Annotated in this window: 53 protein-coding genes, 1 tRNA gene and 1 riboswitch (1 of these 55 only partly in view); of the genes, 17 read left to right on the forward strand and 37 right to left on the reverse strand. The window is 42.3% G+C overall.

The features are described from left to right. Nucleotides 1–248: 248 nt before the first annotated feature. Nucleotides 249–1,247, reverse strand: coding sequence for an NADH:flavin oxidoreductase (locus DSBG_RS01945; RefSeq protein WP_068962550.1), 999 nt, complete (start codon nucleotides 1,245–1,247; stop codon nucleotides 249–251). Nucleotides 1,248–1,297: 50 nt separating this feature from the next. Next, nucleotides 1,298–2,155, reverse strand: coding sequence for a DegV family protein (locus DSBG_RS01950; protein ID WP_068962551.1), 858 nt, complete (start codon nucleotides 2,153–2,155; stop codon nucleotides 1,298–1,300). 434 nt (nucleotides 2,156–2,589) lie between these two features. Here DSBG_RS01950 and DSBG_RS01955 point away from each other — a divergent pair. Beyond that, nucleotides 2,590–2,666: transfer RNA gene (locus DSBG_RS01955), tRNA-Pro, on the forward strand. Nucleotides 2,667–2,802: 136 nt separating this feature from the next. On the opposite strand, the gene DSBG_RS01960 is transcribed toward DSBG_RS01955, so the two are convergent. Together DSBG_RS01960 and DSBG_RS01965 are read right to left on the reverse strand one after the other, a co-directional pair. Further along, nucleotides 2,803–3,528, reverse strand: coding sequence for a M48 family metallopeptidase (locus DSBG_RS01960; protein ID WP_068962552.1), 726 nt, complete (start codon nucleotides 3,526–3,528; stop codon nucleotides 2,803–2,805). An 82-nt stretch (nucleotides 3,529–3,610) separates the two neighbouring features. After that, on the reverse strand, nucleotides 3,611–4,498 hold the full coding sequence (locus DSBG_RS01965; RefSeq protein WP_068962553.1) for an RluA family pseudouridine synthase: 888 nt from the start codon (nucleotides 4,496–4,498) through the stop codon (nucleotides 3,611–3,613). Nucleotides 4,499–4,696: 198 nt separating this feature from the next. Here DSBG_RS01965 and DSBG_RS01970 point away from each other — a divergent pair, with 198 nt between their 5' ends. The 7 genes from DSBG_RS01970 (at nucleotide 4,697) to DSBG_RS02000 (ending at nucleotide 10,592) form a co-directional block, all read left to right on the forward strand. Beyond that, entirely contained in the window at nucleotides 4,697–5,239 is a 543-nt protein-coding gene (locus DSBG_RS01970) for a GNAT family N-acetyltransferase (RefSeq protein WP_068962554.1), read from the forward strand. A 53-nt stretch (nucleotides 5,240–5,292) separates the two neighbouring features. Next, nucleotides 5,293–5,406: riboswitch (FMN riboswitch) on the forward strand. 138 nt (nucleotides 5,407–5,544) lie between these two features. After that, nucleotides 5,545–6,693, forward strand: a complete 1,149-nt coding sequence (ribD, locus tag DSBG_RS01975; RefSeq protein ID WP_068962555.1) for a bifunctional diaminohydroxyphosphoribosylaminopyrimidine deaminase/5-amino-6-(5-phosphoribosylamino)uracil reductase RibD — start codon at nucleotides 5,545–5,547, stop codon at nucleotides 6,691–6,693. 70 nt (nucleotides 6,694–6,763) lie between these two features. After that, the gene (locus DSBG_RS01980; RefSeq protein WP_068962556.1) at nucleotides 6,764–7,417 is read left to right on the forward strand and encodes a riboflavin synthase; all 654 of its coding nucleotides are present in this window, start codon (nucleotides 6,764–6,766) and stop codon (nucleotides 7,415–7,417) included. Between the two features lie 42 nt (nucleotides 7,418–7,459). After that, on the forward strand, nucleotides 7,460–8,662 hold the full coding sequence (locus tag DSBG_RS01985) for a bifunctional 3,4-dihydroxy-2-butanone-4-phosphate synthase/GTP cyclohydrolase II (protein ID WP_068962557.1): 1,203 nt from the start codon (nucleotides 7,460–7,462) through the stop codon (nucleotides 8,660–8,662). A 63-nt stretch (nucleotides 8,663–8,725) separates the two neighbouring features. Next, on the forward strand, nucleotides 8,726–9,187 hold the full coding sequence (gene ribH, locus DSBG_RS01990) for a 6,7-dimethyl-8-ribityllumazine synthase (protein ID WP_068962558.1): 462 nt from the start codon (nucleotides 8,726–8,728) through the stop codon (nucleotides 9,185–9,187). Between the two features lie 137 nt (nucleotides 9,188–9,324). Then, the gene (locus tag DSBG_RS01995) at nucleotides 9,325–9,945 is read left to right on the forward strand and encodes a sigma-70 family RNA polymerase sigma factor (RefSeq protein ID WP_068962559.1); all 621 of its coding nucleotides are present in this window, start codon (nucleotides 9,325–9,327) and stop codon (nucleotides 9,943–9,945) included. A gap of 116 nt (nucleotides 9,946–10,061) precedes the next feature. After that, nucleotides 10,062–10,592, forward strand: coding sequence for a hypothetical protein (locus tag DSBG_RS02000; RefSeq protein ID WP_068962560.1), 531 nt, complete (start codon nucleotides 10,062–10,064; stop codon nucleotides 10,590–10,592). Between the two features lie 54 nt (nucleotides 10,593–10,646). On the opposite strand, the gene DSBG_RS02005 is transcribed toward DSBG_RS02000, so the two are convergent. The 7 genes from DSBG_RS02005 to DSBG_RS02035 all read right to left on the reverse strand — a co-directional run bounded on the left by DSBG_RS02005 (nucleotide 10,647) and on the right by DSBG_RS02035 (nucleotide 17,821). Beyond that, on the reverse strand, nucleotides 10,647–10,844 hold the full coding sequence (locus tag DSBG_RS02005; protein ID WP_068962561.1) for a spore coat protein: 198 nt from the start codon (nucleotides 10,842–10,844) through the stop codon (nucleotides 10,647–10,649). 15 nt (nucleotides 10,845–10,859) lie between these two features. After that, the gene (locus tag DSBG_RS02010) at nucleotides 10,860–11,069 is read right to left on the reverse strand and encodes a hypothetical protein (protein WP_068962562.1); all 210 of its coding nucleotides are present in this window, start codon (nucleotides 11,067–11,069) and stop codon (nucleotides 10,860–10,862) included. 123 nt (nucleotides 11,070–11,192) lie between these two features. Continuing rightward, nucleotides 11,193–11,603 (reverse strand): hypothetical protein, encoded by a 411-nt coding sequence (locus DSBG_RS22250; protein ID WP_141694217.1) that lies wholly within the window; start codon nucleotides 11,601–11,603, stop codon nucleotides 11,193–11,195. A gap of 40 nt (nucleotides 11,604–11,643) precedes the next feature. Beyond that, nucleotides 11,644–13,410 (reverse strand): UbiD family decarboxylase, encoded by a 1,767-nt coding sequence (locus tag DSBG_RS02020; RefSeq protein ID WP_068962564.1) that lies wholly within the window; start codon nucleotides 13,408–13,410, stop codon nucleotides 11,644–11,646. 63 nt (nucleotides 13,411–13,473) lie between these two features. Then, a complete protein-coding gene (gene lpdD, locus DSBG_RS02025) occupies nucleotides 13,474–13,878 on the reverse strand; it encodes a prenylated flavin chaperone LpdD (protein ID WP_083236685.1) in 405 nt (134 codons plus the stop codon). Between the two features lie 324 nt (nucleotides 13,879–14,202). Continuing rightward, nucleotides 14,203–16,800, reverse strand: a complete 2,598-nt coding sequence (gene clpB, locus DSBG_RS02030; protein ID WP_068962565.1) for an ATP-dependent chaperone ClpB — start codon at nucleotides 16,798–16,800, stop codon at nucleotides 14,203–14,205. Nucleotides 16,801–16,831: 31 nt separating this feature from the next. Then, complete coding sequence (locus DSBG_RS02035; protein WP_068962566.1) at nucleotides 16,832–17,821, reverse strand: DnaJ C-terminal domain-containing protein; 990 nt, start codon at nucleotides 17,819–17,821, stop codon at nucleotides 16,832–16,834. Nucleotides 17,822–18,016: 195 nt separating this feature from the next. Here DSBG_RS02035 and DSBG_RS23920 point away from each other — a divergent pair, with 195 nt between their 5' ends. Next, complete coding sequence (locus DSBG_RS23920) at nucleotides 18,017–18,151, forward strand: hypothetical protein (protein WP_282434188.1); 135 nt, start codon at nucleotides 18,017–18,019, stop codon at nucleotides 18,149–18,151. Nucleotides 18,152–18,239: 88 nt separating this feature from the next. On the opposite strand, the gene DSBG_RS02040 is transcribed toward DSBG_RS23920, so the two are convergent. From DSBG_RS02040 to DSBG_RS02055, 4 genes are all read right to left on the reverse strand, one after another. Beyond that, nucleotides 18,240–19,982, reverse strand: a complete 1,743-nt coding sequence (locus tag DSBG_RS02040) for a phospho-sugar mutase (protein WP_176716136.1) — start codon at nucleotides 19,980–19,982, stop codon at nucleotides 18,240–18,242. Between the two features lie 140 nt (nucleotides 19,983–20,122). Continuing rightward, nucleotides 20,123–21,007: a DegV family protein gene (locus DSBG_RS02045; protein WP_083236686.1), complete on the reverse strand. Its 885-nt coding sequence runs from the start codon at nucleotides 21,005–21,007 to the stop codon at nucleotides 20,123–20,125. Nucleotides 21,008–21,095: 88 nt separating this feature from the next. Continuing rightward, nucleotides 21,096–21,677 carry a flavodoxin family protein gene (locus DSBG_RS02050; RefSeq protein ID WP_068962567.1) on the reverse strand — a complete coding sequence of 194 codons (582 nt, stop codon included), beginning with the start codon at nucleotides 21,675–21,677 and terminating at the stop codon, nucleotides 21,096–21,098. 464 nt (nucleotides 21,678–22,141) lie between these two features. Next, on the reverse strand, nucleotides 22,142–22,966 hold the full coding sequence (locus tag DSBG_RS02055) for a GNAT family N-acetyltransferase (RefSeq protein WP_068962568.1): 825 nt from the start codon (nucleotides 22,964–22,966) through the stop codon (nucleotides 22,142–22,144). Nucleotides 22,967–23,236: 270 nt separating this feature from the next. Between DSBG_RS02055 and DSBG_RS02060 the strand changes: the two genes are divergently transcribed. After that, complete coding sequence (locus DSBG_RS02060) at nucleotides 23,237–24,550, forward strand: M18 family aminopeptidase (RefSeq protein WP_068962569.1); 1,314 nt, start codon at nucleotides 23,237–23,239, stop codon at nucleotides 24,548–24,550. Between the two features lie 16 nt (nucleotides 24,551–24,566). On the opposite strand, the gene DSBG_RS02065 is transcribed toward DSBG_RS02060, so the two are convergent. After that, entirely contained in the window at nucleotides 24,567–24,791 is a 225-nt protein-coding gene (locus DSBG_RS02065) for a hypothetical protein (RefSeq protein ID WP_068962570.1), read from the reverse strand. Nucleotides 24,792–25,093: 302 nt separating this feature from the next. On the opposite strand from DSBG_RS02065, the gene DSBG_RS02070 reads away from it, so the two are divergent. Beyond that, nucleotides 25,094–25,402 (forward strand): zinc-ribbon domain containing protein, encoded by a 309-nt coding sequence (locus DSBG_RS02070; protein ID WP_009621383.1) that lies wholly within the window; start codon nucleotides 25,094–25,096, stop codon nucleotides 25,400–25,402. A 55-nt stretch (nucleotides 25,403–25,457) separates the two neighbouring features. Here the strand turns inward: DSBG_RS02070 and DSBG_RS02075 are convergent, their stop codons facing one another. The 15 genes from DSBG_RS02075 to DSBG_RS02140 form a co-directional block, all read right to left on the reverse strand. Then, nucleotides 25,458–26,294 carry a VanW family protein gene (locus tag DSBG_RS02075; protein WP_068962571.1) on the reverse strand — a complete coding sequence of 279 codons (837 nt, stop codon included), beginning with the start codon at nucleotides 26,292–26,294 and terminating at the stop codon, nucleotides 25,458–25,460. A 302-nt stretch (nucleotides 26,295–26,596) separates the two neighbouring features. Continuing rightward, on the reverse strand, nucleotides 26,597–27,445 hold the full coding sequence (locus DSBG_RS02080) for a nitrilase-related carbon-nitrogen hydrolase (protein WP_068962572.1): 849 nt from the start codon (nucleotides 27,443–27,445) through the stop codon (nucleotides 26,597–26,599). A 56-nt stretch (nucleotides 27,446–27,501) separates the two neighbouring features. After that, on the reverse strand, nucleotides 27,502–28,440 hold the full coding sequence (locus DSBG_RS02085) for a LysR family transcriptional regulator (protein WP_009621389.1): 939 nt from the start codon (nucleotides 28,438–28,440) through the stop codon (nucleotides 27,502–27,504). A 510-nt stretch (nucleotides 28,441–28,950) separates the two neighbouring features. After that, nucleotides 28,951–30,417 (reverse strand): cobyrinic acid a,c-diamide synthase CobB, encoded by a 1,467-nt coding sequence (locus DSBG_RS02090; RefSeq protein WP_068962610.1) that lies wholly within the window; start codon nucleotides 30,415–30,417, stop codon nucleotides 28,951–28,953. 194 nt (nucleotides 30,418–30,611) lie between these two features. After that, on the reverse strand, nucleotides 30,612–30,854 hold the full coding sequence (locus DSBG_RS02095; protein ID WP_009621395.1) for a hypothetical protein: 243 nt from the start codon (nucleotides 30,852–30,854) through the stop codon (nucleotides 30,612–30,614). A 39-nt stretch (nucleotides 30,855–30,893) separates the two neighbouring features. Then, nucleotides 30,894–31,949 carry a dissimilatory-type sulfite reductase subunit beta gene (gene dsrB / locus DSBG_RS02100; RefSeq protein WP_068962573.1) on the reverse strand — a complete coding sequence of 352 codons (1,056 nt, stop codon included), beginning with the start codon at nucleotides 31,947–31,949 and terminating at the stop codon, nucleotides 30,894–30,896. Nucleotides 31,950–31,985: 36 nt separating this feature from the next. Continuing rightward, complete coding sequence (dsrA, locus tag DSBG_RS02105) at nucleotides 31,986–33,209, reverse strand: dissimilatory-type sulfite reductase subunit alpha (RefSeq protein WP_009621399.1); 1,224 nt, start codon at nucleotides 33,207–33,209, stop codon at nucleotides 31,986–31,988. Nucleotides 33,210–33,242: 33 nt separating this feature from the next. Further along, a complete protein-coding gene (locus DSBG_RS02110; RefSeq protein WP_009621401.1) occupies nucleotides 33,243–33,431 on the reverse strand; it encodes a ferredoxin family protein in 189 nt (62 codons plus the stop codon). Between the two features lie 408 nt (nucleotides 33,432–33,839). Next, on the reverse strand, nucleotides 33,840–34,010 hold the full coding sequence (locus tag DSBG_RS22780) for a hypothetical protein (RefSeq protein ID WP_176716137.1): 171 nt from the start codon (nucleotides 34,008–34,010) through the stop codon (nucleotides 33,840–33,842). A gap of 297 nt (nucleotides 34,011–34,307) precedes the next feature. Then, nucleotides 34,308–35,924: a (Fe-S)-binding protein gene (locus tag DSBG_RS02115; protein ID WP_068962574.1), complete on the reverse strand. Its 1,617-nt coding sequence runs from the start codon at nucleotides 35,922–35,924 to the stop codon at nucleotides 34,308–34,310. A 45-nt stretch (nucleotides 35,925–35,969) separates the two neighbouring features. Continuing rightward, on the reverse strand, nucleotides 35,970–36,860 hold the full coding sequence (locus DSBG_RS02120; protein WP_068962575.1) for a respiratory nitrate reductase subunit gamma: 891 nt from the start codon (nucleotides 36,858–36,860) through the stop codon (nucleotides 35,970–35,972). Nucleotides 36,861–37,139: 279 nt separating this feature from the next. Further along, a complete protein-coding gene (locus DSBG_RS02125) occupies nucleotides 37,140–38,294 on the reverse strand; it encodes a THUMP domain-containing class I SAM-dependent RNA methyltransferase (RefSeq protein ID WP_068962576.1) in 1,155 nt (384 codons plus the stop codon). Between the two features lie 185 nt (nucleotides 38,295–38,479). Further along, nucleotides 38,480–38,833 carry a YlbF/YmcA family competence regulator gene (locus DSBG_RS02130; protein WP_083236687.1) on the reverse strand — a complete coding sequence of 118 codons (354 nt, stop codon included), beginning with the start codon at nucleotides 38,831–38,833 and terminating at the stop codon, nucleotides 38,480–38,482. 100 nt (nucleotides 38,834–38,933) lie between these two features. Continuing rightward, the gene (locus DSBG_RS02135) at nucleotides 38,934–39,248 is read right to left on the reverse strand and encodes a hypothetical protein (protein ID WP_068962578.1); all 315 of its coding nucleotides are present in this window, start codon (nucleotides 39,246–39,248) and stop codon (nucleotides 38,934–38,936) included. A gap of 299 nt (nucleotides 39,249–39,547) precedes the next feature. After that, a complete protein-coding gene (locus DSBG_RS02140; protein ID WP_068962579.1) occupies nucleotides 39,548–39,922 on the reverse strand; it encodes a hypothetical protein in 375 nt (124 codons plus the stop codon). A 306-nt stretch (nucleotides 39,923–40,228) separates the two neighbouring features. Between DSBG_RS02140 and DSBG_RS23925 the strand changes: the two genes are divergently transcribed. Then, the gene (locus tag DSBG_RS23925; protein WP_009621417.1) at nucleotides 40,229–40,357 is read left to right on the forward strand and encodes a hypothetical protein; all 129 of its coding nucleotides are present in this window, start codon (nucleotides 40,229–40,231) and stop codon (nucleotides 40,355–40,357) included. 62 nt (nucleotides 40,358–40,419) lie between these two features. Here the strand turns inward: DSBG_RS23925 and pepT are convergent, their stop codons facing one another. Further along, nucleotides 40,420–41,649, reverse strand: coding sequence for a peptidase T (gene pepT / locus DSBG_RS02145; RefSeq protein WP_068962580.1), 1,230 nt, complete (start codon nucleotides 41,647–41,649; stop codon nucleotides 40,420–40,422). Nucleotides 41,650–41,818: 169 nt separating this feature from the next. Then, nucleotides 41,819–41,953 (reverse strand): hypothetical protein, encoded by a 135-nt coding sequence (locus tag DSBG_RS23930; protein ID WP_282434189.1) that lies wholly within the window; start codon nucleotides 41,951–41,953, stop codon nucleotides 41,819–41,821. Between the two features lie 289 nt (nucleotides 41,954–42,242). On the opposite strand from DSBG_RS23930, the gene DSBG_RS02150 reads away from it, so the two are divergent. Beyond that, the gene (locus tag DSBG_RS02150; protein ID WP_068962581.1) at nucleotides 42,243–43,556 is read left to right on the forward strand and encodes an aminotransferase class V-fold PLP-dependent enzyme; all 1,314 of its coding nucleotides are present in this window, start codon (nucleotides 42,243–42,245) and stop codon (nucleotides 43,554–43,556) included. A gap of 67 nt (nucleotides 43,557–43,623) precedes the next feature. Continuing rightward, nucleotides 43,624–44,100, forward strand: coding sequence for a DsrE/DsrF/DrsH-like family protein (locus DSBG_RS02155; RefSeq protein ID WP_068962582.1), 477 nt, complete (start codon nucleotides 43,624–43,626; stop codon nucleotides 44,098–44,100). Here DSBG_RS02155 and DSBG_RS02160 read toward each other — a convergent pair whose 3' ends face one another. Further along, on the reverse strand, nucleotides 44,101–44,733 hold the full coding sequence (locus tag DSBG_RS02160; protein WP_068962583.1) for a ribonuclease H1 domain-containing protein: 633 nt from the start codon (nucleotides 44,731–44,733) through the stop codon (nucleotides 44,101–44,103). It lies immediately after the preceding gene. Between the two features lie 136 nt (nucleotides 44,734–44,869). On the opposite strand from DSBG_RS02160, the gene nifJ reads away from it, so the two are divergent. After that, on the forward strand, nucleotides 44,870–48,394 hold the full coding sequence (gene nifJ, locus DSBG_RS02165; protein WP_141694218.1) for a pyruvate:ferredoxin (flavodoxin) oxidoreductase: 3,525 nt from the start codon (nucleotides 44,870–44,872) through the stop codon (nucleotides 48,392–48,394). A 92-nt stretch (nucleotides 48,395–48,486) separates the two neighbouring features. Here the strand turns inward: nifJ and DSBG_RS02170 are convergent, their stop codons facing one another. Then, nucleotides 48,487–48,654: a CDIF630_02480 family spore surface protein gene (locus tag DSBG_RS02170; protein WP_068962584.1), complete on the reverse strand. Its 168-nt coding sequence runs from the start codon at nucleotides 48,652–48,654 to the stop codon at nucleotides 48,487–48,489. 270 nt (nucleotides 48,655–48,924) lie between these two features. On the opposite strand from DSBG_RS02170, the gene DSBG_RS02175 reads away from it, so the two are divergent. Then, complete coding sequence (locus DSBG_RS02175; RefSeq protein WP_068962585.1) at nucleotides 48,925–50,373, forward strand: MFS transporter; 1,449 nt, start codon at nucleotides 48,925–48,927, stop codon at nucleotides 50,371–50,373. A gap of 115 nt (nucleotides 50,374–50,488) precedes the next feature. Then, on the forward strand, nucleotides 50,489–50,617 hold the full coding sequence (locus tag DSBG_RS23935; RefSeq protein ID WP_009621433.1) for a hypothetical protein: 129 nt from the start codon (nucleotides 50,489–50,491) through the stop codon (nucleotides 50,615–50,617). A gap of 262 nt (nucleotides 50,618–50,879) precedes the next feature. Here the strand turns inward: DSBG_RS23935 and DSBG_RS02180 are convergent, their stop codons facing one another. After that, nucleotides 50,880–51,602 carry a class I SAM-dependent methyltransferase gene (locus DSBG_RS02180; protein WP_068962586.1) on the reverse strand — a complete coding sequence of 241 codons (723 nt, stop codon included), beginning with the start codon at nucleotides 51,600–51,602 and terminating at the stop codon, nucleotides 50,880–50,882. A 19-nt stretch (nucleotides 51,603–51,621) separates the two neighbouring features. Continuing rightward, a protein-coding gene (locus DSBG_RS02185; protein WP_068962587.1) for a GH36-type glycosyl hydrolase domain-containing protein crosses the window boundary here: on the reverse strand, nucleotides 51,622–57,671 show its 3' portion. Its footprint extends 2,533 nt past the window's final position; only the last 6,050 of its 8,583 coding nucleotides appear in the window; its start codon lies beyond the right edge, outside the window; the stop codon is at nucleotides 51,622–51,624.

Consider the following 57,671-nt stretch of genomic DNA (forward strand, 5'->3'; position numbering starts at 1 on the left):
TTAAAATGTAAAGAATGCACGGATTCAACCGATAGAACTCTGTACTTTATATTGAGAAAGACCAGTGAATTATGGTTCATGCATATCTCATATTTAATACATTAAACATACCATTGAACTATTGATCTTGTCTATAGAAAATGAATATATTCACAATCTAGTAACATTATTACAATTCTACTGTAAATCCCTATTATAAATACAATAATCTCTTTTCAATTGATTTCATAAGAGCTAAATTAAATAGTTTAATCATTTTTCAGACTTTCTACAGCGCGCTCCGCCCATTTTGAATCGTTAAGAATCGCTCTACCAACACCAATCAAATCCGCCTTTCCTTCTATCAAGAGTTGTTCCGCAACCTGGGGTTCGATAACTCCACCTGTAAGGATCACCGGGACGGATGCAACCTTTTTTATTGCTTCACTAAGTGGGGCAAAGTACCCCTGGCCGTTAAGTCCTGGAACCTGATACCCTGCAAAACCACCTGAGATGTCAAGGGCATTAATCCCCGCTCTCTCGAATTCACGCGCTGCAATTTGACTGTCTTCAATCGTCGTTCCGCCTTCTCGAAAATCGGAAGCACCTAAACGTAAAAAGATTGGAAAATCTCTTCCAACAGCGGTACGGACTGCTTCGATGATTTCAAGGTGAATTCTAATCCTATTGTAAATATCCCCCCCGTATTCATCTGTTCGATGATTCGTTAAGGGGGAGAAAAATTGGTTGAGAAGGTAGCCATGGGCAGAATGGATTTCAACTCCATCAAATCCAGCTTCTTTTGTGCGAAGTGCTGCAAGTCGAAAGGCATCAATTAAATTGTCCAATTCTTGCCTTGATAATTCGCGGGGGAGACTACCCTTGCGGGGATTGGCAATGACTGAAGGAGCCACTGGGGATGACCCAATAATATCATAACTCGTGGCGCTTCCGGCATGGTTGATTTGCATCATTGCCTTGCAACCATTGTTCTGAATGGTTGTAGCTAATTCATGCAAACGATTGATCATCCTGTCATCAGCAATGGATAGCTGTTGATGACTCGCTTTTCCGTTCTCTTGAATAAAGCTATGTTCAATAATAACCAAGGATATGTAGCCACCCATTGATTTTTCAGCATAGTAATCCAGGATCTCTTGGCTTACTTCTCCGTCTGGTGAAGCCTTCGATGTTGCCATGGGCGGCATAACTAAGCGATTAGCAAGTTTTAAGGGACCGACTTGGAGAGGTTTAAGTAAATGAGTCATTAATCCAATTCCACCTAACTTGATTTTTTCAGAGATTAAATATGATAACTTTAGGGGAACGGCCAAGGATGAAACGCGAGGCCCAAAGTTCCAGGTCCGACATGGGTTGCAATGACTGGCCCAGCCTCGAATAATCGAATTTCATGTTCTGGAAAACGGGTCTGAAGTTCGTTTAGCAGAATTGCTCCTTCTTTAGGCACATTAACGTGAATAACACAAATACGGTACCGTTTTCCGTTAGATAATGTCTTGATTAATTCATCTAGTACACGTTGCCAAGCCCTTGTACTAGAACGCACTTTATCAAAAACGTCAATTACTGCTTTCTGATTAAAGTAAAGGATTGGTTTTATTTGCAACAAGGTACCAACTAAAGCTGCCGCCCCTCCAATTCGACCGCCTTTACGCAGGTTTTCAAGGGTATTGACAATAAAATAAAGTTCGGTATGTTGCCTGAGAATTTGAAGATTATGCAAAATTTCTGATACGATGAGCCCTTGCTCTACCCATTCTGCCGCAGCCCAAGCTAGTACACCAAGTCCCGCAGCAGCGGACCTAGAATCAAAGAGATGAATATTGGGGTTAGAAGCTAAGTCAATTGCCATATGAGCTGAACGTAATGTGCCACTAATAGCTGCTGAGAGATGAATACTGACAATCTCCTCAACCCCTTCAGAAAATAAGGATTCATACGTTTGGAGAAATGCACCGACAGACGGTTGTGAGGTTGTGGACAAACCCGAAATATGACTCAATTTTTCAAATAAGATATCATTAGATAATTCTGGTTCGGGAAATGTTTCATCTCCGATGGTAACGTTGAGGGGTACAACGCGAATCTGTAGTTTTTCTAAAATATCATGGGTTAAATATCCTGTAGAATCCATAACGATCCCTATTTTTCTCAAATTATTTCTCTCCTCTTAATATTGAACACCTCAAACTATTTGTATGTTATAGGATCGTATAGAGTATATCCTAAACTTCTCAGTTATGGAATAACTGAGCTTTTGCACTTTAATTTTTGAGCATATCTTCATAAACCATAGACTTGGAATACGAGATAAGAATTTTGAAGTTTTGCAAAGATATTCGGAAACACTTACGAATGTGTATTCTGTTTATGCTTGCTTAGGATTAATCTTAATCTAGTATAGTCAGTATACCATATATATGAAATATTTACATATTTTAGTGTTTAATCTTTTATTAATAATACTATGTTCATCTTTCTTCTAGTATGTTGTTTTATGACGGTGACAGGGACGGAGTTGGTAGAAACTGAAAAGTAGAGGTTGACAGGATTACGGCGGTTTGTTATTATAATAAACGTTCTAATAAACGGGGCGTGGCGCAGTTTGGTAGCGCGCTTGGTTCGGGACCAAGAGGCCGTGGGTTCGAATCCCGTCGCCCCGACCACTGAAATCAAAGGGTTTCCTTAATGGAAACCCTTTATTTTTTGTCTGTTTGACCCTCTTTTGTTCCACTTGTATTATTTTAAGTTTTAAACTTAAAGATGGCAAGTGCTCATCCTTAGTTTCGATATAATATAGAGTTATACATTTAATTTTATGCCATTTTCCTTTAACCACTTTCGCCTCTCTTTATAATCTGGAATCAGACTTTTTACCTGTTGCCAAAATTCCTTAGAGTGATTCATTTGAATAAGATGGCATAGTTCGTGCACAACCACGTAGTCAACAATATATGTCGGGGCCATTACTAGTTTCCAATTGAAATTTAGATTTCCTTTATTTGAGCAGCTTCCCCACCTGGTTTTCTGGTTCTTAAACCTTACCGTCTTTATATTTACTCTAATTCTGTTGTTGAATAGTTCCAGTCGCTCTTCGATTACTCTCTTAGCTTTGCTTATATACCATTGTTCTAGCTCACTTCTTATTGCTTCTCGTCTTTTTTCCAAAGGTATATCTTTATTTATATATACGAGGAATTGACTATCTGTTAAATTAATGGTAACGAATGCACCCTCAGCTTCTATTACCTTAAGTGGATAATCTTTACCCATAAACAAGAGCGTTTCGCCACTAACAAGCTCCCGTACTGGCCTTATCTGCGCAAGCCGTTGGCGATAACTCTCAAATTTATTTAATATCCATTCTCGCTTTTTCTCCACAAGGGGGATAATTTCACTATCGTCCATTGAAACAGGTGCCACTACCTGTACTCCATCAACGCCAACTGATATATTAACATTTTTAGCTCTAAAGCTTTTTTTAATTGAATAGGAAATTACAGTAGAGCCTATTTTAAGGTTTTGCATATCGTCATTCCTTATCGAGCCATTTATACTAAATAATACTATGGTAAAACATAGTTTTACAAGAATTCATTTTGACCTATAGCTATTTTAAAGAATCAATAACTCGTCCCATGTCGGCTGGAAACGGCGCATTCACTGTGACCACTTGCGCCGTTCGGGGATGCCTAAAGCAAAGCATCGAAGCATGCAGTGCCTGTCTTCCAATAATGGAGGAGCGCCTTCCATACATACCGTCCCCTAATATTGCATGACCGATATGCGCTAGATGAACTCGAATCTGATGAGTCCTTCCGGTTGTTAACGAGAGTTCTAACAGTGATGCATCTGATAAAGTTTGAATGGTACGGTAATAAGTTATGGCTTGATCTCCGTCTGGCCGGGTCATACGTCGGTTAGGTTTATTAGGGCAATGACCGATAGGCGCATCAATGACACCCTTCTGCTTGAGTATACCTTGCACAATCGCTAGATAGGTCCGTTTAAAGGCACCACTCTGCAGTTGTCGCTCCATCTCTGTTTGTGTGTGAGCATCTTTGGCAAAAGCCACGCAGCCAGAAGTATCCCGATCTAATCGGTGTAGCGGCCTAATCGTAATCAAAACTCTCTTCGTCTGAAAATAATGAGCCAAAAAATTGGCTAATGTTCCCCCATCAGTCTGTCCAGCAGGGTGAACAAGCTGCCCTGCCGCTTTATCCAATACAATAATCTGAGCGTCCTCGTATAGTACATTGATTTCTCCCTCTTCAGGTCTAACCCCATAAGCTTGATCCGTTAGAACTAAAACTTGGAGAATGTCACCGGCTTTCACCTTTTTTTGTAGGAAAACCTTGCGGCCTTTGAGTAAAATTCCATTAGCCCGTGTTAACTTTTGAATCCTACGTCCGGGGCACTGGACTATTTGCTTGAGATAGGTTTCAACTGTCAAGCCCTCATGTTCAGCGGCCACAGTATAATTATCATAGGTCTTCACTTTTAAGTTCCTTTCTTAATTGGACTTAGATGGATTCCATGATATCACGGATCATTCTCCGATGCATATTGAATACTAGAACTGTCACAAATCTTTTGCTTGGCTGTAAAAGAAAGCTCAAATATTGATTTTAACCTTAAACAAATGATAAAATATTTAATTGTTGAGTAAAATAAAGACTATAAGGAGTCCTATGTAATGTTAAAAGGTCAGAAAACATGGATTCGGCCCATTGAAGAAGATGATATTGACCTTTTATACCAATGGTATAATGATCAAGAGGTTAATTTATGGTCTAGTGGGGCCTGGCCCTTAAATACACTTCAGAGCAAAGATCAAATTGCGGAGAAGTTTCTCGATGGGGCACCAGACACTTACCGATATGCTATTTTAGATGAAAAAAAACTGCTTATCGGAACAACTGGCTTTAAGGAAGTTAATATCCCTGGTCGGTCCGCTACTCTCTATGTGGTTATTGGGAATAAGACCTATTGGGGTAATGGCTACGGCTCAGATGCATTAATCACTTTTGTACGCTTTCTTTTTACTCAATGGAACTTCCACCGGATTTCGCTGGATACCTGGGATGAAAATATCCGAGCCATTAAAGCGTACGAAAAAGTGGGATTTCAAATTGAAGGACGTCAGCGTGAAGCACGTTTTGTGTTAGGAACCTATCACGATGCAATTCTCATGGGTTTATTGCGTGAGGAGTTTTTTGCTCTACATGGCAAATTATAGGGTTGCAAAAATTAACAACCTAGAGTAAACTGATAATAATTTCAAATACCGTAATACTCCTCTGGGGTTGGGTGTAATTCCCTACCGGCGGTAAAGCCCGCGAGCCTTATGGCAGACCCGGTGACATTCCGGGGCCGACAGTAAAGTCTGGATGAGAAGAGGAACAGCTAAGATTAAGCGTTTTCGCGCTTTATTTGAGTTGTGACTTTGTGACCCAACACCTGGAGAAAGATTCAGGTGTTTTTTATTACCTATTTTTATGATTTTTGGAGACACTAAGTCCTAAAATAAGAAAGGGTTTTTGTATGAATGCATCAAGTCCTTCTGCTCCTGAAGATGAAAAGTTTATGAGAAGAGCACTTGAATTAGCGGTCCAGGCAATAGGTAGAACCAGCCCAAATCCTCTCGTGGGGTGTGTTATCGTTAAGGATAATCAGGTCGTCGGAGAAGGATATCACCTTAAGGCTGGAACTCCTCACGCGGAAGTTCATGCTCTGGCAGCTGCTGGTGATCAAGCACATGGTGCTACGGTTTATGTGACCTTGGAACCATGTTCACATTTTGGACGAACTCCGCCCTGTGCTGACGCGCTGATCCGTGCCGGAGTCAAACGAGTTGTCGTGGCTATGAACGATCCGAATCCACTTGTCTCAGGTCGCGGAATAGACCGTTTACGTGAAGCTGGAATTAAAGTAGACGTAGGTCTTTTGTTCCAAAAAGCCTTGACCATAAATGAAGTTTTTATTAAAGTGATCACTTCAGGCTTGCCTTTTGTAGTATATAAAACTGCGATGACTTTAGATGGCAAAATTGCCACTGAGACGGGGGATTCACGGTGGGTTAGTCAAGAAAAATCCCGCCAATATGTCCATCAACTAAGAGATCGCTACGATGTCATCATGGCGGGAAGCGAAACGGTTATCCAGGATAACCCTGCTCTAACCTGCCGGATTCCTGATGGAAGAGACCCTGTTCGACTGATTGTCGATGGACAATTGCGTATCTCAGAAAAAGCTCATGTGCTTTTCGCCTCACAATACAGCCCTTGTATTATTGCGACCTCCCAGGCAGCCTCTGCAGACAAGGTAGCATACCTCAAAAGCCTCGAACAGGTTGAAGTCTGGCAGTATGACACTCCCCGGCATGTCCCCTTGGAGAAACTGTTACGTGACCTCGTTCATCGCGGTTGGACAAGTGTGTTATTAGAGGGAGGCGGCGGACTGGCGGGCGAACTCATTAAAGAAAAGTGTGTTGATAAAGTTGAGTTTTTCATTGCCCCTAAGTTAGTTGGAGGAAACGGTCCTTCCCCCCTCTCGGGCTTACACATCCAACAAATGGCGGATGCCTTAGAACTTTATGACCTCCATGTTGATATGAATTCGGGCGATCTTCATGTTACTGGGTATACGTCAAAACCAGATGCCGGACGTCAGAAGCCAGAGATCAGCAAATGACTTGTCTGATCAGAAAAATTACTTAGGCGAAACTCAAAACTTAGTTGTATGCCTTAGGGAGGGGATATGGGTGTTTACTGGAATTGTTGAAGAACTGGGTATTGTCCGAGGCCTTCGCCTCTTGCCAGAATCAGGGCAGCTTACACTCGAAGGGCAAAAGGTCCTTCATGGAACTCAGATTGGGGATAGCATCGCAGTCAACGGAGTTTGCCTGACAGTCATACGGCAAAGTGATCGAGACTTCACAGTCGATGTGATGGCTGAGACGTTGGAAAAAACAAATCTGACTGAGTTGAAAAGCGGAAATCGTGTCAACCTAGAACGGGCGTTACAGTTGCAAACCCGTTTAGGTGGACATTTGGTCAGCGGGCATGTCGATGGTGTAGGAAACATTCGCCGAATTACACCTTGGGGCATCGCCCAAGTTTACGAGATTTCAGCCTCTCCTACCCTTCTTTCCTTTGTATTGCCAAAAGGGTCGATTGCCATTGACGGTATTTCGTTAACGGTCATAGATGTTGAATCCGATTATTTTACGGTATCTCTGATTCCCCATACATTTAAGGAAACCACACTTGGACTAAAAGGAATTGGTGGAAATGTCAATCTTGAAACAGACCTTATTGGCAAATATGTTGCTCGATTCATGGGTTTAAACACAGCAATTGGTAAGGACAAACAAGATCTTTCTCTAGGTTTCTTGGCTGAACATGGATTTGTCTGATTATTGATACTTAAATAATTTAAAATTAAAGGAGTGAATGACATGTCATTTAACACTATCGAAGAAGCCTTAGAAGATATTCGACAAGGTAAGATGGTTGTTATGGTAGATGATGAAGATCGCGAGAACGAAGGGGATTTAGTCATGGCCGCTGAAATGGCGACCCCTGAAGCGATCAATTTCATGGCAACTTATGGACGAGGATTAATTTGCGTTCCATTGACTACGGAACGGATCCAAGCTTTACAACTTCAACAGATGGTCAATAACAACACCGATCCTCACGGAACTGCCTTTACGGTAAGTGTTGATTCTGTAGAAAGTTCCACCGGGATCTCTGCTTTTGAACGTGCACAGACCGTCAAGGTTCTAGTGAATCCTCACAGTGAGCCGACTGATTTACAGCGTCCTGGGCATATTTTCCCTCTTCAAGCCCGCGAAGGTGGAGTTTTGGTCCGGGCGGGACATACTGAAGGTTCAGTAGATTTGGCTCGTCTTGCTGGTCTTCAGCCCGCAGGCCTGATTTGCGAGATCATGAATGAAGACGGCACAATGGCAAGAGTGCCAGATTTGCAGCTTTTTGTTGCCAAACATAATTTGAAATTAATTACTCTTAAAGATTTAATAAGTTATCGCCGTCAGTCTGAGAAACTCATCGAAAAAGTTGAAAGCATTAATCTTCCGACTGGTTTTGGCGAATTTCGAGCCGTCGGATATTTAAGCATTCTTGATCAAGAAGAACACATAGCGTTGGTTAAAGGAACGGTTGATGATGGTGAACCGGTACTCGTCCGGGTTCACTCGGAATGTCTGACTGGGGACGTTTTCCATTCCCGGCGCTGTGACTGCGGCGACCAACTCAGTGCAGCCTTAGAGGAAATCGAGCATGAAGGACGAGGTGTATTGCTCTATATGCGGCAGGAAGGCCGGGGGATCGGGTTGTTGAATAAGTTAAGGGCCTATAAACTTCAAGAAGAAGGAAAAGACACAGTTGAAGCAAACCTAGCCTTAGGATTTCCCGAAGACTTACGTGATTACGGTGTGGGGGCCCAGATTTTAGCGGATCTTGGAATTTCCAAAGTTCGTTTAATGACCAATAATCCACGCAAAATCGTGGGCCTTGAAGGATATGGCTTGCAAGTAGTAGAGCGTGTTCCTGTCGAAATACCTTCCATACCGGAAAATTCCAAATATCTCTGCACTAAGAAACATAAAATGGGACATTATCTGGCAAAAGTTCGCTAGAATCTTGTTTGCACAATTAATTTATTTAATATTATTTTTTACTTTAGAAAGGATGTTTGAACAATGAAAACTTATGAAGGAAAATTAATGGCCGAAGGGCTAAAGATCGGAATCATAGCTGCGCGTTTTAATGAATTTATCACGAGCAAATTAGTCAGTGGTGCCGTTGACGCCCTCCGCCGACACGGAGCGCTTGAAGACGATATAGAATTGGCCTGGGTCCCAGGTGCCTTTGAAATTCCCCTTGTGGCTCAAAAGATGGCGGATTCTAAGCGCTATGATGCGGTCATTTGCCTTGGTGCTGTTATTCGAGGCGCTACTCCTCATTTTGACCTTGTCAGCAATGAGGTCAGTAAAGGAATTGCCCACGTTGGCTTACAAACTGGGGTTCCTGTAATTTTTGGTGTCATCGCCACTGATAGTATTGAACAAGCTATCGAACGCGCTGGAACTAAGGCTGGAAACAAAGGCTTTGACGCTGCTATGACGGCGATTGAAACTGCAAACTTGCTTAGATCCTTCTAAGGATTATCTTCATCAAATAAATAATAAATTAATTAGAAAGATATGGTTGATTGTCCACAAAATAATCCTTGTCAAAAGGTATAATTTTTATTAGACTCATAGAGGTGACCATTATTTTTGACAAGGAGTTGAGTGCCATGACTTCCGACATTAGCACTATGGATAAAGAAATGGCTATGCTTGAAGCAGCGCGCTCAGGTAATGAAGATGCATTGAATAAGATTATTCAGCACTATGAACCCGAAGTTCGCATGATTGCTTGTAAATACTTTCTGCCCAGGGCAGATTATGAAGACCTGATACAAGAAGGACGAATCGCGATTTATAGAGCGATATTATCTTATGACATAAATCTAGACATCCCTTTCCTCCATTTTTTAAGAATGGTCATTAAGCGCAAGCTTATTGATAGTTTACGTAAGTATACACGCCAAAAACATGTCAATTTAAATGAAGCTTATTCCCTAAACAATTTGATTTCCGAATCAGAGGAGACAAGTTTCTTATCACTTTTACCGAACGCTGAGGACCCTGAATCAATGGTTATCGCTAATGATGAAGCCCGCTCAATGATTAACGATTTAAATAAAGATCTCTCTAGTCTTGAGCGTCTGGTGTTTGAACATTACTTTCTTCAGGGATTCAAACAACATGAAGTGTCTGAGCACTTAGGGCTCCATCCAAAGTCTTTAGACAACGCGATTCAACGAATTCGGCGTAAAACGGTACAATATCGTTCGCGTCAAATGGCTGTTTAATCTACCGATGGTAGCGTAAATAGTTCGGTGGGTTTTATACTTACTAACTACTAAGACTTCCACTTCCAAAGTGGGAGTCTTAGTAGTGGTTATCCCTTGAATGAAGGAGGGTGCTAATGCATTCGTTTTCTTGTTATGTCTTTTCCTGGCGAATGCGCCTTTTAAGATTAAAAAGACATAAACTATCTGTTAGTTTGAGTGTTATATTTCTTTTGGCAGTTTTAATTATTGGTCCCCCAGTCTATCAAGAAAGTTGGCTGGATCCTTTCGGCACGCTCAATGTCCCTAATCGAGAACTTCATCCTCATGCGATAACTAAGCTGGGGATGGTAAATTCCGATGATCCTTTTCACCCCTATTACTACACTAATGAGGGAAAGATCCAAGAATTAATGCACGACCTACAGCGTGCGACTCCCCTCTCCTCATCAGATCAAGCCTTAGTTTCTTTAGAAAATCAAAAGGTACAGTATTTTACCTTACATCGAACACTTTCCCACTATCATCCGGAAGAGGACTATGCGCTACTATATTACCCTAATAAAGGTATTATTCGTTTTAGAGAACAAGCTTTTCGGATTAATGAATCTACAGTTTATACCTTAACTCAAATCACAGGTGATATGACCTCAGGATGGTGGAAATAATAAAGGACCAGGAACAGATTGTTCCCAGTCCTTTAATTAAGCTTAATCGCCAGCTTAGGCGATACCACCGCTTTGGTTAATCAGCTTGCTGACCTTACTATGAGCATTGGTCGCTTCATTAGCTAACCGTAAGTAAATCTGTCTCAGATCACCATGATGTGAACGTGTAGCTAGTGTCATGTATCCCATTGCGGCGCTCGATGCGTCTTTCTCATAGTCATAAAGCATGTCTAAGTCTGAAAACTGACTCATTTCAAAACCCCCTCCCTATTGTAATTCAGCCATACCTTTGTTGAAGTATCCCAATACATCTTCTAAACCTTTAGCTTGTTCTTTAAAAAATCCTTTCACAGCGGTGTCCTGAGCCATTTCGCTGAACATTAGGCATTTTTTCATAGCAGTTTGGGTTTCAATAATACTTCGGGTTAACATTCCTTGATCTAGGATTTTCTTCATTTCCGTTTCATTTAGTTGCACCTTAGATCCCTCCTTTTTATAAACTAGTTTCATATAACATTTTCAGGATGTGTAAAAAGTCCGTAAATTATTCACAACTACAATAAATTTCTAAGCTATAGAAGTTTTTAATGACGGGACAAGTTACCATGAAATGTGCGAATTATATACGAATGCGAAGACGAGTAAAAGGATCGCGAAAAATATAATCCAAAGATGGACATGGGAAGTTTGAAGTGAGGCCGAAACAGATGCATCATGCATTGTTTCGGCCTCTTTGACATTCGCTTCTTCGTTCTCATCCTCATTGTCAATAGGGACAGATAACGATTCTTGGATTAATTGGAGCGCTGCTTCGCGTACATCGGTGGGGACGTAGAGGTCCACTCCAGTTGTTAACCCATAGGCTATTTTCAGGAACGCTCCCGCTTCTGGATATTGTTTGATTGCCGGTATACTATCCTCGTTAAGAAGTCCTATAATAATATCCGCCTCTAGATCCTGGGTGACACCACAAAGATAACTCCAGTTTTCCCCTACCATCCTAACCATCACTCCATTCTTTCGCCATTTGTCCGATGACTAAAATTTTCTGTCATCTGGATACTCCATATTCTTTCCAGCGCCGATCAACAAGCTGTACAGTCGCCTCGTCTGGAATTACTTCCCCTGGATAACCCGGTTTCATCCTTGCATCAATTAGGATCGGACCATGGTATACCAAGCGGTGCAGGCGCAGCTCTGTCCTGGCATAGATATCATAAGCGGGATCAAAACGGGTAAAGACTTGCCAGAGGAAACCGGTTGGATCTAAGGCAAGTGTTAGGTCATCAACCAGAACCGCAAGGGGCCATTCCTGGAACGTATCAGCTTGAAGATCCTGTAGCACATCTTTAGCGAGCTCTGGCGCTTCATCAAACGAGTTCGCCTCTAATAACAGGCATCCTGCACAAAAGGGTTTAATTCCTTTAATGCCGGGCAGAGTACTCCCCTCAATATTACGCGGCAAGTTACGTTTGGTGCTTCCTAACCCAAGCATTATAGCTTTACTGCCGTGATTTAGACGTCTCCCAGTATAGTCCAAAGTGTCCATGGACGTTTCGTTGAGAATTATTAGATCAGATTCCGGTTCAAAACGAGCCAATACAGTTTCCAAAAGAGTTCTAAAGTCTTGCAAATCAAGTTGGGCATCGGTTAAGATCAAAAACTTCGTCAAGGTAAGTTGTCCTTCGCCTAGGATTCGGAAAGCGTGCGCTAAAGCTTCACGATGATAGCTTTCTCGGACGATGGCAGCTGCTAGAGCATGAAAGCCGGTTTCAGCATATGTCCAGAGCGCTTTAACTCCCATCATGACCACAGGAAACATGGGAGACAACAAAGACTGCAAATATTCACCAATAAAATAATCTTCCTGACGAGGTTTTCCTACAACAGTAGCTGGGTAGATCGCATCGCGCCGATGGTAAACAGTATGAACGTTAAAAACCGGAAAATCATGTGTCAGGGAATAATAGCCGTAATGATCTCCAAAAGGCCCTTCTGGTGTACGAACGTGAGCAGGCACGTTACCGCAAATGGCAAACTCTGCTTCTGCAATGAGCGCATGGGGATGAGTTGAAACCTTAACTCGGGGAAGTTTTTCTCCCATTAAGAAAGAGGTGAAAATAAGTTCGGGAAGCATTTCGGGCAGAGGAGCAATAGCGGAAAGAATTAGAGCCGGTGGACCTCCTAAGAAAAGAGTCGTAGGAAGATCCTGTCCCAAACGCTCTGCTTCATAATAGTGAAATCCACCACCTTTATGAATCTGCCAGTGTATGCCCGTGTGATTTTGACTATAGATTTGAATGCGGTACATTCCAAGATTATGTTCTCCTGTCACTGGGTGTTCAGTATAAACTAAAGGTAAGGTAACAAAAGGGCCACCATCTTCTGGCCAACTGGTGAGTACCGGGAGTCGAGTTAAATCCACAGAGCGTTCTTGAATCTCGAGAACTGGGGCGTATTTCTCATGAACGGTGCGCAGGCCGCTTTTAGCCAAGGACATCATCCAGTCCTTTTCCTGCCAAAGTACGGAAGGTTTCGGCGGCAACAAACGATGCAAAGCCGAAACGGCTCGCTTTACTGTTTCTTCTGGTTTGGGTCCGATGGCCAAGTCGACGCGCCGACGAGTTCCAAATAAATTGGTGATAACCGGAAAATCACTTCCTTTAACTCGCTTAAACAAGAGGGCAGGCCCTTCGTCCTCAATAACACGGCGATGAACTTCCGCCAACTCTAGATAAGGATCGACTTCAGCCTCGATTTCGACAATTTGCTTCTCTCTGCGGAGGGTTTCAATAAAATGACGTAAATTTGTGTGCACATTTTCACCTCTGAGTAATGTAGTTAATTTCATGTTAATGGGATTAAGTAAGTAAAAGTAACGTCAATTCTTCAAACTTAATGAAGCCAGGGCGGTTTGAGTGAGAGTATCGCAATGACAGATAATTTCACTCAATTCCTCTGGACGGAGGTGATCTGAGTGGATTCCTGCTGTTACAACCACAGAACAGCGCAGCTCACGGGCTAACGTTTCGGCAACTTTCTGAGCGACATCGACATCTTTATGTCCGGGTACTGGCATGATGTAAGCATCGGTACTCCAACCTTGACCGCTAAGGCTTGGACGAGGAATTGCCAGCACAACTCCACCGACATGGGGCTTTTCTCCTCCTACCAAAAGTCCATTTAACCCATTGCCAGTATCCATCAGGATTAAGGAAATTTGACATCGTCCTTCCCCTTCTTTTCCTTGCCAAATGGGGAGGTAGATCAGTTTATTATCAGACACATCCTTTATCCTCACTTTACATTTTTACATTAGGTGTTTACATTATACATTTAGTCATCTATATTAGCCAAGTTTTTAAAGAAAACTTGGGAAGGCGCCCACGAAGACACTGTCTTCGCACGTATTAGCCTTCTTGCAGACACTGTCTTCGCGCGTGTTAACCTTCTTGTTAGCCTTAGCGAAGGCGACTGCCTAGTTGTGGTGCCGCGTAGCGGCATGGAAGTCTGACTAGTAAAAGAAAACTTGGGCTTATTCGTTGAAAAAAAAGAGAGTGGGAAAATCAAAATCCCAGCTCTCTTTTTACCTAAATGAAATTCTTTGGTCTTAATCTTTTGGAGAAGAAAACAATATAGTCCCCAAATCATCAACATCGACGAGAATTTGTTGTCCTTCCTTAAATTCACCTTGAAGAAGTTTTAGGGCCAAGGGATTCTGCAGACGTTGTTGGATCACCCGCTTGAGCGGCCTTGCTCCATAAACAGGATCATAACCTTCATTCGCCAATTGTACACGGGCCTGCTCTGTTAATTCGAGTGTGAGGTTGCGTTCGCTTAAACGTTCACGCAACAGGCCAAGTTGAATTTCCACGATTTGTCCAATATGCTTACGCTCTAAAGGATGGAAGACAATGACTTCATCTAGGCGGTTAAGGAATTCCGGCCGGAAGTGATGCCGCAGTTCTTCATTAATGGTTGACCGAACTTCTTCTTGGGACGCGCTGCGTCGCGCTAGATCCTGAATGGACGGACTTGCAATATTACTGGTTAAAATAACTACTGTGTTTTTAAAGTTTACAATCCGTCCTTGCCCATCAGTTAATCGGCCATCATCTAAGAGTTGCAAGAGAACATTCGTAACGTCACTATGTGCTTTCTCAATTTCATCGAAAAGGATCACACTGTACGGTTTACGACGGACGACTTCTGTCAGCTGTCCACCCTCTTCGTAGCCTACATAACCTGGAGGTGCTCCAATAAGTCGTGCTACTGTATGCTTTTCCATATACTCCGACATATCGATTCTAACCATAGCTTGTTCATCATCGAAGAGAAATTCCGCCAACGCCCTTGCTAGCTCAGTTTTCCCGACGCCGGTCGGACCTAAGAAGAGAAATGAGCCTAAGGGGCGATTCGGGTCTTGTAAACCAGCTCGGGCCCGGCGTACAGCATCGGCAACAGCGTTAACTGCTTCTTCTTGACCGATAACCCGCTCATGAATACGATCTTCCATGTAGACGAGCTTTTCCATCTCGCTCTCCATGAGTTTTGCAACGGGTACATGAGTCCAAGTTGCCACAATTTCTGCAATATCTTGTTCTATCACTTCTTGTTTTAACAAAGTGTTTTTCTTTGCTTGAAGTTTTTCTTCTGCGGCTTTAAGTTCTTTTTCCAGATTCGGAATAATTCCATACTGCAGTTCGGCTGCTTTATTATAATCTAGTTGCTGTTGCGCTTGCTCCATAAGGTTACGTGAACGATCAACTTCTTCTTTAAGTTGTTGAATTCGGGCCAAGACCTCACGTTCGCCCTGCAGCTGAGCATCCAAGCCGGAACGTTCTTCTTTGAGATTGGCCAACTCTACTTCAATTTTTGTTAAACGATCCTTGCTGGCTTCATCCTTTTCTTTTTTGAGGGCTTCTCGTTCGATTTCTAATTGCATCATCCGTCGTTTAATCTGATCTAATTCATAAGGATCACTGGTTATTTCCATACGCATACGCGCTGCCGCTTCATCAATTAGGTCAATCGCTTTGTCTGGGAGAAAACGGTCACTAATATATCGATCAGATAGTGTCGCGGCGGCAATGATCGCACCGTCCGTGATTCTCACACCATGGTGTGTCTCATAGCGTTCCTTGAGACCACGCAGGATTGAGATGGTATCCTCTACACTGGGTGCTTCAACCATGATCGGTTGAAAACGCCGTTCAAGAGCAGCATCTTTCTCAATATGCTTGCGATATTCTGCGAGCGTCGTTGCTCCGAGCATGCTTAGTTCTCCACGGGCCAGCATTGGCTTAAGCATATTGCTAGCATCCATTGCTCCTTCAGCGGCTCCCGCTCCGACAACAGTGTGTAATTCATCAATAAATAGGATGACATCTTCACGATCCTTGATTTCTTTGAGCACCGCTTTCAAACGTTCCTCAAATTCCCCCCGGTATTTGGCTCCGGCGATCAAGGTTCCCATATCGAGAGCGACGACTTGCTTATTTTTAATTGCATCGGGGACATCTCCACGGACAATCCGTTGAGCCAATCCTTCGACAATAGCTGTTTTCCCGACCCCAGGCTCTCCAATCAGTACAGGATTATTTTTTGTACGTCGGGATAGAGTCTGAATAACCCGGCGAATTTCTTCATCACGGCCAATCACGGGATCAAGTCGGCCACGCCTCGCTTGTTCCACTAGGTTAAGCCCATATTGTTCGAGAGCTGCATAGGTTCCTTCAGGGTTTTGACTAGTGACGCGTTGAGTCCCTCTAACTTCTCGTAAGGCTTGAAGTAATTTTTCCCGAGTCAGTCCAGCTTGTTTTAAGATTTGTTCGACTGGACCCCCAGCTTTCCCCAAGATTGCAAGCAACAAATGTTCGGTGCTTACATACTCATCACCAAACGTGCTCATCTCATCATGGGCCGCTACCAAAACGGACCGTAAGCGCGCCGAAATGGTCAGTTGCACATTTCCGCCGCTGATGCGGGGAAAACGGTTGATCTCTTGTCGAATAGTTTGGATTAGTACGCCAACCGCCATATTTAATTTAGTCAGCACTTGAGGAACAACGCCATCCCCTTGCTCTAAAAGAGAGAGCAAAAGATGTTCTGGCTCAACTTGGCTATTCCCGTTGCGTTCTGCTTTGCTTTGAGAATCTGTGATGGCTTCCTGTGATTTCTGGGTAAAACGATTGGTATCAAAAGACATTATTACTCACTCCTTTTTAAGCTAGGTATGGTCAAACCGAGGTTGTGCTTCGTTTGTTGGCTAAATCACGAAGAGCCGTGATCTCTTGCTCGCTCATACCCTCTGGTAAAACGATCGATAATTCTGCAAAGAGGTCCCCATATTGAAGAGGATGCTCTAAATTTGGCATACCCTTTCCTTTTAAACGAAATCTCTTTCCACTTTGAGAGAGCGGGGGGATTTTAAGCAGGACTTCTCCTCCAAAGGTACGGATACGCGCCTCACCACCTAAAACGGCCTGATAGAAATCAACTGGTAGATCTACCTTCAAGTCATCTCCATCACGGACAAAGCGAGTATGCGGGGCTACTGTAATATTTAAATAGAGATTCCCTCTCGCTCCACCTGAGATCCCTGGCCCACCTTGACCCACAATCCGTACTTTAGAACCAGTCCTTACCCCTTTCGGGATTTTGGCCTCGATTTGTTTTTCTCCGGTACGAATGAGCCGTGTCGTTCCATTATAAGTTTCTTCAAGTGTCACTTGGACCTCTACTTCAAGATCCTGGCCAGAACGGGCACGTCCTTTTACAGAGCCCCCACTGAAACCAGCGCCTTGCCCGCCACCTCCGCCAAAGAGAGTTGAGAAGAAATCAGAATACCCGTCTCCTCCTCCACTAAATCCACCCGCGCCACCAAACATTTCTGCAAAATCTTCTGGGGACATGGTATAGGTTTGATTGCTGCCACCCCTACCACCAGAATTCGTTTGCCAGCGGCCATAATCAAAATCTCCACGTTCTCCACGATTCTGCCATTGTTGGTACTCCGCCCGTAATTCATCGTATTTACGACGTTTTTCAGGATCACTAATCGCTTGATAGGCTTCCATAGACTCTTTAAATTTAGCTTCAGCCGTTTTGTCCCCCGGATTTACATCGGGATGATATTTCTTAGCTAATTTTTGATAGGTCTTTTTTATAGTTTTTTCATCAGCATCTGGTGAAACACCAAGAATTGCATAATAATCTTTAAAATCCATATCTTCACCTCATATTCTGCGCTGGTGGTAAAGTTTTTCTTCACTATGATTCTGCTAGTTTTATCTGAGATTAATTGCAGTATTTTCTCCCCTACAATTAGATTATATTCCCTTTTTCAACTAAGGTCAATAATGGTCAGACATATTTTTGACTATATTTGACCTTTGGAACTGCAGTTAACCGAAACTTAGCTGGTGCCCGCGAAGACAATGTCTTCGCACGTATTAGCCTTCTTGCAGACATTGTCTTGGCACGTGTTAACCTTCTTGTTAGCCTTAGCGCAGGCGGCCGCCTTAGTTGCACTTGCCGTGAGCGGCATGGGAGTCTGATAAGTTCGAAAAAACGGACTTCAAGAAGTCCGTTTGGAGAATACCATTTTATCCAACTAAAAAACTATCGAGTTGCTCAGAATCTTTGTCAGACGGATCGTATTTGGGCTATACGGTTCATAACATCTGTTTTTACTCTGTGTAAAATATCTTTAGCCTCTTGGAGCGTATCCGCTTTCACTGAAAAGTAAAATTTGATTTTAGGTTCAGTTCCAGAGGGGCGAACCATGACAAATCCTCCGCCGTGAAAAGAAAAACGCAAAACATTTGAATGGGGAAGCGTGAGTGGGTATGTTTGTCCTGTCGAAGTATCTTTACCAATTCGCTGTTCATAGTCATCTATTTTCCAAATATGAATCCCACCAAGTTCAAGGATTTCTTCTAATCTAAGTGAGTTCATAATCCTCGCTATTTCTTCCTTACCTTGGATTCCCCTCAATGCCAAGGACTCTTGATCATCCAAGTAGTATCCGAATTTTCTATAGATAAGCTCAAGAACATCGAAAAGGGAACGTTCCTCTACCTGCCGGTAATAGAGAGCAGCTTCCGCCAAAAGGATAGCAGCGATTACTGCATCTTTATCTCGGACAAAATCGCCGGCGAGATAACCATAACTCTCTTCGAAGCCGAATTGGAACGTTCCCCAACCGCCTTCTTCCATTTCTCTTTCCTTTTCAGCAATAAATTTAAATCCAGTCAGTACGTTTTCCACCCGCACATTGAAATATCGAGCAACCTCATCCGCTAGATCTGTTGATGCCACTGTTTTAATTATTGTTGCATTGTCTGGAAGGGTCCCTAAGGCTTTCTTTTGCGATAGAATATAATAGGTTAACAGTATCCCAATTTGATTTCCAGTGAGCTGAACAAAGTCACCGTTCAGATCACGCAAGACGACACCTAAACGGTCAGCATCTGGGTCGGTGGCTAAAAGAAGATCGGCTTTAAGTTCCATCCCATATTTTCGGGCTAGTTCAAATGTTGCCGGGATTTCTGGATTAGGATACGGCACTGTCGTGAACTCTGGGTCAGGAAGTTCTTGCTCGGGTACTACGGTGACTGAGCAAAAACCAAGTTCAGCTAAAGCTCTGCGTACAAGTGTGTTCCCTGCTCCGTGCAAAGGTGTATAGACAATACGAAGTTCCTTCCCTTTTCGCTCATCCAGATCTGGGTGCAATGCAAGTTTTCGCACTCGAGCTAGGTAAGATTGATCGATTTCTTCACCGATGATTTCTAGTAAGCCGGACATCTTAGCATTTTCTATGGACATGGGTTCGATTCCCAGCCAACTCTCCCGGGCTTCAATTCGGGCAAGTATCTGGTCAGCTTTCACTGGAGGCACCTGTCCACCGTCATCCCAGTACACTTTATAACCGTTGTATTCTTTAGGGTTGTGACTGGCTGTCACAACAATACCAGCTAAAGCGTGCAACTGACGAACTGCATACGAGAGTTCTGGTGTGGGGCGAAGTGCATTAAAGAGATACACCTTAACTCCGTTTTGGGCGAGTACTAAAGCGGCCTCGAGAGCGAATTCTGACGAGTATTTCCGAGAGTCGTAGGCAATAACCACTCCACGTTTCATACCCTCCTGCCCATGATCACAAACACATTCGGCTAGCCCTTGGGTGACTTTACGAATAACATATTTATTCATACGATTTGTGCCTGCTGCAATAATTCCTCTTAAGCCACCTGTACCAAATTCCAAATCTGTATAGAATCGATCCTCAATTTCTTGCGGATCGGTGATCTGTCGCAGCTCTTGTCGTATTTCTTCCTCAAAGTAAGGATGTTCGGACCATAAGGTGTAGCGATCTTGAATAATCATCTGATATGTCCTCCTTCTATGTAGCTTCGATCAATAAAAACGATGGATAATGTTCCCTTTTATTGAGTATAGCATACTTCAAACGGATAGGACAGATGGATCTAAAAACACCAGAATGTCACCAAAAAATATACCTCGGCCTAAGCCTGAGGTACTAGAACTGGAGAAATTATGATCCCAACCAATCCAGGCCCCGTATGAACCCCCATGACTGGGCTAATCTGGTTGAACAACAATTCATCAATATTAGGGAGTTGATGAGCTTTCTGCCAAAGGTTACGAGCTTCTTGCTCTGCTCCCCCATGGACAATAGCCACGTTATAGTGATCTTCTTGAGTACTTTCTTTCAAAATATCAAACAATTTATTAAGCGATTGATCTCGGCCACGGACTTTTGCAAAGGTAATGTACTTGCCTTCAGAGTTAACCGTAATAATGGGTTTAATATTCAAGAGTTCACCAAGGGTGCCTGACACGTACCCGATTCGGCCACCTCGTTTTAGATAATCTAACGTGGAAAGCACAAAATAGATTCTAGTTCGTTCTGAAACATCCTTAGCTGCTTTAATTACGCTCTGAAAATCCGTTGAGCGACGGAGCTGACGAGCTGCTTCTCGGACTGGGAAACCTAACCCCATAGAAAGCGATTTGGAATCCAACACATTGATGACCATCTCTTTAAATTCTTGTGCTACCTGACATACGGTTTCATAGGTTCCGCTTAAACCACTTGATATATGCATCGCAAGAATATGTGTGACATGCCGATCTCTTAACTGACCAAATAAATTGGCTATTTCAGCTGGAGAAGGCAGCGATGTAGTGGGAACCTCATTGACCATATTGTCGTAAACTTCATTCGGACTAATATTAACTCGATCGAGATATTCCCGATCTGGGTAGACAATGTGCAAGGGAAGAACTTCTATCTCAAATTCCCGAATCATTTCCGGGTCCAAATCGCTCGTACTATCTGTTACAATCGCGATTTTAGGGACACTCGTCAGCATTGTAGAGGGTTGCATGAGGCACTGTTCCTTTCCATTATTCAGTAATGCCATATAGATTAGTATAGCTTAAACTTTGACAATTACACTTGCAACTTCGTGCAGATTAGGATATTAACAGAACTTGCGTAGCCTTACGTACGTCCTCAATGGCTGTCGGATGCTCATTAATTTCCCCAGCTTGATCAATCCCCTTATAGAGGCAGGGGGGAGCGTATTGAATATCTAACATATGAAAGAGAGTTTTAATGGAACGTTCTGCACATTCAAACACATCGGGCTTTTTTGTTCCGGCCGTCGCAAGAAAAAGACCAATACGTTCGTAACCAGAGGGATTTATAAGGGTCTGATGGTGCAGGTATTTGAGAGCCCAAAACGTTTGCATACGGTCAATTAGAATTTTGGTTTGCGCATTTAACCCCATCATAAAAATCGGAGCAGCGAGGATTAGACGATCAGCACGAATCAGCTTCTCTTGCAGCTTGGGGATATCGTCCTTTATTACACATATCCCTTTTGCTGAACATGCCCCGCATCCTTGGCAGGGATTTATCTTTAGATCTGAAAGGTAAACTAATTCAGTCGCATGGCCCTCGGCCTTGGCAGTTTCCATCGCTTCTATGACTAAGCGGGTCGTGTTTCCATTGCGACGTGGGCTACAGGCAATTCCAAGCACGGATAACGACATTTCTTCTACTCCATTCTATAATTCTGTTTTAGTTCCAAGTATAAAAGCGAGCTTCTCAAAATTTAAGAAACTCGCTTTTAGATTTGGCCTCTGCATGAGTTAAAGCTAATTTGGTTACAATTTAGGATTAGAATCTGGGTCAAAATACCGCACCCTTTCTGTAACGTCTTACTACTTATCCTTCTTCATGAACTAGCCTTTTTTCTTGTGTGGATTTAATTGATTCCAGTCCCACAGACTCTAAAATTGCATTAATCATTAATTGCTCTTTTTGTGTCATATAAACTTTTTCTCCTTTCCATATATTTTAAGGTATCACTTTATTATATACCTATTTCTGGGATTTGCAACGCTTTTTTTAAAAACGATCAAAATAATTTAGACCTTCCAATGTTTTGACGAAAATCGACCCCTTTTTGCGTTGAAACACCGGACTTTAATAATCTATGAAAGTCCGGCGAAATTTATGCAAGTTTTATATACATTTCAAACTGTTTTGCGTCAGAGTTAATTCCGTGTGCACTGAGAAAAGCAACAATCCAATCTTCAGGTTGATTAGTCAATGAAAATGACGCATTTGAGCGCCCAAGCACTGAGGAGATCAGTTCTTTAGCCCCAGCTTCGGTTGCACTCCAAGCATCTAAGCAAGGAGCATTATTGTCTCCAGCAAATAACGCACCAGCTGTTCTACTCGAATTCATTACGGCAGAAAAATTACCATACCGTTTAAGATACTCCTCTCTTCTTTGCCATGCTGGATTAAAGAATGCTCGGCGACGGCTTTCAAAATACTGTTCAACTGAAGCCATTTCAAGATGACACGCCTCAACTTTCCTATCTGAGAAAAAATTAATTCCACCTTGAGTACGGTAAATATTGAGCTGGCGCATTCGTGTAAAACCGACTGACTGATAGACTTTAAGTGCATGATTTTGCTCCAGAACCTCAAGGTAAACTCCTTTTAATCCAACACTAGTAGCAGAATTGAGCTGAGAGAACATTAGAGGTGCAAAAAGGCCCTTTCCCCGGTAATTCGGATCAATGCAAGCCCCAGCGATCCATCCATCGACTCCGTCTATGGACAGCAAAGCAAAGCCGACAATCTGATCTTCAACAAGGATTGCCATCGAATGCTGGAGAGAGACTTGACTTAGATGAAGCCAAACTCGCATATGTTCAGGCGTATATGTCATGTCGTAATAATATCCCCGCCAACAGCGGTTCCAAATGTCCGTCAATTCATGCAAACTGATATGTTCAAGCGTATTTACTCTTATATTTTTTTTCATGGTTTTTAATTCACTTCATTCTTAGCTATAAATTTTGTATTTAACTCCCTGGCGAGTCATGACCGCCAGTTGATGCGCGGCGCTAAAGATCTAGGTAGGTTCAACTAATACATTTCTATTATCCTTGCTTGATTTCCTGCTAACTCTTTCAAGGTTACTGAAATGACAAGCAGGAATGGCGTGATTCAGAGAGAATATATAGTTTTTGTTTAATATTGAGGGTGAAGTAGAATTATATTATCAATCGATCTGAAAGGTGGTTAAATTAGGATGATCTCTTATATTAATAATGATGAACAGCAGTTTGCCCAATTACTGCTCGATTTTATCCAAGAGAGCCCATCTTCCTTCCATGCTGTAGAAGGCGTCAAGAAATTGCTTGTTCCCCAAGGGTTCCAAAAGTTGTCCTTAAAAGATAAATGGTCATTGATTCCCGGGGGTAAATACTATGTAACTCGTAACGATTCTGCCTTAATTGCTTTTGTTGTTGGCGAAGGTGTGCCAGAGAAGTATGGGTTTCACATTATTGGAGCGCATACGGACAGCCCTAGTTTTCGGGTTAAGCCCTTGCCGGAAATATCTGTAGAAGGGCATTATGTGAAGTTAAATGTTGAAACTTATGGCGGACCGATACTTAATACCTGGTTGGACCGTCCACTTTCTTTAGCAGGTCGGGTTATTTTGCGCGGGGACTCCCCTTTTTCTCCTCGAAGCAGACTTTTCCGTAGTGACCTTCCCCTGCTTGTGATTCCCAATCTTGCTATCCATATGAATCGTAAGGTTAATGAAGGAATTGAATTGAACAAACAAAAAGATATGCTGCCCTTATTAAGCCAAATCACGCAAGACTTTGAAAAAGAAAGTACCCTGATTAGTCACCTTGCCAAAACGCTGCAATGTCCCCATGATGATATCTTAGATTTCGACCTTTTCCTCTATGAATATGAAAAAGGTCATTTTGTTGGGCTGCAACAAGAGTTTATTTCAAGTGGTCGTCTTGATGACTTGGCGATGATTCATGCCGGTGCCTGGGCTCTAGCTAACGCTAAACCAACTCTGACCACACAGGTTCTGGCCTGTTTTGATCACGAAGAATGCGGAAGCATTTCCAAACAAGGGGCGGCTTCTCCTTTTCTATCCTTTATTTTAGAACGAATTCTGCTAGGACTAAAAAAAGACCGAGAGGAATATCTCCAGGCCTTGGCGCATTCTTTCCTGATTTCAGCCGATATGGCCCACGCTCTTCACCCCAACTCAGGAGAAAAGCTTGATCCAGTTAATCGCCCAATCCTTAATAGCGGGCCAGTGATTAAAATCAGTGCTAACCAAAGTTACACAACTGATGCGGAATCTGCGGCCGTTTTCACTACCCTCTGTCAACTCGCAGGGGTTCCTGTCCAGAAATTTGTCAATCGTTCGGATGAACGAGGGGGCTCAACTATTGGTCCGATTTCCACTACACATCTTGATATACGGTCCGTGGATATCGGAAACCCTATCTTAGCTATGCATTCGGTACGTGAACTCGGCGGAGTTAAAGATCACTTAGCCATCGCCAAAGTCTTCTCGGAGTTTTATAAATAAAGCTTTGTTATTGAAATTATAACAGTAAGCTCTGGATAAATGCTTTGGCGTGATCGCAATGAACTGTCATGACTTGATCTGTTGATGGACTCAGTGGAATGAAAATCGTTGCGACCTCATCAAAGTTATATATTCTCTTTCCAGAAGACTGACAGATTAAATAACCTTTCTGGTTGAATAAGACCTCAAGTTTCTGCATGCCCAAAATACGATTTGGTAGTGTCATATCAAAGTCTTCCAATTGGTCATCCCCCATCTCGCCAAAACTGCGAACTATATGGCTTATTGATATGCTATATAGCTTTACTTTATTTACGGCCTATACAATTTCCTTATAATACCATAAGAACGGCTTTTTAATGGGTATAGCTGGAAAATATGTTCGAATTTCGGTATAAACGATTGACTATTCTTAATTGTTTCGCTATAATTAAGATGCTCGGAGTACTTGTGGATTTTACGAACCTTCTCGATTGCCTACGGCTTGGGAAGATTTTTCTGAACTTCCCATGTAGCGGGTAATAATTTGGTGGAGGTTTGTTTATGTTTAATGACAAAATTTTAAGTTGCAAAGACTGCGGTCGTGATTTTGAATTTACAGCATCCGAACAGGAGTTTTATGCAGAAAAAGGGTTTACTAATGAGCCTGGCCGTTGCCCCGAATGTCGCGCTGCTAGAAAAGAACAAAATAGGAATAGCGGTGGCGGTGGATATTCTCGTCAACCACGTGAGATGTTCCCCGCTATTTGTGCAACCTGTGGAAAAGAAACCACAGTACCTTTCCAACCTTCTGGTGACAAACCTGTTTATTGCCGTGACTGCTATCAACCACGTGCTCGCAACAATTGGTAAGTCGTATTTATGAAAAAAAACCTTTCCTGGCTAAATGCCTGGGAAGGTTTTTTATTTATTCGCTTGATCCTGCCAACAAAGGCTCATACATCATGATGGCATGGTTCTCAGTAATAAAATCATCACCGATCAGGGTATTGTTGAGGTCAAAGATTCTACGCCTAACAATATTATGGCGCATATATCCTCCCCACCATTCCTGAGCTATCAAATGATTGCTTTGATACACTTCGTATTTTCGCGAGCAGGGTTGACCGCATCTCAATTCGCCGTGAAGCTCATAATCGCCAACCGATACCAACAATTGATAATCTTGCGAGGTGTTGTTCTTTATTTGAAGATCGATGTAATTGTAGACAACAGTAGCGCCACTCCCGAAGGGCTGAGTGCGGTTTGTATCAGGAAACACATCGTGTGTATGTCTCCACCGTTCTGTAACAGTTAATGATGTGTGCAGAGTCATCCAATAGATCAGATTTGAAAGCTGACAGAGCCCACCGCCAACGCCTGGTACAAATGATCCGTTTAAAAGAACCATCCCTTCCATGAACCCTCTTACCTCAGTAGGTTTACCAATCAAGCGCCAAAAAGAAAACGATTCTCCTGGTCTGATAATTATTCCATTGATTCTTTCAGTCGCCAATCTCAAGTTGGTTACCTTGTTTTCTTGGAGCCACATGTCAACGTTACGAAGCTTTCGATATAATGGGGTGCTATGTTTTGCAGCTAAATGAGGAAGATGAGAATTCTGGATTGTTGTTGCGTATTTAATTGATTTATAAAAAAACCATTGAACGTAGCGACGCCAGGTAAAGTATAACTTTCCTAAGAAAACCCGCAAGTTGGAACGATTGGCTGGTCGTTCAGACTGATAGGGAGTTTCCATACCCATATTTTCCCTCCATATTAAATCTAGATAATGTAGGAGTGAATCATTAGCTTTTTATCTTTCGTGATACTCTATATACGAGATAAATTGTAACTTATTAAGTATAAATTCGTTTACAGTTAGACTCTTTGATGTCTACTTATTTCGCGGAATATCATTTGTATTCCTGCAACTTTCCTCAAATATGAGGATATTTCGGAAAATTTTTTAGTTGTAAAGAAGTATAGAAAAACCTCCAATCCAGTTAGATTGAAGGTTTTTCTATGCTTTAACTTTTGTTAAGTTTAGATCTTTATTACTTAAATTTATCTATTAATGTCCAGTTCAATTAGTTCTTGATAAAGTTCCTTGCGACGATCTGCCAGAAAAAAGCTATCACGCATCGAGGTACGATCTGGACGACGTATATGATTAATCCGATCGGCTAACAAGGTAGCGGGAAGTATTCCTTCTGCATTTACTGAAGATTGATTAACCAAATCCCCTTTAGGCCCAATAACTAGAGCCCCTCCACTAAATTCCTTAGCTTTCCCATTACTTCCTATTAAATTGCACGCTCCAAGGTAAACAGAATTATCATATGCTCGTGCTCCAAGATAACGTAACCAAATCTCTTTTCGATCACCAGCTACCATGGGAGAAGCATGTGGCGCAAACAAGACTTCTGCCCCTTTGAGTGAATAGATTGCTGCCATTTCAGGGAAATGCCAGTCCCAGCAGATTCCCACAGCGAAGGTCGTCCCATGAGCTGAAAAGATCGGAAACTCATCTCCAGGAGTAAAATATTCCATTTCGCTCCGACCTAAATGTGCTTTACGATAAACGTTGGGTTCCTCATTCGGAGTTAAGATAACATGTGATATGTAGGGCTTGTTCTGACCCTTTCTTTGTTCAACCATCCCAACCAAAAGTGTGATCCCTAAATCTTGTGAGCACTCTCTTAACTGACCAACCCAAGTACTATCCAGTGTATCGCCCATTTCTGATGCATATTGTGGTGAATAACCATCTAAGGCGCATTCTGGAAAGCACAACAGGGAGACTTCCTGCTTTTGCGCTACCTCTGCTAAACGAGTAATTGTTTGAAAATTGCGTTCAGTTTCTCCAACTCTGGATTCCATCTGAACGAGTCCAATCCGGCAGTCAGTTTTCATAATTTTTGTCCTCGTCCTTCCCTACTACTCAATAACAAACTATGAAAATAGCTTAATTAAAAATCCTCTGAATCACTATAATCCTTACTTAAAACATCCGTTAGCAATCTATGATCATGAAGTAAGTTGATTAAGAGTCGCTCGTCTTTAGTTTGAGTGGTTCGAGCATTGGTGAGAATACTGAGAGGTCTATAAATAGGTGAATCTTGGATCTTTAAAATTTTAAATATTTTTTGATCGCATTCACGACTGACAGTTAAAGAAGAAATAATTGTTATTCCAAGTCCTGCTGAGACCAACTGTTTAATGGCCTGAGTACTTCCCAATTCCATCGTTACATTCAATTGTTCCGGGTCAAGCCCTCTCTCTTTCAGGGCCATCTCCATCACCTTACGAGTACCAGAACCGTCCTCTCTTGTGACCAAACGTTCATGGGGGAGTTCAGCCAAGGTAATACTGTTCCTTGACGCCCAAGGGTGAAAATATGGTATTACGACGACTAACTCGTCTTCCCAGAAGCTCTCCACATTAAGATCCTTATGACGGGGGACTGGCCCTTCAATTAGACCAATATGTATTTTCTTCTCTAAAACATCTTGAGAGATGGACTCTGTGTTAGCTATTTTTACCTTGAAATCCACATCGGGATGTGTCTTATACAAAAAAGCTAGAATATTAGGAAGAATATATTCTCCAATCGTTAAAGTCGCACCGAGATAAATCAAACCTCTTTGATCTTTTGCTAGGGCACTTATCTGCTCTTTGGCATTCGATAGAAGATCTAAGACACTCCGAACATGAGCATAAAAGATTTGACCTTCTTTAGTTAAAGTAACCCCTTTATTAGTACGATCAAAAAATCGAGCACCATATTGATTTTCCAAATTCTGAATCTGCAAACTAATACTGGGTTGGCTCATATGCAGTTTCTTAGCTGATAAGGTAATGTTTTTGGTTTCTGCAACCTCTTTGAACACAAGAAAGTGTTGTTCCATGATGATGTATCTCCCTTCCAATAGCACACTCCATTGGCACCTAATATTTCACCTTCCAGAGAAACTTATTATAACGAAACCCCTGATTTGTCTATCGATCTTAAGCAACGTTTAATCAAAGCACATGTTTTCCTAATAAAATAGTCTTCTATTCTTAAACTAGATTATCATGTCCTAAAAAAGGAATGGTTATCATACGGGAAACGTAGTCTAAAGGAGTTTGCATGTACTCTGGAAATATAATTTATTCAGAATGTACATTGTATATCCTTATCATACCATCAGTGGAAGGTTTCCGCTAGGCAAGCACTCTTTCTTTTCAAAAAAATGACGAAAAACCTTATTCATCTATTTTTGTCTAAATATATTGTCGTCTATAATTGTCGTATTCGATAAAATTTTGGCCATAATAAATAGCCTTCCGTCAGGAAGGCTTTTATAATGGTCATATTCTTCTTTCTCCAGAAAACAGTCAGAATACAAGCTAATAATAAAAAGACCACCAACAGTTTATTGTCCAGCTACCTTATCTATCTGAGCCCACTTAGTCTGACAATAACTAGTCGCTAACTTCACCATGGACTCTGCCCATTCGGGACAACCTAGAGCGTGAATATGATTATAGGCAGCGAAAACGTTCTTGTAACTAATTCCGTCATGCTGACCATCAATCCCGTGCCCACGTTTGACTGTTAAACCAAATTTTACATCATCAGCCAAGTTAATAATCCGTGAATTATGAAACTCATGTCCCCTAATTTCAGTTTTCTCTTCAAACCAAGATTGACCTGGATTGGCTTCCATAAGCGTATACCCATGCCCTTGAGGTTTTCTTTCCATCTGAGTATCAAAGGGCAGTAAACCTACCATCTCAAAACTTTGAGATGTGGTTCGAATTGAGCGACCCAGATACATAAGACCACCACACTCGGCGTAAATGGGTAGTCCCTTTTCGCCAACTCGTTTGATTTCCTCGCGCAATACTTTATTTTCTTCCAGCTCAGCAGCAAATACCTCAGGAAATCCTCCGCCAATATAGAGTCCGTCTAAGTTTTCCGGGAGTTGACTATCTAACAGAGCGCTTATGGAGACTAGATCTGCCCCCATGCCTTTTAAGGCTTCCAAGTTTTCAGGATAGTAAAAACTGAAAGCCGCGTCCTGAATAATTCCGATTTTAGGTGTACAACCCTTATTTTTATTCATAAATTTGGCTAAGTTAGGAAGCTGAGTCTCCGCAAACTGAGGAAGCTCAGGAGCACACCGAGCCAGAGTTAAAATTTTGGGTAAGTCCACATGTTCACATATAACATCCGCAAGATAATTCAACAACTTATCAGTTTCAGCCATTTCACCATTTGTAACAAGTCCAAGATGTCGATCAGGAATACATAAGTTGACGTCCTTAGGAATCGCGCCCACTACAGGGATTTTACAAAACTCTTCAATAGCTTCACGAGCTATCTTCACATGGCGGGCTCGTGCTACTTTATTCAAAACTACACCTATAATTTGTACATCTGGGTCAAAATGCTGATAACCCATCACCATAGCTGCAGTACTGCGAGTCATTCGAGTAGCATCTACTATTAATAAAACTGGCGAACGGGTTATTTTAGCGATTTCAGCCGTTGAACTGCTTCCCAGTAAGTCCAAACCATCATATAGCCCCATTGCACCTTCAATGATACTAATTTTTTTGTCTAAGGATTGACTTGCTACGGAACTGCATATTTCCTGTTTCTTCATAAAAAAAGAATCAAGGTTACGGCAAGTGCATCCCGCTGCAGCCGTATGCCAACTTGCGTCGATATAGTCTGGTCCCTTCTTAAAAGGTTGAACTGCAATTCCTTGACGGGCAAACGCTCTGAGTAGCCCTAAAGTAAACGTTGTTTTCCCGCTCCGTCCATGAGGCGCTCCAATTACTAAGCGAGGGACATTATTTGTACTCAGTTGATTCGTATCAGTCCATGGTGACATAACCCCACACCTTTCTTGGAGTTTTTTGATCAGGATTGAATAGATAAACAATTGACCATCCTCTGTCCGTACCCTATCATGCAGATTTATTCGAATCGGCAGAAACAGGAGCATTGGACCTAAAGGATGGTCAATAGCAAGTACATCGGAAGGTTTCATTCTATTTACGGCATGTCCATCCAGAAGTGATGAGTTTACTCTTTATCAGCATCGAAATCCCCTGGAGTTTGGACTTTGCCTTTTAAGCAAATGAATGTTGTCGTAATATAAAGGTATTCAACCAAGTCTTCCGCGGTAAGTTCTTTAACTGCGTTATCCACATCGCTCTTCGTCTCGCCTATGGCAACAGCGACATCTCTACTCTTAGCTTTTTGCACTTTAGCGAGATATTCAAGTACTTTCGCTTTAACTTCGGGTCTAGCAGGTCCTTTTGCCATTTAAAATACCAGCTTTCTCATTTAAGATTGAACTCAAATTTAATACTTAAATGCTGCCGACGTACGGAAGGTTTCTCTGGAGAAAATATAATCGTCGATCAACATATCTGAGAATGGAAGTTCTGCCATAGCAAAGAATTTTTCCCAACCAATCCGCTCAACCCATTCTCCAATACGTTCTCCCTTATTAGCATTAGCAATCCAAAGCTCAATGATTTTGCGGATTGCTTCAGTCGTTTCAGGCCAACGAGGAGCAGTATTAGGCAGGAACGGAATAACCATACGAGAAAAACTAGGTGCCGAACGGGCATTAGAAACTTTTCCGCCGATAAGAATCGCTATGCCGTCATTTTTAGCATCATAAATTTCCATTGCAGGAGACATCGTGTAGCAGTTACCGCAATACATACATTTATCTTCGTTTACGACAACGCTCTTGTTCTTCGGATCGGGACGAATAGCTCCGGTCGGGCAACTGGCTACAAGGCTTGGAATTTCAGTGCCTTTACGAATTTTATCATGGTCAATCCGAGGAGGAGTCCGGTGAACACCGACAATGCCGATGTCACTGCAGTGGGTTGATCCACACATGTTTAAGCAGCAGGCCAAACCCATTTTTAATTTTGCAGGAAGTTTCATGGATTCAAAATACTCATATAAATCATCCATTACGGCTTTAACTACGCCTGAAGCATCGGTTGCTGGAGTGTGACAGTGTACCCATCCTTGAGTGTGAATGATATTGCTGATTGCTTCTCCTGTTCCTCCAACAGCAAAACCTTTAGCTGCTAAAGTTTCGATCAGCGGGTTAACTTTCGCTTCGTCAGATAGTAAAAACTCAATGTTGTTACGGGTTGTCCAGCGAAGGAATCCATCACAATATTCATCAGCTATTGCACAAACATCGCGAATAAAATCAATACTGACCAAACGAGGAGTACCCACCCTTACACTATAAAGTGTGCTAGCTTCACCAACATGTTTGAGCACGCCTGCACGTGGGATCTCGTGATACTTCCATTTACCATAGTTTTCAACAATAACCGGGGGAAGCATTTCTTTATAATTAGGAGGTCCTTGGTCTAATTTTGCCATTATTATCCACCTCTCGTTAGCTACTTTATTTAGAATTTATAGAGCAGATCCATCTAGTGCAGTTCCGGATTTGTCAATCTGATCTTGATCCCAGAAGACATATGGGTTAGCACGTGGGCGGAAGACCATCTGCGGTACAGGAGCAACTTCAATTCCCTTGAGGAAATTGGTCATTCCTAAACGGTAAATTGTTTCCCCAATACGTTCACGAGTTTTCCCGTTCTCATCCCACCACTCCCAAATACGGCGCATGAGATCTTTAAATTCCTCATAATCGTCTTCTGCTTCCATTTTCATGAAAGGAACAATAACCCAAGACATGAATGCTGACTGAACGATTGTGGATTTACCACCGATTAGAATTGTAGCACCTTTTTCTTTGCCTGCTTTAATAGCTTTTGGCATCTTGTTGATGCAATGCATACAACGCGTGCAATCTTCAGCAACTACAGAAAGTTCTTGAGTTTCTTTATTAAATGTCAGGCACTTAGTTGGACATTTGTCACAGACCAAGCCTTGAATATCGTAACCTTTTGCTGCATATTCTTTAACAGCTTCCTGATCAATGATTAAAGAATCGCGCCAAGTTCCAATTACTGAGCAGTCAGAGCGGGCAATTGAGCCAGTGCAGTCATTGGCACAACCGGAGAACTTAATTTTGCTCTTGTAAGGCCACATTGGACGATGGAGCTCATCCATAAATTCATTCGTAATATTGTAACATGCTTCCAGTGTATCATAACAAGCAAATTCACAACGACCTGGTCCAACACAACAGTTAGTTGTTCTTAAGCAGGACCCTGATCCACCTAAGTCGAAGCCAGCTTCACTATAATCGTCAAAAATCGGTTGAATATGCTCTGTTTTACAACCGAGGAGAATAATATCTCCGGTTGAACCATGCATATTCGTCAAGCCACTACCATGTTTCTCCCAAAGATCACAAATTGTACGAAGCGTTTTTGTGTTATAGAAAAAGCCCGATGGTTGATTAATACGGACAGTATGAAACTCAGCTACGTTCGGGTAGGTTTCAGGCTCATCAACATAACGACCAATTACACCACCGCCGTAACCTCTAACTCCAACGATCCCACCATGTTTCCAGTGTCCTCTGCGCTCAGCATAGGATCTTTCCAAGACTTGGAGCAACTCAGCTGAAGCTGCATTTTTTGCCGCAGCCCGTTTAATTTCAGTAACAAAACTGGGCCATTTACCTTTTTCTAGTTCGTCTAGTAAAGGCGTTTTCTTTTCTGTCAAGGCACACCCTCCGTCTTCAAGTTAATGGATTTCTTACATTTCAGAAATACTGATGGCACCCGTGGGACAAACCGCGATGCAGCTTTCACAGCCCATGCACTCCGATTCATCACCGGTTACATGAGCCTTGTCATCACTAAAGCCAAGCAGGTGGGCTGGGCATCCTTCAGTACAAGAGTTGCATCCTGAGCACTGATCTTCATCAATTGTCACGATAAACACAAATTACACCTCCTTAAACTACTAAAGAGAATAATCAAACATTGAATATTAAAAATTAAATATTGAATGTTGAACAATTTGGAAAGATAGATTTCTTCTTGTGTAAATTAACACTAGTCCATGTCCTTAATTTAACACCTTGCGTTCTATTCGTACAATATATAATCCTGATTGAACTATCTAGAAATCAGATTATGAATTTGATAAACAATACTTATATGAAGAAACCACTTCAATGATAAGTCCTTCCTCGAGAAAATTTACTTGGCAAATCCTTTTCCTCGGAGCGTCCGAGCCGCATCATATCCTCGAATTCCCAAACCACAGGTAGTAACAGGAATGTCCTTCAGTATTTCTTCCCAATGATCTTAGTTCTTCTAACATAGATGATCATAGTCTCCCGCTGGATCACGGACTACTCTTCCCTTCCTCCGACTCACGGACATCAAAAGGCAGAGCTCTTCTCCCGCCTATGAGCGGCCTTACAATAGCTTCAGCTGAGATCACCTCTGCTATCCCCCAAAGAATGTTTTCTAACGTTGTAAGAGCATGGATGTGTACCGTCAATAGCTTTGTCATAAGAGGATGCAATCGTAATATTTTGCATACAACTTCTCCTCGACCAGGGCCTCGACATTATACTCAAATGGAGCGCGAACAAATGTTCCTTCTATTAGTACATAGCATTCATAAGTTCCTATCATATGATCTGTATGCGTTAATATTAAGTTTGTTATAATTTTAGCACAGGTTAACCATGACCTCAAACTATTTCTTGATTTTTTGTTTAGTAAATAATTGTAAATTTAAATTAAACATAAAGAGGACCGTTTCAGACATCCTGAAATGGTCCTCTTATAAAAATTATTAGTATAACTATTCTTCTAAAAACTCAAAAAAAGGTTTTTTCAAACTCACCATTGCATTTACCATAAGTTCAACTAAGCCACCGTACTGAAGGTTGAATTTTTCAGTAGCGTCATAATGTTCCAGAATTGCCCGCATTGCTCCTTTGCAGTTAGAGCAAGGAGCACAGATATATTTGGGAATTGAGGTATTTTCCATGACTCCCTGAAAGGCTCCGAGGATTTGGTTAAACTTCATGCGAGAAGCCACTGAATCTCTGAATTGAGGGAAATTCAAGTAATTCATAATGGCGAAACCACTTCCCCCACCACAGCAGTAGTTTTCCACACCATGTGGAGTCATTTCCCTAAACTGAGGACAGATAGCTTTTAAAACATCCCGTTGAGGCTGAACAATCCCCATTTGTCGCACCACATTACAAGGATCGTGAAGGGTTACCGGAAAGTTGTTTTTACTAGGATCAAATTTAATAGTCTTGTTCTTAACCATTTCCCAGAGAATAGGCAGACAGCTCTCCACAGGTACCTTCATATCACTTAAGGCCATCCGGTCAGCTACAACAGCTGAAGCTTTATGGGCATGACCACACTCTGCCATCACCATTCGGTTGACGCCTAAGTCTTTGGCCGCTTTCATTTGCATCAAAGCAACCTTTTTGGCCATAGCATCATCATACCAAATCCCATAGTTGACACTATCATATCCTATGATATCACTGCTGAGTGTCCAATTTAAACCAGCAGCATCAAAGAGAATGGCAAAGGCAACCGGGTTTTCCGGCCAAGCAATAAACTCTCCCGCATTATGGAACAGCAGGATGTCTGCGCCTTTTTTATCTACTGGAAATTTAAGCTTGATGCCAAATTTCTCTTCGGTATCCTCTTCTAAAAACTCAAGCGTGTCTAAAAAAGCTGGTTTAGCTAAACCTGTAGAGGAACCAGTAGTGAGCTGATTCACCGTACCTTTTGCATGGAGCGGAGTCGGAGCTATTCCCAACTCTTGACTGAAAATCTTGCGAATTTCTTTGGATAGAATGGCATTATCTAAACCCAGTGGACAGGTCTGAGCACAACGACGACAAAGATTGCAACGATAGGCTAATTCTCCCAATCGGGCGATTGTTTCCCAGTTCACATCAATATCTGCTCCAACAAAACCGCCTAATAGTTTACCGCTGGTGGTAAAGTACTTCTTTACAATTTTTCTCAGAACCTCAGAACGGAATATTGGTCGATATAATTCATTTTTCCCTGATGCTTCGTAGATATGACAGGCAGCTGAACAAGTATCGCATTTTGCGCAGTAATTAAAGGATAATAACAGAGGTTGCAACACTCCATTATTGGCGTCAGAAAATATTTTTTCTAAACCAGTGAGAAACTTACGAACAAATTCATCTTCTTCTTCTTTGGTTTTCGGACGAGTTAAGGTGTCTATGCCAACGTAACCATCTAAAGAAGTACAGTATTTTTCTCTCCAGGCAGGCTTAGGGTCAGTTAAAGCAGGCTCCATTCCAGGTTTATCATACGGTGGCAGTAAAGGCATTAGTTGATTGGATTCGAGTTTGATCAACTGCTCGTCCGAACGACCCAAATCTTTGGGACGTAAGTCTTTTTGATTTAACATATTTTTGCTCTCCTCTTTCCAGAAGTTAACACTCTAAAATTACAGCTACATCTTAGGTGAGGCAGGGGGCTTCATATGAGGGGCTGACCAAGTGGTGGATGGACGGACAGTTGATGCCTTTTTAATCTCTTGCTCAACTGAGCTCCCTTTAAGATTAGGTCTATTATCCCAAAGAACCGTATGGAAAGTGAAATATTTCCCCACATAGTGACTCATCTTACTGATAGGAATATAAATTAACATAATTCCAACTAATATCACATGAACCGTTAATAGGGTACTAGCTTCAAATGGCGTGAAACTAATAAGTTTAGCGGTCACTTCTCTGGCAAAATGAAAGGATAAATCACTGGACCATACCAGAATCCCAGTGACAAGGGCCGCAAAAATAAGCAAAAGATTAAAATACTCTTGAGGTGTGGTGTATTTTTTCAGGGTATTATCGAACAACCGACGAAGGATCAACAACCCAGCACCCAAGGTACCCAAAAGAAGTCCTAAATATCCTGTAATAGTGGACAAATGAAAAACCAACAGACCCCAAATACTAAGACTGTTAGCTGATACGGCAATCCCGTTGAGTTCAGTAATGGCTCCTACCACCAATAACATTGTCCAGGCCATTATAAGGTATATCCCTAAGTGCAAAGCGTAAGAAATCCACCAAAAAGGACGTTGATTTTCAAATAGCTTCTTAATAAATAGAATTTCTTTTAACATTTCTTTAATCTCTCTCACGTGGGAAACTTTATGAGGTTTACTCCACCATGAAACTTCCTCGTAGAAAGACCCCCCATGTTCAAACCCCATTTCTTTGGGCAAAGGATAGAGTTCCATTCGTCCGTGCATAGGCATTTTGGCGAATCGACAGGCCTTATAAACAGATATTCCTACAAAAAGGAGTATGGAAAGATAAGCAATAGCACTTAGATACAAAATTGTCAACCTCCTTCATTGTTATTATAGTCATTATATAGTCTAAGTTAGTTTATTAGGCTTGTAAAATTTCCCTTTCCTATCAAGCCATCGCATAATTTGATAGTGAATTTTGTGAATTCAAGCAATTGTCAATTTATTATAACATTGAAAAAACGGAATTTATAAAGAATTCTATGTCCTCAAAACTTTCGCACAAATGCCAACAGCCGGATGGTCAGGCCACAAAATTTAAAAGAGAGAGTCTTCTACGCATGTAACTGGTAAAAGACCTTTCTTTTATTGCCCGTTTTGATATGGTAACCGTGGTGGACGCGGACCAAAGAACTGAAAATAATGGCATTCAAGCCTTCCGGTATAGAGCTTTCGGCTTTTGTCCCAGCGTCGCCCGATTAATCGTTCAGGGAATTGATGAGTCGTAAGCATATGCAAGGACCAATTTTCCAAACGATTAAACGTTTCACCGAGTTCAAGATAAACCCCTTCGACCTCTTTAACATCTCCAAGTCGCTCTCCATAGGGTGGATTGGCGATCATATGCCCATATTTAAACCGAGAACGCACTTCTGCGACCGGTAGTCGCTGAAAGTGTAGCACATCTTCTACCCCTGCCTGAAGGGCGTGTGTGCGAGCTAAGGTCAAAGCATTGGGATCAATATCTGAGCCATAGATGTGCAATGACACTTTGCGATCCCAAAGATCGAGTGCCTCCTGCCAGGCTTCTTGCCAAAGTGCTTTAGGCATATTGGGCCATTTTTCTGCTGCAAAACTGCGTTTGAGACCAGGCGCTCGATTTTGGGCAATAAAAGCAGCTTCAATAGGAATAGTTCCTGTTCCGCAAAATGGATCGATTAACGCACGTTCTTTATTCCAGAAGCTCAGCTGTACCATGGCTGCAGCCAAAGTTTCTTTAAGAGGTGCTTGTCCCGCAAGTTGCCGATATCCGCGCTTGTGCAAACCCAATCCAGATGTGTCAATGGTTAACGTTACAGTATCATTGAGAAGCGCAACTTCGATCTGATAACGAGGGCCCGTTTCTTCAAACCAACTCCGACCATAACGTGCTTTGAGGCGTTCCACAATCGCTTTTTTAACAATGGCCTGACAATCCGAAACACTAAAGAGCTGAGATTTTATGGACTTTCCTTGGACTGGAAAGTTTGCATCTTCCGGAAGCCAGTCCTCCCATGGTAAGTCTTTTGTTTGCTGAAAAAGTTCTTCGAATGTCCGAGCTTTGAATGAGCCCATTTTAAGCAAAACACGATCAGAACTACGCAGCCAGAGATTTGTTCGACAAATTCCCAGCTCATCAGTAGTGAACAAGACTCTCCCATTTTCTACAGTTAACTCATCATACCCCAGTTTTTTTAGTTCACGAGCGACAATGGATTCCAAACCAAAAGCGGCTGTGGCAATCAGCTCAATTTTTGCCATTTGGATTCAACCTCTCTAATATTAGACGGTATAAACGCACCAACATTGACCGCATAATATGCATATAATCTTTATCCTGTACTATCATAAGTGCTGTAAGACTAAATGGCAAGTTTGAATTACACGGTTTAATTGTGCTCACAGGCTAAGGCATTTTGATTACAGAGCATAGCCCGTCTCCTCTTTTATTTGTCGACGCTTTTGATCCCTTCTTTGATTTTTGCCGATATCTGCTCCATAAACTCTTGGAACTTTGTATTTGCATTATTAGTTAACAGAACTTGAGGATCTTTAATACAGAGATTTTCCATATCTTCCATTGCCTTCTGTTCTTCTTTACTCAATTCAATTCCAGCCATTTGCTTGCCATGATGCTCCTGCTTCATTTTCTGCAGATTTTCAATTAACTTACGAGCTTCCGAGTTATGAAGCAGGTCATACTCTGCCTTCTTATAATCTTGATAAATGGTTGTGTGAGCGATCGATTTACCGAGCTCAGTGCTCTTTTGCATAATCTCCTCAAGTTGGCCCATATCCATAATTCCTCCCTAAATAAATTCAAAGATTCCTACTACCTATTCTTTGCCAACAATCTACCTTTTAACCAAAGATACGATTTTGCAAAGTACATTAAGTAATTTACATGTTATTCTCAGAAATTCCTTCTACTTTAACAGTTAGACTGACAGTCATAACTTCAAGTATTTCTCTTGGGTCACTGATTTGTGAAGACGACGGGTCTCCGTTCGTTTCATCTTGCATCTCCAATAGTGCTCCATCCTCATTCTTATAAAGTTTACGTTTATTTTCTGCCACTTCCCAAGTATTTTCGAAAATGTATTCTGTTGCTTGCTCTCGTAATGATTCCTTCAATAATTCAATCAGATGGTTTTTCATTGATTCATCATAATCCACTAGTGCCACGTTGACATATGCCCCTATCGTTTTTGCCATTTTAATAACCCCTTTAGTTTTCTTTAATCTGCTCCGTTATTTTCTTTTCATTATATAAAGAAAACTTGGCTGGCGCCAAGCCTTAGCGAAGACGGCTGCCTAGTTGCCCTTATGCTTAGACGAATACACTGTCTTCGCACGGATTAGCCCTTCTTGCAGTATATAACGCAAGTTTATACTTTCTGATAGTACCAAAAAGACGGCCCATTCCGGGCCGTCTCGAGGAAGAAAACAACTAAAAAAGTCATAAGCTTTGATAAACGAGCACGAACACGCAGCAGGAAAGGATCTTACAGCTCTTATGCTTGTTTAAGTAAGCCCAGTTCTCTTTTTGTACGTTCTGCCAGCTGTTTAAGCATTCTCTCTCTATCGCTTGTATATAAAGGTCCATAAAACACTATGCCGTACTTTTCTAACATGTTTGCTTCTATTGCTGTTCTAGTTCGCCCAACCTCAGGGACATACTGAGACTTCCTTTTAGATTTTTGAAATTTAACGTGATGAGCGATATCAATAAACACCGCTAGATTTGCTGTTCTGTCGTCATCATTAACCTCGTTAAGGTGGTGCACAATCTCTGTTTCTTTTAACCGTCTTTTCAAATACCTCTCAATTATTAACCTAGCAATCTCCATTGTCTCATTTTTAGAATTGGTAGAAATATTGTTGCTCATTGTTTAACTCCTTTCAAAGTGTCTCAAATAAAAACAAGCAACAGCCATTGGGAATTCTGCTCGTCATCCCGCTAGTCATATTGCTCTTGTTTTGAAGATGAATTCGATTTATTAATCTTTTCATTATACCATATTAAATTAAGAATATCAATTGCATTTTTTATTTATGACTCGTAGAGCCGCGGGCATCCGAATGGGCAATTGGGGTCACTGTTAGACTGAAGCAAGGGCGCATTAGATCAACCAATTCGGGAAACTCTAAGGGAAACAGAAACACCCACTTATTTGTGAAAGGAGATAGAATAGATGAGCAATAAAAGAACTGACAAATCAAGAACCCATGCCGCCAATGTAGATGACAACCGCGCCAATTCAGATAATGACAAGAAAAAGGTTCCTACAAGCGCTACTAATAATTCCAAGGACCGGGTTTAAAACCCGGTCCTTTTTCGAATTTGTTCCCATTCCACGAACCTACTAAACAAATAACATAAATTTTACTCTTTATTTTCGGTGTACATCTCAATAATTTTCAGAATAACCTCCACTGCTTTTTCCATGGCAAACGTAGGAATGAATTCATATTTGCCGTGAAAGTTGTGTCCTCCAGTAAAAATATTAGGGGTAGGTAAGCCCATGTAGGAAAGCCTTGCCCCATCAGTTCCTCCTCGAATTGGACGAATGTCTGGAACGACGCCCACCGCTTTCATCGCTTTTGAAGCAGTATCCACAATATGTCTTACCGGTTCAATTTTCTCTTTCATATTAAAATATTGATCCTTTAACTCAATAGTCACCGTATCTTTTCCGTATTTATTATTGATTTCAGCGGCAATCTGCAGCATTTTTTCTTTTCTTTTTACAAATGAGACCAAGTCGAAATCCCGTATGATATAACGAAGTTCAGCCTCTTCGACTTCACCTTGAATATTGGTTATATGATAAAATCCTTCATACCCCTCCGTCTCTGCCGGTGTTTCAGCCTTTGGTAACTGGTCGATAAATTCCTGAGCTAGCAAGATAGCATTAATCATTTTGCCTTTTGCAGAACCAGGGTGGATATTTCTTCCTTGAAATCTCATTTTTGCTCCTGCGGCATTAAAATTTTCATATTCCAGTTCTCCAATCGGCCCACCATCGATTGTATACGCATAATCTGCTCCAAATCTTTCTACATTAAAATGGTCTGCGCCTCTCCCTACCTCTTCATTTGGTGTAAACGCGATGCAGATCTTACCATGCGGAATCTCGCTATGTTTTTTTAGGTAATCGATTGCTGTCAGAATTTCAGCAACCCCGGCTTTATCATCTGCTCCTAATAATGTCGTTCCATCTGTTGTGATCAGAGTTTTTCCCAGATAATTTTTGAGTTCCGGAAAATCCCTCGGCGATAATATGATATTTTTTTCATGATTTAGAATAATGTCTAGGCCGTCATAATCTTCAATGATTTGGGGCCTAACTCCTTTACCGCTCATATCGGGGCTGGTGTCTAGATGGGCAATAAAACCAAGTGCCGGCATTGTCTTATCTATATTGGCTGGCAAATAGGCCATTACATAGCCCTTTTCATCCAAATAAATATTTTCCAAATCCATTGTTTTTAATTCTTCAACAAGAACTTGGGCGAACTCTATCTGTCCAGGCGTTATAGGGACAGTTTCCTCTTCATTTGACTGAGTATCAAACTTAACGTACTTCAAAAATCTTTCCGTAACGTCCATCATTTATACAATCCTCCACATCTATCAGCACTACTTTAACCATTTAATTTCACATAAGGAAGCTTAGTTCAATATTCATCTAACTAAATATACCCAGTATAAATTAAGTTGCTTATTTAACTAAATTTAGACCTCAAGCCCATAGGCTTGAGGCTTTTCTAGTCTTGGAGTCTTAACCCTCATTTTCTGACGTCACATTGTCCCCTTTAGCTTTTTTCTGAGCTTGTTTGAATTCCGCACTTCTAGAATCATACTTGGCACTGGCAAGCCCTTTAGTATGCTTTTGGGTCTCTCCTGTTTTTTTCATACTTACCTCCATGTCAACTCTACTTTTAGTAACACAATAGTTAGTATGTTGCAGTCGTACGGATATCATGTAACTTTGAAAAAACTTGACTTGCCCCAAACTTTATTAACAACTGACAGCTTATACCGACTAAGAAGACTCGTTCAGAAAGGTTTAAGGTTAGAGTATTGTTGATAGGAACATACGTTCTTGTAACTGTGTTACCCTATTTCTGTCACCTTTTCTAAGCTATTTAAATATCATGGGAAGAGAAATAATGCCTTTGATATTGACAGATAGAGGTGAGTGTATGAATTATAAGTTGTCGCGATCCAATTACAGGAATCTAGTTGTCGGAGCAGACACAAAGATCCCTCTCCACAACGGTCAATTAACAACAGCCATCAATTTCGATAACGCGGCTTCGACCCCTCCCTTAGTTTCGGTGATGGAGGAAATTGCAAAATTCTCCACTATGTACTCTTCCATTCATCGTGGCACAGGTTATAAATCACAGTATTCTTCGCAACTCTTTGAAGAAGCTAGGTCTGTGGTCCTGAAATTTGTTAATGCCGATCCTTTTCAAGATACAGTAATCTTTGTCAAAAATACAACGGAAGCCATCAACAAATTATCTTATCGTCTCTGGGAAGGAAAAAAGAAAAGTGTTATCTTATCTACTTGGATGGAGCACCATTCCAACGACCTCCCGTGGAGAAACAAGTTTCAAGTCGATTATGTTCAGACGGACCTCTCGGGGAAGTTAAGCCTCGAAGATCTGGAGAGCAAATTAATTAAACATAAGGGCAATGTCAAACTCGTTACCGTTACCGGAGCCTCCAATGTTACAGGTTATGTCAACCCCATACATAAAATAGCTGAACTTGCCCACCGTTATCGAGCGAAAATACTAGTTGATGGCGCTCAACTGGTTCCTCACAATCCCGTGAACATGAACCCCAAAAATCCGCTTCACCATATTGATTATCTCGCTTTCTCTGCTCATAAAATGTACGCCCCCTTTGGCACTGGGGTACTCATCGGGCCAAAAGAAACGTTTAAACACGGCATCTCTGAATTCGTAGGCGGAGGTACCGCAGAAACCGTAACCCATGATTGGGTAGTATGGGAGAAACCACCCCACAAAGAAGAAGCGGGCTCTCCCAACGTCATGGGCGTTGTTGCACTTGTAGCGGCAATTAAAACCTTAACGGCTCTAGGAATGCATAACATTGATCACTATGAAAATCAACTTACCAACTATGCCAACTCCAAGCTTCAATCAATCCCGGGCATTACGCTTTACTCCCAAACCGCGATAGGTGAACCTCGAATTGGGGTTATCCCTTTCAATCTTAAAGGGATTGCCCATGAACGAGTTGCAACTATTTTATCTAATCAAGCGGGCATTGCGGTTCGCACCGGATGTTTTTGTACCCAACCCTATATACAAAAGCTTTTATCTATTTCCCCGAAACAAATGGAGTTCTACAGAAAAAGTGCGGACGCTCCCCGTCCAGGAATCGTTCGGGTAAGCTTTGGATTATACAATGATTTTGCCGAGATTGATCTCTTAACCCAATGGCTTGAAAGAATTATTAAGCATCCAACAACTTACATCTGATAAATGTTATATATTTTCTATTTCTACTTATAATAGATTTGAATAAGCACCATAAAGGGGGTAAAAATTGAGCAAGAAAATGAACCTTCTCATGTTCAGCGGCGAATATGATAAGGCGTTAGCCGCACTTTTACTCGCGAACACTGCCAAAGAACTAGATGTTGATGTGACCATGTTCTTCGCATTTTGGGGACTTTTTCTCATTCGCGACCCTGAAAAAGCGACGTCCGAAGACAAAAGCATATACGAAAGTATGTTCGGTATGGTTACTCCTAAAGGACCTGAGGAGTTGCCGCTTTCACGGATGAACATGGCCGGTCTAGGAAAACAAATGCTTCTGGAAATGATGGAAGAAGACAAAACTCCTTCCCTAACGGACTTTCTCAATGGAGCGAGGAAAAAAGGCGTTAAATTTTACGCCTGTAAATTATCCGTGGATGTCATGGGCTTTAAAGAAGACGAACTGCTTCCAGAAGTTGAAATCATTACGGCAAAAGAGTACTTAGTCGATGCCCTGGCCTCAGACATGCAACTTTTCATTTAGTTACTTAGTACTTATCCCCAAAGCTTCTTTAGCGAGCCGGTCTACATAATCGTTAAAGCGATTTCCACTGTGGCCGGTTACTTTTTTAAATTCGTACAGCCCATGATGCGCACGCATAAATTTTACATATGCCTGTGTGAATTTATTTTTCGCTTGCCAATCTCCAGTGACCCATAAGGAGATGCCGGAATAATCGTGATAAATGCGGATGCGTGCCTCAAGTATTTTAGCTTTTTCCACAGCATGCCTTACTGCCGCAATTTCTCCTGCGACATTTCGCATTTTTGCGGCTTCCAGGTCATCACCGACCCCATTACTTTCAAAAACAACCTGGGCATCCTTAATAAAGGCATAGCCATAGGAATACCTACCATTGGAATAGCTTCCGTCTGTATAGACTTCGTAATCAATTGAATCTATCGAATCAGGCAGCTCATTTAAAGTGCTCTTTACCTTGAGATCCACAAGAACCTCTTCCCTACCATTTAGCCACTCCAGAGCTTCGGCTTTCGTTTCGAAGCCTTTAAACACAGCTCCTTTGTATCCCTTAACCGATGCGTGACATTCCGGCCAGTTACTGAAGATTCCCAACTTAGCCCCTTCTTTAACTGCATAATAATTTTTTTTACCCAATGCTCGTCCCCCCTTAACCGTAGGCAATTAATGTTATTATCAAAGAAACTTTGCAATGAATTAAAATCTTCTAATATCAAAATAATAGGTCAAAGCTGAGTAAAACACAAACCAAAAATAAAGGAGGACTGCTCTCTTGTCTAAAACAATGAAAACCATGGATGGAAATCAAGCCGCCGCAACCGCCTCGTATGCCTTAACTGAAGTAGCTGCCATCTTTCCTATTACCCCTTCAACTCCGATGGCTGAAGGGGTCGACGAATGGTCAGCCCATGGAAAAATGAATTTGTTTGGTCAACCTGTTAAAGTAGTTGAAATGCAGTCTGAAGCTGGCGCCGCAGGTGCATTGCATGGTTCACTAGCCGCCGGAGCACTCACGACCACCTACACCGCTTCGCAAGGTCTTCTCTTAATGATCCCCAATATGTACAAAATTGCCGGTGAACTGTTGCCTGCAGTCTTTCATGTAAGTGCTCGTGCTGTTGCGGCACATGCCTTGTCTATCTTTGGCGACCACCAAGATGTGATGGCTTGTCGTCAAACAGGTTTTGCGCTTCTTGCCTCTTCTAGTGTTCAGGAAGCCCATGATTTAGCCTACGCAGCTCATCTCAGTACGATTAAATCACAAATTCCTTTTCTGCATTTTTTCGATGGGTTCCGAACCTCGCATGAGATTCAAAAGATCGAGCTAATTGACGAGCAGGACATTGCCAAGCTTGTTGATTGGAAAGGAATTCAAGCCTTTCGTGACCATGCTTTAACCCCGGAACACCCTGCTGCCCGAGGAACTGCCCAAAACCCTGACATCTATTTTCAAGGTCGGGAAGTTGCAAATCCTTTCTATAATGCAGTACCAGATATCGTCGAAAACTATATGCAAGAAATTAAACAAATTACAGGTCGAGAGTATCATCCTTTTGTTTATTACGGTTCTCCAGATGCGGAAAACGTTATTGTCGCCATGGGTTCTGTCTGCGAGACGATTGAGGAAACTGTTGATTATCTGTTGACTAAAGGGGAAAAGGTCGGGGTTATTAAAGTTCACCTCTATCGGCCATTTTCGGAAAAATACTTCTTGAACGTTCTCCCCAAAACAGTCAAAAAGATTGCTGTTCTTGATCGCACTAAAGAACCGGGCTCACTTGCTGAACCCTTATGCCTGGATATTGTCGATCTCTTTTACAATAGCGAAACGAAACCCCTCATCATTGGAGGTCGGTACGGACTGGGTTCTAAGGACACTCGCCCTACCCATATCATTGCGGTCTTTGAAAATCTCAAACAAGCTCAGCCTAAGAAAAGGTTTACGATTGGTATCACGGATGATGTCACGAACTCCTCTCTTGCCGAAGTCGATCTTGTTGAAACTGCTCCCCAAGGAACCATCGGTTGCAAGTTTTACGGTTTAGGTTCAGATGGGACAGTCGGGGCCAACAAATCTGCTATTAAAATCATCGGCGATAAAACTCCGCTGTATGCCCAAGGTTATTTCTCCTATGACAGTAAGAAATCCGGTGGCACAACCATTTCTCACTTGCGTTTTGGTCAGAAGCCTATAAAGTCTACCTACCTAGTGCTTCATGCCGACTACGTTGCCTGCCATAACAAATCGTTTATTTATAACTATGATTTATTAAACGGTCTAAAACCTAATGGGGCATTTGTTTTGAATTGTCCTTGGAAATCTGAAGAGTTAGATAGGGAACTTCCAGCCACAATGCGACGTTATATTGCCAAAAACAAGATTAATCTATATATTATTGATGCCGTAAAGATTGCCGGTGATATTGGTCTCGGTGGAAGGATCAATATGATTATGCAGGCTGCCTTCTTTAAGCTAGCCAATGTCATTCCTGTTAACGATGCCGTAAACTACTTAAAAGAATCCATTGCGAAAACTTACGGAAAAAAAGGCCAGAAGATTGTAGACATGAATATTGCCGCTGTAGATCGTGGCATAGAATCTTTACAAAAGGTATCTATTCCTGAATCTTGGGCTAACGCTGAATCAGAGAAAAACCCTACAGTTGACGAACCAGATTTCATCAAGAACATTCAACGTCCCATGGCCCGCAACGAAGGAGACAATCTTCCGGTCAGTACCTTCGTAGGCATGGAGGACGGCACCTTCCCCGTGGGGACAACTACTTATGAAAAACGCAGAATTGCTGTCATGGTTCCTGAGTGGATAATTGACAAGTGTATCCAATGCAACCAGTGTTCCTTAGTCTGTCCACACGCTACTATTCGACCATTTCTCCTCGATGAAGCGGAGCAGGCTAAAGCGCCGGAGACTTTCCTGACTAAAAAACCGCTCGGCAAAGGATTAGAAGGCTATCACTATCGTATTCAAGTCGATCCGTTAGATTGTACCGGTTGCGGCAACTGTGCTGATGTCTGTCCTGCGCCAGGAAAAGCTATAGTCATGGGACAAGCTGAACCTCAGATCAATGCCCAAACGGACAACTGGTACTTTGCCACCACTATTACTGAGAAAAAAGGCCTAATGGATCCCAAAAGTGTCAAGGGCAGTCAATTTTTGCAGCCACTGTTCGAATTCAGTGGCGCTTGCCCTGGGTGCGGAGAAACAGCGTATGTTAAGCTCATTACTCAATTATACGGAGATCGCATGATGATCGCCAACGCCACAGGTTGTTCTTCGATTTACGGCGCCAGTGCTCCTTCTGTCCCCTATACCACAAATTCTGCGGGCAAGGGTCCTGCCTGGGCAAATTCGCTGTTTGAAGATAACGCCGAATATGGGTATGGAATGTTCCTTGGCGCTAAACAGGTGCGAGACAACTTGGCAACTCTAATGCAAAAATCGTTAGAGACCTCGATCCCAGATAACCTTAAGCAAGCCTTCCAGGAATGGCTGGCCGGAAAAGATGATGGTGAAGCTTCAAAGTCTGCAACGGAAAAAGTGTTGGCCGCTCTGGAAACTGCTCCCGAGTCCTCTAAAGAGCTCGTGCAATCAATTTTGGTTAAAAAAGATCACCTTATCAAGCAATCACAATGGATGATCGGCGGAGATGGCTGGGCTTATGACATTGGCTACGGAGGATTAGATCATGTCTTGGCTTCTGGTGATGACATCAATATCCTCGTCCTAGACACAGAAGTCTATTCTAACACGGGAGGCCAGTCCTCAAAAGCAACACCGACTGCTGCAGTAGCGAAATTTGCTGCAGCGGGCAAAAAGATCCGCAAGAAAGATTTGGGTATGATGGCGATGAGCTATGGCTATATCTATGTAGCACAGATTGCTCTAGGGGCTAATATGAATCAAGCGCTCAAAGCTATTACAGAAGCTGAAAATTACAAAGGGCCCTCTCTAGTGATTGCCTACTCTCCTTGCATCAATCACGGGATTAAGACCGGTATGGGAACCACAATAGCCGAAGAAAAGAAAGCGGTTGAGGCAGGGTATTGGCACCTCTACCGCCACAACCCTCTGCTTAAGCAAGAGGGAAAGAATCCATTCATTTTGGATTCCAAAGAACCTTCAGGATCGTTCAAGGACTTCATCCTTGGTGAAGGCCGTTACTCTCAGTTAATATCTACTTTCCCTGATATTGCCGACGAACTGTTTAATGAGGCTGAGTACCATGCCAAAGAACGATATCAAACCTACAAACGGCTGACTGAAATGCAGTATTAAGAACCTCAGAAAGCAAATATAACGAGCGGGCGCACCTAGCGACCCGCTCGTTATATCCCTTGATATCCGGTGAGTATAAGTAAACTATAATACTATTTTTGATTTGAGTCGACCCATTCTTTAGCATTCCCCACTTCAACTTCGCTTGGGATTGCAACATTTGATATTTCCTTAGTTCTTTCAATGTTTGCCCAAGCCGCTGTTGTATGCTGTTCGATCGGTCTTGGTTTTTGTCGTTCCTGATCATTACTAATGCTCATAAATTGACATCCCTCCTTCCTAGTTAGTATGATCAATCTAGAGCGATAACATTCCAATAGGGCCTAAATCCTCTGCGAATCAACACCAGAGTGAGAAGTTGTCGAAACATATAATATTGTTTTACGTCAGTATCCAAACTATTAGTGTTATGGTATATTTAGATCTAGATTTTCCTCAATTTCCTTAAATTCGCTTTTGTTAAAACACAAAGTGAAACTGATCTAACCTAGCAAAAGGCAATGATCAGATAACGGAAGGAGCTTTCAGCTATGAATCAAGTCGACAACAATATTTCAACACGTGTAAAAACTTCGCCTCGGTACCGCTGGTTTATCCTAGCAACCGTTTCGATTGGCACGTTCATGTCCACCTTAGATAGCAGTATCGTCAATGTTGCCTTACCCACCATTTCTATAAAGTTACAGGCAGATCTTTCAATCTTACAATGGGTCGTAACCGCCTATTTATTAACCATCTCCAGTTTACTTCCTGTTTTTGGGCGTATTGCTGATCTTGTAGGGCGCAAACGTGTTTTCTCAATAGGATTTTTAATTTTTACCCTCGGCTCAATTTTGTGTGGATTAGCTACAAATATTTGGTTTCTCATCGGAATGCGCGTTCTCCAAGCCCTTGGGGCTTCGATGCTAATGGCTAATAGTGCAGCACTTATTATTGCTAACTTCCCACCTAAAGAAAGAGGACGCGCCCTAGGCTTAACCGGAACTGTTGTTGCCTTAGGAAGCTTAACTGGCCCAGCTCTTGGTGGAGTTCTCGTCGGCCTCTTAAGCTGGCGTTCCATATTTTATATTAATCTACCGATTGGGATTCTGGGCTATCTTGCCGCTCAGATTATTCTTCCCCAAGATAACCCGCAACAAAACAATGAAACATTTGATTTTGTAGGCGCCCTTTTTTTCACCCTTGGTATGATAAGCCTTTTATTTGCCGTCAGCAATGGTCAAGATTGGGGTTGGCAAACCTCTCCAATTCTTTTTGGGTTAGTTATCGGAACTATTCTTTTAGGACTCTTTTTCTATACGGAACTGCGGGTAAAAAACCCGATGATTCATCTTTCTTTGTTTCGGATCCGCCCCTTTTTTATAGGCAATATCACTGGTTTTTTCTCTTTCGTAGCTATGTTTGCAAATACTATGCTTATGCCTTTTTACCTACAACATGTTTTAAATTATAATCCAACCCAAGTAGGATTACTGATGACTGCCTTTCCACTGATGATGGCGATTACCGCTCCGATCAGCGGGTATGCTTCTGACCGTATAGGTCCAATCATCCTAACCACTAGTGGACTGCTTGTTACTGCAGTTGGCTTCTTATACCTTTCGACGATGACTATTGCTTCGTTGTACTGGCAAATCATCCCCGGTCTTCTGCTTATGGGTTTAGGAGCTGGTCTTTTTCAATCTCCCAATAATAGTAGCGTCATGAGTTCCGTCCCTCCCAACAAATTAGGCGTTGCCGGTGGGATAAACGCCCTTGTCCGAAATGTTGGCATGGTCATCGGTATTGCCTATTCAGTTTCATTGTTCGAAAACCGTGAAGCAAGCTTCCTTAAAGGCATAAATATCCCAACAGCTGTCCAACAAGCTACAGCTTTTGTTGGCGCTTACCGTATTGTTATGTTGACCTCGATGGGTATTGCCATTATAGCTGCTTTGATTTCTCTCAATCGAAAAGGCTACACGCGATCTGAAACATAGGGATACACAATTGTAAGGGATAGGACTATGAAATTCAGCTAAAATATATTAATATAACCATTAACTGGATCTACAAACTAATTACCCAACTGAGATTTAATGGGAGGTGATCGTAATGGCTAAATGCGAAAAATGTGGTGCTGAAGTTCCACAAGAGGAGCTGTCTGAAGTTCAAGGTTTAAAGATATGCGAGGATTGTGAGATTAAGAGTGTCAAGCCTCCGGAGTTAAAAATTAATTTGTAATTTATAGACACTACTGAGGCACTAATGTTTAACTAAGTAACTATATATTCTAAGGATTAAGAAGATCCCCAAGGGCAATTATCAGATTGTTTCGACTTCTTTTAAAATTTTCTGTTGGTCAATACAATAGGCTATAACCTTTTCCTGGAGAAAGACAGTGTTATTACGTCAAGAGGCCAGTAACCTTACCGAAAATAAGGCTACTGGCCTTCTTCTTTAAGTCAAGTAAGAGACTCAAGTATTGACCTAGATTGACCTCGATTTACCCAGGTAAACGTTTCGCAGCCAAAACGGTTGCCGGAGAATCCTCAGTCCAAGGTTCATGATCAAAGTTTCCCCACAGACCTGATACTTCCCAACCAGTTTCAAATAGAGCTTTTTTTAGACTATCGCATTTTATTGGGAACAAAACATTGGCTCCAGAGATAGTCTCTTTCGAGTTCGGAATCTCTATTTCCATCACAAAATCCAATTTTCCATCCGATCGATGCGTGTAAAATCGGTGAAAGATTAGGTGTGCTGTCTTGATTATTGGTAGCTCCTTAATTTGCTTAGCCAATATACGATCATAGTTGACGATTTGTAATAATAAATGGGTTCCCTTTTCCCGAAATTGAGTTAAAACTTGTTTTAGCTCAATTTCCCCGGACACATGGGCTAACGTATTTCCTAGGCAAACGATTCCATCAAATTGTTGCTCTATACCCTTAAGGTCCCGCATATCTGCTAAGGAAAACCTAGCGGTGCTTCCAGTCTCACGAGCTTTTTTTCTAGAGTTCTCAATCATCTCTGCACTTAAATCTACACCAAGCACGTGTATGCCGGTTTTACTTAATTCCAAAGCAAATGTTCCTGTACCACATCCGATATCCAATACTGATGTCAGTGATTCCTGTCTTAGATAATCCTGTAAGAAATTCTTTTGTGCTTCCTTTAACGGAAAGATCTCATCATAGTATTCAGATAAAGCACGGTAAAAATCCACTCTAATCTTCCTCTCCTCTTTACAGGGTCAACCGGACTGTATGGACTTGACCATCATCCTTTAATGGAATGACAGGTTCTTGTAATACTTCTTCATCCAAAGTGATCCGCTCGCACCCGCTCATTCTACCCTTAGGATTCTCGACGATAATCTCATATTGAGCCGTTTGATACTGATAAGTTAAGTGATAGCCTGGCCAGCGACCTGGAATACTAGGATTTAAAACTAATTTGTCCCCTTGGCGTCTAAAACCTAAAATCCCCTCTAGCCCTGCCTGATACATCCACCCGGATGCTCCAGTATACCATGTCCATCCTCCCCGGCCTACATGTGGGTGGATAGCGTAAACATCTGCAGCCATAACATAAGGTTCGACTTTATAGCGATTCACCTCATGTTCTGTACGGGCGTGATGGATGGGGCTTAACATTTGAAATAGTTCTGCAGCCTTATCTCCCTCTCCTAAACTGGTGTAAGCCAGTATCGCCCAAGTTGCTGCATGTGTATACTGTCCGCCATTTTCACGGACCCCTGGGACATACCCTTGAATGTAACCAGGATCGGGCAAAAACTTGTCAAAGGGTGGCGTAAGTAAGAGAAGGACACCGTCTTCTTTTCGCCACAAGTAGTGTTCTAAGGCCAGCATCGCATCCTTGGCACGAGACGATTTGCCTGCTCCAGATAGAACCGACCAAGACTGGGCGATAGCATCGATTTGACATTCTGCATTCTGAGAAGATCCTAAAGGAGTCCCGTCATCAAAATAAGCCCGCCGATACCATCCGCCATCCCAACCATGCAGTTCGATATTTTGTTGGAGTTCTTCGGCAATCAAACGATAGCGGGCTCCTCTTTCGAGATCCTGGCGTTCATCACAAAGAGAAGCAAAACGAGTCAAAGTTAGATACAAAAACCATCCTAGCCACACACTTTCCCCTTTTCCTTTGGGGCCAATTCGACTAAATCCGTCATTCCAGTCTCCAGACCCGATTAGAGGTAATCCATGTTCGCCGAAACGCAGCCCTCGTTCGAGGGCACGAACACAATGCTCATACACACTTCCCTGTTGGTTGGAAATTGATGGAATAGAATATCGTTCATCTTCATCGTCTTTCAGGGGCTGATCCTCAAGATAAACATTCGTTTCATCTAAAATATCCTTATCTCCTGTGCGCTCAATATAATAGGTGGTAACAAAAGGTAACCAGAGCAAATCATCTGAGAATTTTGTCCGTATTCCTTTTCCTTTTCCGGCGTGCCACCAATGCTGCACATCACCTTCTAAGAACTGATGACCACAATGAAGAATAATTTGTGCACGAGTAGCCTCCGGAGTCGTATAGACAAGAGCCATCACATCCTGTAATTGATCTCTAAAGCCATAGGCTCCCCCTGACTGATAAAACGCTGAACGAGCCCATACGCGGCAGACAACGGTCTGATAGAGAAGCCAGCGATTTAAAAGGAGATTCATGGACGGATCAGGTGTGTCAACCTGAACAGTTCCCAGAACCTGATCCCAATACTTCTTGACTTCTTCAAACGCTTCAGCGATCTTCTCAGGCTGTTTATACGCTGATATGATCTTCTCCGCCTCTTGGCGGTTTTCTGTTTCACCCAGTAAGAAAGTTAGGACTTTAGTCTCACCAGGAGCCACGGAGAACATGAGCTGCAGAACAGAACAAGGATCAAGCCCTGCTCCGACAGTGTCTGAGAATTGTTCTAGCTTTAACCCTATAGGATCTTCCAAACTCCCGTTACGCCCGATAAATTCGGAACGATCCCCGGTATAACTTTTTACTTCCGCCCCAAAGACAGTTAAAAAACCTATCCGTCCAACAAACTCTTCTTGATATGTGTTGCGAGTAAAAAAGATGTTACGTTCTCCATCATATTCCGTGACCAGATACGGAGCAGTCTGTTGGCGAGCTACGCCCATCACCCATTCTACATAATAGACGGTACTTAAGCGTAAGTTTTGATCCGTCGTGTTCGAAAGCACTAATTCAATGACCTTCACCGGCTCTTGAACAGGGACAAAGAGGCGCATGGTTTGTTTTAGTCCATGACTGTGATGCTCAAAGATTGAATACCCTTGGCCATGTCGAATTGTATAAGAACCCTTTTCGCGTTTAGGATTACTACTCACAGACCACGCTTCCCCAGTCTCTTCGTCACGTAAGTATAAGGCTTCCCCCGTCGGATCCAGAATTGGATCATTTGACCAAGGAGTGAGTTTGTACTCCCTACTGTTGAGCGACCATGTGTAGCCAGCCCCTGATTCAGATACTTGAAAACCAAACTTTGGATTGGCGATGACATTGATCCAGGGCAGAGGAGTGTTCATCCCCTCCTTCAGTTCGATAACATACTCTTGACCGTCTTCGCTAAACCCACCGTATCCATTAGCAAACTGCAGTTGAACAGTTGATTCTCCGATTACTTCTTCACGATATTCAGTTTTTCTCTGCTGGATAATTTGGAGTGGTTGATCTGAGGTATCTGTCTCCTCTCGCTCTCCATCCGCAAAAATTACTTTTCCTTTTTTGCGAAATTGAACAGAACATGATCCGCCATCACCGCTAAAAATCATCCTAGCTACAGCACAGAGAAGCGTCACATCGTCGGGATGAACATGGTCTTTTTGCAGCAGAAAGACTCCGCCAGGCTGATTTAATAGATCCCGAGCGTGCCCCATCGAAATTAAGTCACGGAGATTTTCCTGGAAGGTCTGAACATATCCGCTCTCATCTTCATTGAGAATGACAAGATCAGCAAACAGTCCTTTAAGCCTCCAGTATTCATGGATGGTTAAGAGTCGTCGCACCAAATCCGAATTTTCAGCTTCCTTCACTCGCACAAGGATGATGGGCAGATCTCCCGATATAGCATAGGGCCACAGGGAAGACTGCCCTTTGCGATTCTGCTCAATGCATTCCGCTGCATCTCTACGACAGGGGCTCAGATAAAGCAAATGACCACCGAGACTCAAACCCTCATTGGCCTGTGCCGCTGTCAAATTTAGATGACGAAGCTCCATTTTACTATGTGTCCAAGCCAATTCAAACGCTCTATTCACAGCGAGTGGATCTCGGTATTTTTCGGCTATACGGATTATCTCCTCTCGATTTTCCGCATAGCCAACGGAGAAGGAGACTCGAACTGTTTGTCCAGGAGCAATCTTAACTCGTTGACGTAAGCTCATCACTGGATCCAACACCGCTCCAACAGAATTCGATAAAGGGTGATTTGCATCCAACGCTTGAGGCTTAGCAAGGCTTCTACCCCGTCCTATAAAACGCGCTCGATCTGTCTCATATTGAAGGGAACCCACTTTCTCTCCCTCCGTGGCCACTGTGTGCATAAGCCATAATCGAGTCTGATTTTCGCTACGTGGTCTCCGAGAGGCTAACAACGCTTCATGCGCAAATTCGGTTTGAATAAAAAGATTGCCAAACGCCGGATGGGCTAAATCTTCACTTGGCCTAGACAAGACCACCTCAAAATAACTCGTTACTTCCACAGTTCGGTAATGCTTACTGTGATTGGTCAGAGAAATACGACGCATCTCCGCTTGATCTTCAGGGGATACGACCACTTCAGTACGGGTTGTGATGTTACCATCCTTCCTGAAGAACTCAACCCGATCTGGTGCATAGGTTACCTTATAATCCTCACCAGAGTTCCGACAAGGTTGATGGGTTGCCGACCATACGTCACCAGAATTTAAGTTCTGAATATAGAAATACATACCCCATTCATCTCGTGTTACATCTTCTCGCCAACGCGAGAGGCTAATCTCCTTAAAACGACTGAACCCCGCCCCAGCATTCGTCATCATGACCGAATATTGTCCATTGGAAATACAGTGGGTGACAGGAATAAGACTTTTTGCAGTGCCTAGAGAAATAGACTGGTTTTTTTCCGGATCAACGCCCTTAATCTGACGTTCTGTTACAACATGCTCACCAACTAGTTGCGGAATTGCAGCGCTAGATTCAGGTATGCGTTCTTGGAGCAGAAGCTCCGCAGCTTGAATTAAGGCTTCATTGTGTAAACGCTGCTGCATCCGATTTTCATATAACACATTACCCAACGCTAAAAAACTCATGCCTTGATGATGGGCCATAAAACTCTGGATCAGCATAAAAGGACGCCCGACAGGTATCCGTTCACTGGTGAAATCGGCCGCTTCGTACAACCCATAACGCCCTCCAAACCCCCTTTGTTCCATCAGCGTAAGATTTAATAGGGCCTCATGTGGAGCAACCATTAAGGCTAAAAAACTTGCATAGGGCGCGACCACAAGATCTTGAATCAACCCGCGTTTAAGACCAAGTCCAGGAACGCCGAAGGCTTTATACTGATAATTGAGCTGAGGATCAAAAGCATAAAATCCAGACTCAGATATACCCCAAGGCACACATTGTTCTTGACCGTACTTCCTTTGTACCTCGACAACGGAACGATAAGTTTCATCGAGAAGAGTACGCTCATAATTCCGCATAACCAGGAGCGGCATTAGAAATTCAAACATCGTTCCACTCCAGGAAACTAAACTTCGTTTTCCTTTAGCTAGTGTCAAAGAGCGCCCCAGTTTGAACCAGTGACTGTGGGGCACATCCCCTTTAGCAATGGCAATAAAACTCGCTTGGCGAGCCTCTGAAGCCAATAAATCATAATAGGACTTATCAAGCATGCTCTCTACAACACGATAGCCGATCGAAAAGAGTTGACGTGTTTCGTCAAACAACGGACGAAATTCTGTCGACATTGCCATCGTCTCAAGCCGTTGCTGTAGTTCCTCTGAACGCTGAGCATAATCCTGAATTTTCAAAAGTACCGACTTGAGTTTCTCTTTGACCTCAGGGGAGAAACTGTCTTCTTTCAGTCCATCGCTATAGCACTTGGCGAGTTCAGACAGACTAGCTTTGAAAACCTCCGCCTTAAAGAGTGTCTGGATTTCTAAATGATTCGAATCAACGACCCATGGGTAAATATCTTCCGTCTCCTGATGAAAGGACTGGATCATCGTATCGAGACGGCGTGCCCAATACATTCCCTCTTTACTTAATTCCTGTTCTAAAATTAGTGCCGGCCAGAGGGCTAATAGCTTTAGCCAATTTTGTAGATTCCATGCCTCTTCTGAACTTAGAATATCATCCAGCGCCTGCCCGAAATTGTTAAGGTCCTCATAAGTATCTTTACCAACATCCTCGATCAATAAATCATACGTATCCTTAAGGCCTAGTGCATATTGCTGATCAAACAAAGGTTTTTCTCGTATCGTTTCATCGAGTCCGGATTTTAAGGTCAATAGATAAAGCACAAAATTACCACTGTCAACGGTCGACACATAACGCGGCTCTAAGGGCTCAAGACTCTGAGTATCGTACCAATTATAAAGATGCCCTTTCCAGTGTCCTAAACCCTCAAGTATTTGGAGCGTGTGTTCAATCCGCTCATACACATTCCTTAACGTTATGTACCCAAAATCCCTTGCTGACAAATTCGCTAGTAAGGCTAATCCTATGTTTGTTGGAGATGTCCGATGAGCAACGCCGTTCGGTGGTTCGATTTGAACATTATCAGGAGGAAGCCAATGGTCCTCAAGACTGACAAATTCCTCAAAAAAGGCCCATATTTTTCGAGCATAACGCCGTAAGGCAAGCTGTTCCGAAAACGATAGTATTTCCTTTTTATACAGATTTGGCAAACTCACGTGGAAAGCAACCCAAATTGAAGCTACCCAGGCAAAGGCCAACGGGACAAATCGCCCTACCTTACTCGGAAACGAAGAGCTAATAGTCAAAACCGCTAAAAAAATAAATAGAACTACTGGCCACATCGCGCTAAACATTGATTTGAAACTAACGTCTAGGCGTTTCTCCGTATCGGCAGCAGTTTCCCATTCCAGCAGGTGTCGGTGTGAAACAAACTGTCGATAGATGCTTCGGATGATCGCATCAAGCATTATGAAAGTTTGATAAGGAAGAAATACAAACTGAAGCGCAAACTGAGTTAGTAGCGTCAGAAGATCTTGACCGACGTTGCCTCGTTCTGTTCCTT

This window comes from Desulfosporosinus cupriresistens (assembly GCF_001707885.1).
In the GTDB taxonomy this organism is placed as follows: Bacteria; Bacillota; Desulfitobacteriia; order Desulfitobacteriales; family Desulfitobacteriaceae; genus Desulfosporosinus.

Coding starts and splice junctions, on each gene's coding strand:
- DSBG_RS01945 (WP_068962550.1), bottom strand. CDS start 1,247: ATGACTCATTTACTTAAACCTCTCCAAGTCGGTCCCTTAAAACTTGCT.
- DSBG_RS01960 (WP_068962552.1), bottom strand. CDS start 3,528: ATGCAAAACCTTAAAATAGGCTCTACTGTAATTTCCTATTCAATTAAA.
- DSBG_RS01970 (WP_068962554.1), top strand. CDS start 4,697: ATGTTAAAAGGTCAGAAAACATGGATTCGGCCCATTGAAGAAGATGAT.
- ribD (WP_068962555.1), top strand. CDS start 5,545: ATGAATGCATCAAGTCCTTCTGCTCCTGAAGATGAAAAGTTTATGAGA.
- DSBG_RS01985 (WP_068962557.1), top strand. CDS start 7,460: ATGTCATTTAACACTATCGAAGAAGCCTTAGAAGATATTCGACAAGGT.
- ribH (WP_068962558.1), top strand. CDS start 8,726: ATGAAAACTTATGAAGGAAAATTAATGGCCGAAGGGCTAAAGATCGGA.
- DSBG_RS01995 (WP_068962559.1), top strand. CDS start 9,325: ATGACTTCCGACATTAGCACTATGGATAAAGAAATGGCTATGCTTGAA.
- DSBG_RS02000 (WP_068962560.1), top strand. CDS start 10,062: ATGCATTCGTTTTCTTGTTATGTCTTTTCCTGGCGAATGCGCCTTTTA.
- DSBG_RS02005 (WP_068962561.1), bottom strand. CDS start 10,844: ATGAGTCAGTTTTCAGACTTAGACATGCTTTATGACTATGAGAAAGAC.
- clpB (WP_068962565.1), bottom strand. CDS start 16,800: ATGTCTTTTGATACCAATCGTTTTACCCAGAAATCACAGGAAGCCATC.
- DSBG_RS02035 (WP_068962566.1), bottom strand. CDS start 17,821: ATGGATTTTAAAGATTATTATGCAATTCTTGGTGTTTCACCAGATGCT.
- DSBG_RS02040 (WP_176716136.1), bottom strand. CDS start 19,982: ATGATTATTCAAGATCGCTACACCTTATGGTCCGAACATCCTTACTTT.
- DSBG_RS02045 (WP_083236686.1), bottom strand. CDS start 21,007: ATGCAACCCTCTACAATGCTGACGAGTGTCCCTAAAATCGCGATTGTA.
- DSBG_RS02050 (WP_068962567.1), bottom strand. CDS start 21,677: ATGTCGTTATCCGTGCTTGGAATTGCCTGTAGCCCACGTCGCAATGGA.
- DSBG_RS02055 (WP_068962568.1), bottom strand. CDS start 22,966: ATGAAAAAAAATATAAGAGTAAATACGCTTGAACATATCAGTTTGCAT.
- DSBG_RS02060 (WP_068962569.1), top strand. CDS start 23,237: ATGATCTCTTATATTAATAATGATGAACAGCAGTTTGCCCAATTACTG.
- DSBG_RS02070 (WP_009621383.1), top strand. CDS start 25,094: ATGTTTAATGACAAAATTTTAAGTTGCAAAGACTGCGGTCGTGATTTT.
- DSBG_RS02075 (WP_068962571.1), bottom strand. CDS start 26,294: ATGGGTATGGAAACTCCCTATCAGTCTGAACGACCAGCCAATCGTTCC.
- DSBG_RS02080 (WP_068962572.1), bottom strand. CDS start 27,445: ATGAAAACTGACTGCCGGATTGGACTCGTTCAGATGGAATCCAGAGTT.
- DSBG_RS02085 (WP_009621389.1), bottom strand. CDS start 28,440: ATGGAACAACACTTTCTTGTGTTCAAAGAGGTTGCAGAAACCAAAAAC.
- DSBG_RS02090 (WP_068962610.1), bottom strand. CDS start 30,417: ATGTCACCATGGACTGATACGAATCAACTGAGTACAAATAATGTCCCT.
- DSBG_RS02095 (WP_009621395.1), bottom strand. CDS start 30,854: ATGGCAAAAGGACCTGCTAGACCCGAAGTTAAAGCGAAAGTACTTGAA.
- dsrB (WP_068962573.1), bottom strand. CDS start 31,949: ATGGCAAAATTAGACCAAGGACCTCCTAATTATAAAGAAATGCTTCCC.
- DSBG_RS22780 (WP_176716137.1), bottom strand. CDS start 34,010: ATGACAAAGCTATTGACGGTACACATCCATGCTCTTACAACGTTAGAA.
- DSBG_RS02115 (WP_068962574.1), bottom strand. CDS start 35,924: ATGTTAAATCAAAAAGACTTACGTCCCAAAGATTTGGGTCGTTCGGAC.
- DSBG_RS02125 (WP_068962576.1), bottom strand. CDS start 38,294: ATGGCAAAAATTGAGCTGATTGCCACAGCCGCTTTTGGTTTGGAATCC.
- DSBG_RS02130 (WP_083236687.1), bottom strand. CDS start 38,833: ATGGATATGGGCCAACTTGAGGAGATTATGCAAAAGAGCACTGAGCTC.
- DSBG_RS02135 (WP_068962578.1), bottom strand. CDS start 39,248: ATGGCAAAAACGATAGGGGCATATGTCAACGTGGCACTAGTGGATTAT.
- DSBG_RS02140 (WP_068962579.1), bottom strand. CDS start 39,922: ATGAGCAACAATATTTCTACCAATTCTAAAAATGAGACAATGGAGATT.
- DSBG_RS23925 (WP_009621417.1), top strand. CDS start 40,229: ATGAGCAATAAAAGAACTGACAAATCAAGAACCCATGCCGCCAATGTA.
- pepT (WP_068962580.1), bottom strand. CDS start 41,649: ATGATGGACGTTACGGAAAGATTTTTGAAGTACGTTAAGTTTGATACT.
- DSBG_RS23930 (WP_282434189.1), bottom strand. CDS start 41,953: ATGAAAAAAACAGGAGAGACCCAAAAGCATACTAAAGGGCTTGCCAGT.
- DSBG_RS02150 (WP_068962581.1), top strand. CDS start 42,243: ATGAATTATAAGTTGTCGCGATCCAATTACAGGAATCTAGTTGTCGGA.
- DSBG_RS02170 (WP_068962584.1), bottom strand. CDS start 48,654: ATGAGCATTAGTAATGATCAGGAACGACAAAAACCAAGACCGATCGAA.
- DSBG_RS02175 (WP_068962585.1), top strand. CDS start 48,925: ATGAATCAAGTCGACAACAATATTTCAACACGTGTAAAAACTTCGCCT.
- DSBG_RS23935 (WP_009621433.1), top strand. CDS start 50,489: ATGGCTAAATGCGAAAAATGTGGTGCTGAAGTTCCACAAGAGGAGCTG.